This window comes from Rathayibacter sp. AY1F8 (assembly GCF_002932165.1).
Classification (GTDB): domain Bacteria; phylum Actinomycetota; class Actinomycetes; order Actinomycetales; family Microbacteriaceae; genus Rathayibacter.
On record NZ_PSVB01000022.1, the window covers coordinates 1 to 53,475 of the forward strand.

Below are 53,475 nucleotides of genomic sequence, written 5' to 3' on the forward strand. Positions count from 1 at the left end.
CCCGAACCGCACCGCCCCGCCTCACGCACCCCCGCACGCCCTCAGCCTCACGCGAACCGCCCCGCCACCTCCGCCAGGCACTCCCGGAACACCCGCACGGCCGGCGACGCCAGCTGCGCCTCGCGCTGGGCGGTGAAGATCGTGCGGCGGGGCGTGCCGGGCAGCTCGAGGAGGCGGCAGTCCGGGGCCTCGCCCGCCCAGACCAGGTCGGGCATCAGGGCGACGGCGTGGCCGGAGGCGGCGAGGCGGATCTGCGCCTGCAGGTCGGCGGTCTCGAAGCGGACGTCCGGCTCGAAGCCCGCGACCCGGCAGGTCTGCTCGGCGAAGTGGCGGCTCGCGGTGCCGCGCGGCTCCATCACCCAGGCGGAGTCGCGGGCCGAGGCGAGGTCGACGACGGCGGAGTCGCGGCTCACGGCGAGGCGGATCGCGTCGGTCGTCAGGTCGCTGCGCACCAGTCCGGGCAACCAGGAGGTCGAGTGGCCGGGGTACTGCTCGGCGACGACGAGGTCGAACTCCCGCGCCCACGACGTCTCGTGCAGCGCACCCTCCGGCTCGCGCTGCACCATCTCGATCCGCACCTCCGGGAAGCGGTCGGCGACGGCCCGGAGCGCGCCCGGCATGAGCGCGAGCGCGGCCGACTGGAACACCGCGACGCGCACCCGCCCGGTCACCGACTCCCCCGAGGCCGCGAGCGCCGCCTCCGCCCGCTCGAGCAGGGCCATCACCTCGCCGGCCGCCTCGACCAGGATCTCGGCCTGGGGTGTGAGCTGCACGCGCCGGCCCGCCTTCCGCAGCAGCTCGACGCCGGCCTCGCGCTCGAGCACGGCGAGCTGCTGCGAGACGGCGGAGGGACTGTAGGCGAGGGCCTCGGCCGCGGCGGCGAGAGTGCCGCGGATGGCCACCTCGCGGAGCAGTACCAGGCGGCGGACATCGAGCACGGCGTCTCTCCGATCGTTCAGCTGAGCTGACCGGTACCGGTAAGGAACGGTCGCTTCTGCTCAACGGTAGTCGGTCGAATACTGAAGGCACCCGCCTCAGAGCAGAAGGACCGCACCATGACGGATCTCGCCAGCCCCGCTCTCGCCACCGGCCCCGCCGCCGACGGCCCGTCCGCCGATTCGATCGATCCCCGCCTGGTCGACGAGAGCGTCGCCCTGGTGCGGCGCTGGCTGCGCGAGGCGTCCGCGATCCCGATCGACGCCTCCGGGGCGCAGCTGGCGGGCGTGCTGAAGGACCCGGCCGGCCTGGACTTCACGGTCGGCTTCGTCGACGGCGTCGTCCGACCCGAGGACACCCGCGTCGCGGCGGCGGCGCTGAAGGCGATCGCGGGCGGCGTGCCGTCCTTCCTCCCGGCTCCGATGCGCAGCGCGGTCGCCCTCGGCGGCGTCATGGCGCCGCTCCTCCCGGACGTCGTGGTGCCGATCGCGCGCCGGGTGCTGCGCCGGATGGTCGGCCACCTGATCATCGACGCGACCGACTCCCGCCTGGGCCCGGCCATCGCCGCGATCCGCCGCGACGGCGTCCGGCTCAACATGAACCTGCTCGGCGAGGCCGTCCTCGGCCGCGAGGAGGCCCACCGCCGCCTGGAGGGGACGCACCGGCTCCTCGCCCGCGACGACGTCGACTACGTCTCGATCAAGGTCTCCTCGAGCACCGCCCCGCACAACCCGTGGGCCTTCGACGCCGCGGTCGACGACATCGTCGAGGAGCTGGCGCCGCTGTTCGCCCGAGCCGCCGCCTCCTCGCCGCAGAAGTTCATCAACCTCGACATGGAGGAGTACAAGGACCTCGACCTCACCATCGCGGTCTTCACCCGCATCCTCGACCGGCCGGAGTTCCTCGGCCTCGAGGCCGGCATCGTGCTGCAGGCCTACCTGCCGGACGCGCTCTCGGCGATGATCCGCCTGCAGGAGTGGAGCGCCGCCCGCCGGGCCCGCGGCGGCGCTGGCATCAAGGTGCGCCTGGTCAAGGGCGCGAACCTGCCGATGGAGCAGGTCGAGGCCTCGGTCCACGGCTGGCCGCTGGCGACCTGGAGCAGCAAGCAGGACTCCGACACGAACTACAAGCGCGTCGTCGACTACGCGCTGCACCCGGAGCGGATCCGCAACGTGCGGGTCGGCGTCGCCGGGCACAACCTCTTCGACGTCGCGTACTCGTGGCTTCTCGCCGGCACCCGCGGCGTCCGCGAGGGGATCGAGTACGAGATGCTCCTCGGCATGGCCCAGGGCCAGGCGGAGGCGGTGCGCCGCACGGTCGGCTCGCTCCTGCTCTACACGCCGGTCGTCGCGCCGGCCGAGTTCGACGTGGCGATCGCGTACCTGATCCGCCGGCTGGAGGAGGGCGCGTCGAGCCAGAACTTCATGTCGGCCGTCTTCGAGCTCGAGGCCGACCCGGCGCTCTTCGCGCGGGAGGAGGAGCGGTTCCGCGCCTCCGTCGCCGCCCTCGACGGGGCCGTCCCCCCGGCGCACCGCGTGCCCGACCGGTTCGCCGCGAGCGGCCGTCCGGGACCGGGCGACTTCCGCAGCACCCCCGACACCGACCCGTCCGTCGCCGCGAACCGCGAGTGGGCGCAGGCGATCCTCGCGCGCGTCCCCTCCTCCCGGGCCGGCGCCGACGCGATCGAGGCCGCCACGATCGGCACCCTCGACGAGCTGGAGTCGGTGCTCTCCGGCGCCCGCGGCAGCGGCTGGAGCGACGTCCCGGCCGAGGAGCGCGCCCGCATCCTGCACCGCGCGGGCGACGAGCTGGAGGCGCGCCGCGCCGAGCTGCTCGAGGTCATGGCGGCCGAGGGCGGCAAGACCCTCGACCAGGGCGACCCCGAGGTCTCGGAGGCCGTGGACTTCGCCCACTACTACGCCGAGCGCGCCCTCGAGCTCGACGCGGTCGACGGCGCCCGCTTCCACCCGGCCGCGCTGACCCTGGTCGCTCCGCCGTGGAACTTCCCGGTCGCGATCCCGGCCGGCGGCGTCCTCGCGGCGCTCGCGGCCGGCTCCGCCGTGGTGCTCAAGCCCGCCGGTCCGACCGCGCGCTGCGGCGCCGTGGTGGCCGAGGCGCTGTGGGCGGCGGGCGTGCCCCGCGAGGCCCTGCGCCTGCTCCGCCTGCCGGAGGAGGAGCTGGGGCGCGACCTGATCGCCTCCCCGCAGGTCGACCGCGTGATCCTCACCGGCGCCTACGAGACGGCGGAGCTGTTCCGCTCCTTCCGGAACGACCTCCCGCTACTCGCCGAGACGAGCGGCAAGAACGCGATCGTGGTCACCCCCTCGGCCGACCTCGACCTGGCGGTGAAGGACGTCGTGGCGAGCGCCTTCGGGCACGCGGGCCAGAAGTGCTCCGCAGCCTCGCTCGTGGTGCTGGTCGGCTCCGTCGCGCGCTCGAAGCGGTTCCGTGCGCAGCTGCTCGACGCGGTCTCCTCCCTCACGGTCGGCTACCCGACCGACCCCGCGACGCGGATGGGGCCGGTGATCGAACCCGCCGGCGGCAAGCTGCTGCGCGGCCTGACCCGGCTCGGCGCCGGTGAGACCTGGCTGCTGCAGCCGCGGAGCCTCGACGACTCCGGACGCCTGTGGAGCCCCGGCGTCCGCGACGGCGTGCGCCGCGGCTCCGAGTTCCACCGCACCGAGTACTTCGGGCCGATCCTCGGGATCATGACGGCGGCGACCCTCGACGAGGCGATCGCGATCGTCAACGAGGTCGACTACGGGCTCACCTCGGGCCTGCACGCGCTCGACCCGGAGGAGATCGGCACCTGGCTCGACGGGATCGAGGCGGGCAACCTCTACGTGAACCGCGGGATCACCGGGGCGATCGTGCAGCGCCAGCCGTTCGGCGGCTGGAAGAAGTCGGCGGTCGGCCCGGGCACCAAGGCGGGCGGGCCGGACTACCTGCTCGGCCTGGGCTCGTGGACCGCGGCGTCGTCGGAGGCGACCGCTCCGGTCGTCGGACCGGCCGCCCGCCTGCTCGCCGCGTCGCGCGCGGAGCTCCCGGCGGAGGAGCACGCCGCGGTGGAGCGGACGGCGCGCAGCTGCGCGGCGGCGTGGACCGCGGGTGCTCCTCGCGACGTGACGGGGCTGGAGGCGGAGCGCAACGTCTTCCGCCGCCTGCCCTACGACTCCGCCGTGCTGGTGCGCCTGGCCGCCGGGGGGCCGCTGGGCTCGCTCGTGCGGGTGGCCGTCGCGGCGGCGACCGCGCAGGCACGGGTGGTCGTCTCGAGCGCCGTGGCACTGCCTCCGCAGCTCGCCGCCGGTCTCGACGAGGCGGCCGGCGCCGTCGTGGTCGAGGACGACGCGGCGTGGGAGGCGCGGGTGCGCGCGCACGGCGCCGGACGGGTGCGTCTGCTGGGCGCGTCCGCCGCGACGGTGACGGCCGTGACGGGCGGGCGCCCCGACCTCGCGGTCTACGCGGGCGCGGCGACCGAGGCGGGCCGGCTGGAGCTGCTGCCGTTCCTCCGCGAGCAGGCCGTGTCGATCACGGCCCACCGCTTCGGCACGCCGGACCATCTCACGGACGGGCTGCTCTGACCGGCGCGATCCGACCGGCGTGATCCGACCGCCCGCCGCGGGATCCCGCTCCGGTGAACCCGCTCCGGCGTGTCGACTACCGGAGCGGCGTCTCGCGGAGAGGGCGACGGAGGAACGACCGGGCGGAGAGGGGTCAGCCGCAGGCCGCACGTCAGTCCGCGTCAGCTCCGCGGCGGGTCCGCAGGGGTGGAGCGCGCGTCGTTGCTGGCGCGCGGGCCCTCCGGGAGGAGCGCGGCGCGTCCCACGCCCGATCGACGGCGGCGGCCGGGGTCAGCAGGATGTGCGCATGACCCGCCAGGAGAACGTCCGGCGCACCGCCGCGCCCGCCCGCGCGCCACGCACGCGCCCGACCGTCGGCTCCGCCTTCGACCCGCGGTCGAACAGCATCAACGCCCTGCGGCTCGGGCTGGCGGTCCTCGTCATCGTGTCGCACTCCTTCCCCCTCGGCGGCTACGGCGACGACCCCGGGCTCGGCGGCTCCACCCTCGGCGCCTGGGCGGTCGGCGGGTTCTTCGCCACCTCCGGCTTCCTGATCACCGCGAGCCGGCTGCGCTCGCGATCGCTGGTCGACTTCCTCTGGCGGCGCTTCCTCCGCATCTATCCCGCCTTCCTCGTCTCGCTCCTGGTCGTGGCCTTCGTCGCCGCACCGCTCGCGTCGCTCCTCCTCGGAGCCGGCGAGTACAGCGCGGCCGGGGCGGTGCGCTTCGTGGTCGCCAATGCGGCCCTCTACATCCGGGAGTACGGCATCGCGGGGATGCTCGGCTCCGTCCCCTACCCGGGCGCGTGGAACGGCTCGCTCTGGAGCCTGTTCTACGAGTTCGTCAGCTACGTCGTGATCGGCCTGCTCGTCTCCCTGGCGCCCGCGCGCTGGGTGCGCCCCCTCGTGGTCGCGGGATTCGCGGGCCTCACCCTCGTCGCGGCGGTGCTCGCGACGGACCTCGTCCCGTTCCCGGCACCCCTCAACCAGACGGTGACGCTCGTCGGGTACTTCCTCGCCGGCGCGCTCGTGCACCTGTACCGCGACCGCCTCCCCCTGACGGGCGCACTCACCGCCGTCGCGGCCGTGCTGCTCGTCCTCGTGATCGCGACCGGCCTCTACCGCGTGCTCGCCGGCCTCCCCCTCGCCTATCTGATGGTCGCGCTCGGCGCCCGGCTCCCCCTGCGTCGAGTGGGCGCGACCCACGACGTCTCCTACGGGATGTACATCTACGCGTTCCCCGTGCAGCAGCTGCTCTCGCTGGCGATCGTCGGAGCCGGAGCCGACGTGCCGCTCTGGGCCTACATCGCGCTCTCGGTCGCAGCGACGGTCCCCCTCGCGTGGGCGAGCTGGCTGCTGGTCGAGCGCCCCGCGATGCGGCTGAAGCGCCTCACCGCCCGGGCTCCCGTCGACGTCGAGGGCCACGTCCTGCGCTGAGAGCCCGGAGCCGCGAGCCCGGAGCCGCGAGCCCGGAGCCGAGAGCCCGCGGCCGAGAGCCGAGCCGAGAGCACGGAGCCGCGAGCCCGGAGCCGTCCTCGCACATCCGCCCGCCCGCAGCCGTCCACGCCCGGTCGCGCCCCCGGAGCCGCCCGCCCGCAGCCCCCGCCGGCGCCCGCGAGCCCCGCGCAGCCGCCCGCCTTGGACGCGCCGCGTCAGCCGTCCCAGCCGCCGGGGAGGTCGCGGACCACCCGCCAGCGCGGGTCGAGCTGCGTCGCTGCCCCTCCGTTCCACGCGCGGCTGTGGAACCACGGCGCGATCACGTCGGCGCCGCCGTGCACGTGGTCGCCGAGATGCGCGCCCCAGTACGAGAAGGTCGAGTTCGTCAGCACCAGGCGGCGGGACGCGGCCAGCAGGGCGAGCTGCTGCGGCACCGGCGTCCCCGCCCCCGGGAAGCGCACCTCGACGCCCTCGAGGACGCGGGCCAGCTTCACCCGGCACCAGTCGAGGTCGTCCGACACGATCAGGACGCTGCGCACGGGCTCCCGCTCGCGGGCCAGGGCGAGCGCCGCGTCGACGTACTCGACCACGTCGAAGGAGTAGCGGCCGCGGAAGGCCGGGACGCTGTAGTAGTCACCGCGCCGGATGTTCAGGGTGAGGTCCGCCTCCGGTCGCGCCGCCGCCACCAGAGCGGTGAAGGGGCCGCCGGGCGGGAGCAGCATCGTCGCGACGAAGTCCGCCAGCTCGTCCGCTGTGAACTCCACGCCGAGCTCCTGGTGGACGCTCCCGAGCTCGCGGGGGCTGAAGAACGACATCTCCGCCGGGGGCACCACGAGCTCCTCGAGGACCCGCGGGAAGACCTCCGCCCACTCCGCGGTCCTCCGCGTCGCGCGCACCGCGGTCGGCACCCTGCGGCTCCGGCGGGCGTGGGCCTGCAGCCAGAAGTAGGCGAGGTTCCCGACCCCGAACGACTCGCCGGGCAGCAGCACCGTCGTGCCCCGTCGGCGGAGGGGCGCCAGCAGCGCCGAGCGGACGTCGCCGCGCGTCACCACCGGGGGCCTCCCCCGCTCACGAGAGCTCTCCGAGCGCCACGAGCTGGGCGAAGCCGGGGTGCGCGGCCCGCACCTCCTCGAAGGTGCCGGCCCCCTCGATCCGGCCGCCGTCGAGGAAGAGCAGCCGGTCGGCGCCGCGCACGGTCGAGAGCCGGTGGGCGACCACGAGGACGGTCATGCTGCCGTGCAGCTCGGCGACGGCCCGCGAGATCTCGTGCTCCGTGCGGTTGTCGAGCGCCGACGTCGCCTCGTCGAGGACGAGGACGGAGGGGCGCCGGTACAGCGCCCGGGCGAGGCCGAGCCGCTGGCGCTGGCCACCGGAGAGGCGGACGCCGCGCTCGCCCACGCGGGTGTCCAGACCCTGCGGCAGCCCGCTGACGAACTCCTCGAGCTGCGCCGTCCGCAGCACCTCGCGCACGCGCTCGTGGTCGACCTCGGCCGCCGGCACCCCGAAGGCGACGTTCGCGGCGACGGTCGCGTCCAGGAGGAACACGTCCTGCGGCACCACGCCGAGCCCCGCGTACCAGGCCGCCGGGTCCTCGTCGATCGGCCGCCCGCCGCAGAGGATCCGGCCGCTCGTGGGCGGGAGCAGGCCGAGGACCAGGTCGAGGAGGGTGCTCTTGCCGGCGCCGCTGGATCCGACGAAGGCGGTCGTGGCGTTCCGCTGGATCACCAGGGAGACGTCCCGCACCACGTCCACGTCGGAGTCGGCGTAGCGGTACGTGACGTGCTCGAGCGCGATGTCGCCGGAGTAGCGGCCGCCCGGCCCGGGCCTCTCGTCGTGCGCCCCCTCGGAGGCGAGCTCCTCGGCCGCCTCGGAGACGATCCGCAGGCCCGCCTGGCCGCTGCGCACGATCGCGAAGGTGGCCGAGACGCGGTTGAGGGTCGGCAGGGCGCGGAGGGAGGCGGCCGCGAAGACGCCCAGGACGGAGAGCGCCTCGGCGCCGGAGCCGGTGGCGACCAGGATCCCCGAGACGCCCACGACGGCGACGACGAAGCCGATCTCGAGCAGGTACTTCGGCAGCTCCGAGACGAGCGAGAGGGAGCGCAGAGCCTGGGCGCTGCGGCGCTTGGCCCCGCTGAAGCCGGCGACCAGGCTCGCCGCGCTCGAGGTGAGGCGCGCCTCGCGGAACCCGTCGAGCGAGGGGAGCAGGAACTGCCACGACTCCAGCGCCGCCTCCGCCATCTCCTCGCCGATCCGGCCCTGCCGCCGCCGCAGGAGGGCCTGGACGCCGCCGAGCAGCACCGCGAAGAAGACGGCCGCGAACAGGGTCGCGACCGGCGAGGCGACCAGCAGGATCGCCACGATCGCGACGAGCACCAGCAGATCGGAGGCGATGCCGATCACGCCGAGCAGCACGCCGGCCGCCTGCGCGCTGGCGTCGTTGATGGTCCGGTACACCTCGGCGAGGCGCCGGGAGCGGTGGACGGCGTAGGGCGCGAGGACGTACCGCCGCAGCAGCTCCGTCGCAGCGTCGGCCGAGATCCGCGTGGTGCGGCCGAGCAGCCACCACCGGAAGACGATCGTCCCGGCGCTCTTGAGCACGAAGACGACCGCGACGAAGCCGGCGATGATCGGGAGGAGGGTCTGGACGTCCGTCGAGCCGAGGACGCCGGAGAGGACGCCGAGCGCGCCCGTGGTGGTGTCGGTCCCGGTGAGCAGCGCCATGAGCGGCACCATCGCGGCGACGCCCAGGGTGTCGAGGACCGCGAGCGCGAGGGAGCCCGCGACGGCGGCGGTGATCCAGCCCGGAGAGGCGGCGCCGGCCAGCGAGAGGAGGGTGCGCAGCCCCGGTCGCAGGGACCCGCCGCTCACGCCGCCACCCCCTCGTACACGGCGGCGATCCCGCCGCACATGGCGGCGACGTCCCGCACGGCGCGAGGAGCCGCGGCCCTCGACGCCTGCCGCTCCAGCGCCGCGGCCACCGCCTCCGGGTCGTCGGCGTCGACCAGCGAGTCCCGCTCGACGATCTCGGGGTTCCCGCCCACCGCGGAGGCGACCACGCCGATCCCGCGGGCGGCCGCGTCGAGCAGCGTGTAGGAGCAGTTCTCCCAGACCGAGAGCTGGGCGACGACGTCCGCCGCGGCGAGCGCCGCCTCCGGATCGGCGAAGCCGGGGAACGACACGGCGTCGCCGAGGCCGAGCCGCTCGGCCCGGGCGCGCAGGGTGCCGTCGAGCGGCCCCTCGCCGGCGACGGTCAGCGTGGCGCCGGGGACGCGCCGGCGCAGCACCGCGAAGGCCTCGAGCAGCGCGTCGAGGCGCTTCTCCGGCGCCAGGCGCGCGAGCGAGAGGACCCGGAGCGACCCGGGCTCCCCCGGCTCGCGGTCGCGGGGCGCGGCGTCGACTCCGTTGAGCACGACCTGCACCGGCAGGCTCGGCCGCCACTTCTCGATCATGGTGCGGCGGGTGGCCTCCGAGACGGCGATCGCGCCGTCGAAGGACCGCAGCCGCGCGTGGTGCGCCGCCGCGGTCGTCCGCGCCCGCAGGGCGGTGCGGTGGTAGACGTCGGGCCCGGCGATGCCGTGCTCCGTCGTGACGCGGCGGACCCCGCGGGGCAGCGGGGTCGCCGCGGCCACGAGGTCGGCGTGGGCGAGGTGGGAGTGGACGATCGCCGGGCGGAGAGCCGCCGCGGTCGCGCGCAGGGTCGCCACGGAGGCGGCGGCACCGGCGGACACTCCGAAGCGCCCGGTCGTCACGGCCGAGCCCTGCTCCCGCAGCCGCTCGGCGAGCGCTCCCTCCGGGCAGAGCACGACGAGCCGGTGGCCGGGGATCCCGTGCCGGGCGGCGTCGAGGACGTGGCGGGCCACCCCGCCGAACTCGCCGACCGGCACCGCCCAGAGCGCGAGCGGGGTCACAGCCACTCCTCCAGCCGCTCGAGCGCGGTCCAGAAGCCCTCGCCGCTGTTGACGTGCCCCTGCCAGATCTCGGGGATGAACGGCACCCCGGGCGCCAGCTCGTCGAGCGACGCCGCGAAGTCCGGCCAGTCGATCTCGCCCTCGCCGATCTGCACCCCCTCGCCGTCGACACCCGTCGCGTCGACGAGGTGCAGGTGCGCGCTGAGCGGAGCGAGCAGCGCTACCGCCTCCGAGAAGGCGAGCCCGAGGTGGTTCGCCGCGAGCTTGGTGTGCGAGGCGTCGAGGCAGAGCGGCGTGCCGGTCGCGGCCGCGAACTCCGCGGTGTCGCGCGGGTCCACGAAGAGGTTGTGGAACTGCTGCCCGCCCATGAGCCACGGGTAGGGCGGGAGGGTCTGCGCCAGCACGCGGACGCCGCTCGCGTCGATCCGCTCGAGGGCGTCGGCGACGCGCTCGTAGAGGGGAGCGCGCTGATCCGGAGCCACGTGCGCGTGCCGGGTGAACCCGCCCATCGTGACGACCATCATCGGGTCCTCCTCCTGGCGGAACCAGCGCGCGAGGCTCCGGGTGGTCTCGACGGTGCGCTGCACCTCCGCGATCGAGCGCTCCCACACGTCGTCGTCGAAGGAGGCGAGGTCGACGAGGAAGTCGCCCGCGAACAGGTCCGGCAGGTGGGTGGTGAAGCCGGAGTCGAGGCGGCGGGTGAACACGTCGTCCGGCTCGATCTCCAGGTCGCGGTACGAGAAGTGGAACTCGAGGAAGTCGGCGTTCGACTCCGCGGCGAGCACCGCGTGGTCGTGGTACCGCACCGGCAGGCCCCAGGGGCGGCGGAACCGGAACGGCCGGCCGGACGGCGTGCTCTCGCGCAGGTCGCCGGCGAAGAAGAACCCGCCCTCCTCGACGTCGCGGTGGAGCGCGCGGCCGAGCAGCTGCGGCAGCTCGTTGGGCTGGAGGCCCCGGCCGGGGCTGCGGACGACGACGTCGGCGGCGCGCACCACGTCCCCGATCGAGAGGTCGCGGGAGGCGACCAGCGACTTCGCGAGCGAGACGCGGTTCATCGACTCCCCCGTCGAGACCGATCGGGCGTCGCGCGTGCCGAGCGAGTCCTCGATGTCGCGGATCTCGCCGACCATGCGGCGGAACTCGTCCGGGAGCAGGGACACCGTGTGGTCGTTGCCCTCCATCCCCCGGTCGACCGTGAAGTGCTTCTCGACGATGCGGGCCCCGCGGGCGACGGCGGCGACGGGGACGTGCCAGCCCCGCTCGTGGCCGGAGTAGCCGACGACGCCGCCGCCGATCTCGGCGAGCCGGTCGAGGTAGGCGAGGTTGAGGTCGCGGTAGGGCGCCGGGTACGTCGACTGGGTGTGCAGCAGGGCGAAGGAGGTGCCGAGCGAGCGCAGCAGCGCGACCGACTCGAGGATCTCGGACTCGCGGGACATCCCGGTGCTGAGCAGCAGGGGCAGGCCCCGGGTGCCGGCGTCCTCGATCAGGCCGTGGTTGGTGAGGTCCGCCGAGGCGATCTTGAGGCCCGGGATCCCGTAGTCGACGAGCGCCTGCACGCTCGGGGCGTCCCACGGGGTGCAGAGGATGTCGATCCCGGCCTCGGCCGCGTGGTCGAAGACCCGGAGGAGCGGCTCGGCGGGCAGCGAGAAGCGGCGCAGGAGGTCGATCGTGTACTGGGCGCCGAGGTCCTCCCCCGCGGTGGCCCCGCCGGCGCGCCGGTAGAGGGAGTCGAGGTCGCGCAGCTGGAACTTCACCGCGTCGGCGCCCGCCTCGACCGCGAGGTCGACCAGCCGCCGCGCCAGATCGACCGATCCGTTGTGGTTGTTGCCGATCTCCGCGATCAGGAAGGCCGGGTGGCCGTCGCCCACCTCGTGGCGGCCGATCCGCAGCGCCCGGTCGCCCTCGACCGCGATCGCGACGAGGTGCCCGCGGTCGTCGACGAGCGGGAGGTGGCTGATCCCGTCGCGGCCGAGCCGGGCGGCGATCGCGGTGGCCGGCTCGTCCGCTCCCGCCGTGCGGACGGCGGTGTTCGCGACGGCGAGGGCCGGGACGTCGAGGGAGGCCGTCGGGTTCGCGATGATCCAGCGGCGGAAGTCCCCGTCGGACACCGACCCGCGGAGGATCCCGTGCCCGTCGACGCAGAAGACGATCCGCTGCTTGTTCGCGTTGATCTTGGCCAGCGCGGTGAGCACCGGGTCCTCGGCGAAGACGATGAACGGGGCGAGGTGCCGGTCGATGATCATGCGCCGCCTCCCGCCGACAGGCTGAGGAAGGTCTGCTCGACCACCGCGAGGTCCGCCTCGGTGTCGATGTCCCCGCCCTCCGCCTCGTCCATGACGAACAGGCCGACCCGGCCGCCGATCCGGTTGCGCTCGCGCTCGTAGACCTCGGTGCGGGTGAGGTAGAGGGACCCGGTCTCGCGGTAGAAGAAGTCGGCCTCGGCGAGGTCCTGGCGCCGCGGCCGGGCCGTGACGTCGTACTGCGGCACGGCGGCCCCCTCCTGCAGCCGCCAGAGGAACGGCGTCTGCGGGACGACGCCCACCAGCGAGTCGACCCCCGTCGAGGCGAACTGCTCGAGCGCGCGGGCGAGGGTGCCCGGGAGCCGGATCGGCGAGGTCGCCTGGAGCAGCATCACCGCGTCCGGGCGGCGACCCAGCGCGGCCCGGTGCTCGATCGCGTGGAGCACGACGGGCTCGGTCGCCGTCTCGTCGCGCGCCAGCTCGGCGGGCCGGAGGAACGGCACGTCCGCTCCCGCCCCCTCCGCGATCGCGGCCAGCTCGGGGTCGTCGGTCGACACGAGCACGTCGAGTCCGGCAGCGAGCGCCTGCTCGATGCTCCAGACCACCAGCGGGCGGCCCGCGACGGGGCGGGCGTTCTTGCGCGGGACGCCCTTCGAGCCCCCGCGCACGGGGATGACGCAGAGAACGGTCACGGGGTGCCTCCTTCGGCGATGGCGAGTGCCCGGCGGGCGACGGCGACGGCCGGCTCGACGGACGGGACGGGCGGAGCCGCGGTCGGCGTCTGCCCGCCCCAGCGCGCGAGCCGGTACCGGCTCCAGAACTCGAGCACCCAGGCGGGCGGGTCCTCGCAGACGACCCACGCGGGGATCCCGGCGGCCGCGGCCTCGAGGACCCCGGTCGAGAAGATCGAGGCGACCGGCCGGGCCTGCGCGGCGAGGTCGCCGCCGCGGAGCACCGGGATGCCGCGGCGCTCCCACCGCGCGTGCTGCCAGCGCGAGCGGCGGTCGACCTCGGCGGGGTGGGGGCGGTAGTCGGCGCCCGCCTCGCGGCAGAAGCGGGAGGCGGTGGCCGCGGCCGTCCGCCGGGGCAGCTCCGCGCCGTGCAGCTGCCCGAGGAACAGGGGCCGCTCCTCGAGCCGCTCGGGGCGCGGGCGGCGCGACGCGGTCCAGAGCAGCTGGCTGCCGACGACCTCGGTCTCCACGTCGCTGCGGCCGGAGGTCCAGAAGGCCGCGTCCTCCTCCGAGAACGCCAGCAGCGTCGCTCCGGGCGGGAGCGGCGGGGCGGAGGGGGTGAGCAGGCCGTGCTGCACGACCAGGAAGCGGGCGCCGAGGATTCCGGACCAGCGGTGGGCGGCCGCTCCCGCCGCGAGGAAGTGGCCGGTGGCGATCACGGCGCGGAGGCCCCGCAGCTCGGCGGGCGGGTCCGCCTCCGGGTCGACCGGGTGCGCCCTCCAGCGGCCCGGCAGCAGCCCGGACAGCGCGTCGCCGGCTCCGGAGGGAGCGAGGACCGCCGCGGGAGCCCCGCCGAGAGGAGCGAGCGAGGCCGCGGTCGAGGCGAGGGCGCTCGCCGTCGACGCCTCCACCGCGAGCAGGACCGCAGGCCGGTCGCCGCGCACGTGCAGCACCAGGCGGGTCGGCTCGGAGCGCCGCAGCGCCGCCCGGGCGGTGCGCAGCGGGTCGCGGCCGCGCTGCCAGCGGCGCCAGGCCTCCAGGTCGGTCGGGTGCGTCAGCGCCACAGTGCCCTCACCTCCCGCATCCGGTGCACGAAGGTGTGCTCGGCGCCGGTGCGTCGCGCGCCCGCCTCGCGGATGCGCCGCGCCCAGGAGGGGTCCGCGCCCGCCCGCCGCACGTGCTCGACGAGCTGGTCCCGCTCCTCGAAGACGAGCACCTCGCTGCCCACCTCGTAGAACTCCGCCACCTCGGGGCGGTCGATCAGGGTCAGCGCCCCGACGCCCGGCGCCTCGAAGGCGCGCATCGAGAGCCCGCCGTGGCCCGCGCCGTGCAGCGCCAGGGTCGCGGTCGAGCCGGCCATCACTCCGTAGTAGCCCGCCCGCGGGACGTCGCGGCGGGCGGGGACGCCGGCCGAGCGCCAGCGGCCGGTGCGCGCCACGTCCCAGGGATGGCGCGACCACTGCCGCCCGTACGCCTCGACCGCGACCCCGCCGGCCGCGAGCTCCCGCAGCACGCGCTCGCGCTCGGGGTAGCGGGCGCCGACGAAGGTCACCGCGGAGGAGGGGCGGGGGCGGAAGGAGAGGAGGGAGTCGAAGGCGTCGGGCAGGTGCCCGGCCGGAACCCCCGCGCGGACGAGCTCGGCGACGTCGGCGACGGAGTAGCTGACGATCGACACCGCCTCCCCGGCGAGGGAGCGCAGACGGTCGACGGGGTGCCCCATGTTGCGGAGCTCGTCGTAGAGCCAGAGCACCACGGGGACGCCGGCGCGGCCGATCTCCTCCCACCAGGCGTCGCCGAGGGAGTCGCCCTTCACCACGAGGACGGCCCGGGGCCGGACGGCCCGCAGCGCCGCGATCGCGCGGTCGGTCTCGGCGCGCATCGACGAGCGCCGGAGCCGGCCCCCGGGGAGCCGGTGGCCGAGTGCGTCGCGCACGTGGCCCAGCCCGGTCGCGGCGTCGTAGCGGTGGACGACCACGTCGTCGCCCAGGTGGGCCAGCGCCGATTCGAGCGCCTCCCAGTAGCCGTGGAAGACCGGGCTCACCACGAGCACGGGCCCGCTCACCGGGACGCCGCCTCGGCGGCGGCGACGAGCCGGAGCTCGCGCCGGAGGACGGCCAGCGGGCGCACGTCGCTGCCGGCGGCGGCACGCACCGCGTTGGCGGCGAGGTTCACGGCGGAGGCGGCGCGCAGGGCCGCGGCGAGGGCGGCGGGGCGCCCGCCCCACTTGCGGGCGTAGCGCAGGCGCGAGGCGACCAGCCAGATCAGCCGGCGCGCGGGGTCGGAGGAGCCGCCTCCCGTGTGCTCGGCGACGACGGAGCCGGCGAAGACCGAGGGCACGCCGCGCTCGCGCAGCCGGCGCTGGAGGTCGACCTCCTCGCAGTTCATGTGGAAGGACTCGTCGAACCCGCCGACCGCGCGGAACTCGGCCACCGGCAGCAGCATCACGGCGCCCACCACCCAGTCCACCGGCACCGTCGTGCCCGGGGCGCACCGGGTGTCGTGGCCGACGGCGGCGTGCAGCCGCGGGCGCCAGCGCGCGAGCGGAGTGAGCCACTCCACGACGTAGTGGCGCAGCCGCGGGAAGCGCCGGCCGACCCACTGCCGCTCCCCGCCCGCGTCGACGAGGTCCGGAGCGACGACCGCGGGCAGCCACGGCCGTCCCGCCTCGAGCAGGTCGCGGAGGAAGGAGGGTCCGACGACGAGGTCGCTGTTGAGCACCAGGAGCAGCGGGTGGCGCGCCCGGGCGGCGCCCGTGTTCACCGCGGCGCCGAAGCCGCCGTTCCGCTCGCGCCGCACGACCTCCACTCCGTCGATCCCGGCCGGGAACGGGACCGGGGAGGCGTCGTCGACGACGACGATCTCGAGGGCGGGGGGCGACTCCTGGCTGCGGAGCCGCTCGACGAGGGCGAGCGCGGGCGCGGGGTCGCCGTAGTGCGGGATCACGACGCTCACCCCCTCGGCGGTCACCTCGCGACCGTCTCGGCGGCGCGGTCCCGGCGGAGCGAGCGGCGGGTGCTCCGGACGGTGGCGGCCGGGGGCTCCGCGCCGACGGGCAGAGCACCGAGAGCGGGGAGGATCACCCGGAGCAGGGCGTCGATGTCCTCGACGGCCGCCGCGGCGACGTCCGGTCCGCGCCCGAACGGGTCGGCGAAGTCGTCCTCGGCGCCGTAGGGGGCGGTGTCGTCGGCGAGCAGCCGCAGGAGCGGGACGCCGGGGGCGGCTCCCGCCAGCCGCGCCGCCCGGCGGACCGTGGTCGTGCGGCGCGCGGCGGCCGGGAAGTGGCGGGTGACCCACTCCCGCTGGCCCGCCTCGAACACCAGCACGGGATCGGTGCCGGCGAGCATCCGGCCGTCGGCCTGGCGCGCGCGGTGCCCGGCCGTGGAGAGTCCGCGGGCCCGCAGCGCATCGCTGAGCTCGGGGTCGAGCCCGCGGCCGGCCTCCGCGTGCGTTCCCGCGCTCTCGACCCGCCAGTCGGAGCCGGCGCCGAGCAGGCGCGCCGCGATCAGCTCGGCCGAGGGCGACCGGGCCACGTTCGCATGGCAGAGCAGGAGCAGGCGCCCGCTCATCGAGCCGCCCGGCGGGACGTCTGCGGAGGCAGGGCCCGCGACTCCACCGGGGCGAGCTCGGACCGGCGCGGTGCCGCCGCCGCGCGCTTGCGCCCCGTCGCCGGCTGCGGCTCGGCGTAGTACGCGTTCTTGCGGTCGTAGTAGTAGTACCCGGTGTCGCCGTCACGGGCGGTGACCATGTTGAGCACGGTGCCGAGCACGCGGGCGCGGACCTGCTGGACGATCCGCCGGGCGGCGACCACCTCGGGCCGGTGCGTCTGGTTCGAGGCGACGACGAAGACGACGCCGTCGACGACGGTCGCGACGATGGAGGCGTCGGTGACGGGCAGCACGGGCGGCGCGTCGATGATGACGAAGTAGTCCTTCGAGAGGCGCGCGACCAGGGCGCGCATCGCCTCGGAGCCGAGCATCTCGGACGGGTTCGGCGGGATGTGCCCGGCCGGGAGGGCGTAGAGGCCCGCGGTGCCGGTGGGGCGGATCGCGTCGTCCACAGGGATCTGGTGGCTGAGGACCTCGCTGAGGCCGATGGCGCCGTCGATGTCCAGCATCCGCGCCACGGAGGGCCGGCGGAGGTCCGCGTCGACCAGGAGGGTGCGCTGCCCGGACTCCGCGGTGACGCGGGCCAGTCCGGCGGCGATCGTGGACTTGCCCTCGGCCTGGTTGGCGCTGGTGATCACGACGCTGCGCGTCTCCTCGTCGACGCTGGAGAAGCGCAGGCCCGTCCGGAGCGAGCGGAACGCCTCCGCGGTGAGCGCGTCGGTGCCGCGGCGGCCGCCGGTCCGGCCCGGGCGTCCGGCCTTGGGGATGCGCCCGAGGACGCCGACGCCGAAGAGCTCGGTGAGGTCGTCGACGGTCCGCACGCGGATGTCGAGGGCCCGGCGGAGGAAGGCGAGACCGAAGCCGAGCACCAGGCCGCCCAGGGCGCCGAGCAGGATGTTCCGCACCCAGTCGGGGCTCGTCGGGGCGGCGGGCGGCTCCGCGTTCTCGAGCGGGACGACGGTGATCTGCGGTGTGCGGTCGGCGGTGGACTGCGTCTCGATGTCGGTGATGACGGCCGCCAGCGCCGCGAGCGCCCCGTTGGCCAGGGCTGCGGCGTTCTGCGCGGTCCCGGCCGCGGCGGTGACCTCGATCAGGGTGCTGCCCGGAGCGACCCTCGCGGTGAGGCGGCCGCTCAGGGCCTCTCCGCCGGGGTTCGCCTCCGGGTCGGCCTCGATCCGCTCGGAGACGGCGCTGCTCGAGATCAGCGGCAGGTAGGCGTTCGCCCGGGTCACCGCGGTCTGCGACCCGCTGATCGCATCGGCCGAGCTGCCGTCGCTCGCGGCGATCACGAATCCGGCCGAGCTCGACTCGTAGACCTTCGGAGTGAGGAACGAGAAGGCGGCCATCGCCAGAGCTCCGACGAGCACGGCGCCCACGAGGGTCCGCCAGTTCCGCCGGATGAATGCGATGAGATCGACGACAGTCACTGCGCACCTTTCTGCGTGCCGCGCATGCGCCGCACGACGATGCTGAGGTGTCGGTCACGCTAGCAATGCGGAGCGCCTTTCCCTAGGCGGTCCCCGACCCCTCGGGAGGCCCTTTCTGCGAGGATGACGACATGTCCGCGCCAGGGGGAGAGATCGTCGTCGAGAGGCGTTCCCCGCTCGTTCACGAGGCCTTTCCGATAGCACATTCCGCTCGGATACTCGATGCCGTCCTGATGGGCCTCCTGGTCTACCGGCTCCCCACCCCCTTCCTCCCGGGGAGCGTCCCGCTGGCCCAGACGGCGCTGGCCGCCCTGGTCCTCGTCAGCCTCTTCCGGCGGCCCACCCGCCGTCTCGGACGGGCCGCCTGGTACCCGTGGCTGTGCCTCGCCCTGCTCGCCTTCGTCCTCGCCGGCTCGTCCTTCGACGGCCTCGACGCCCTGCGCCGGGCGGCGAACATCGCGCTCGTCATGCTCGCCGCGGGCTTCCTCGCGAGCGGGCGGATCGACGTGGTCTCGGGGCTCAAAGGACTCGCCGCGGCGCTGTCGCTGAACGCCGTGCTGTTCGTCGCGGGACTCGCCCCGGACAGCTACCAGGGCGCCCTGACCGGCTACCTGCAGGACAAGAACGTGGCCGGTCTCGTCTACGGAGCGGCGGCGCTGCTGGTCTCGGCGCTCAGCTCGCGGCTGTGGCTGCGGGTCGGCGTGCTCGCGCTCGGGGCCGCCGCGGTCGTCGCCACCGACTCCCGCACGTCGATGGCGGCCTACGCCTGCGCGCTCGTGTGGCTCGTCGCGGCGCCGTACCTGCGCCTGCTCTTCCGCGCGCTCCTCGGCGGCGGCCTCGTCCTGCTGTTCCTCTGGGCCGAGCGGAACCTGGCGACGGCCGGCGGCTACGGGGTGGAGCGGGCCGGCTCCGACGCCCTGCGCGCCCGCATCCTCGACGCCTCGGTCGACAAGGTGGCGCTCTCGCCGTGGACCGGCTCCGGGCTCGGCGAGGCGACCGCGCGGGTCGACGGGATCGACTGGTTCTTCCACAACTCCTACCTGGCGCTGATGGCCGAGGGCGGCGTCGTGCTGCTCGTCGGCGTCGTCGGCACCGTGCTCGTGGCCGGCTTCGCGACCACGGCCGCCGGGGCCGGGAGCCGCCCGGGGCACGCGGTCGGCGCGGCGAGCATCCTGGTGCTGCTGTGCGCGACGCAGCTCGGCGAGGTGTTCTTCGCCCCGATCTCGTTCGTCGTCGTCGGCGCGGGTCTCGCTCTGCTCGCGGAGCAGTCCGCCCGCGTCCGCGCTCTGCCGCCGGAGTAGCGCCTCCCGCGTCCACCCGATCCGGCGCGTATCCGCGGATCCGGGGCGCGCAGGTCCCGGTCGGCGGGCGCTTCCCGGTGGGGCGGAGCTCGCCTGGTGCGGCCCCGGCCGACCGCCGCTCAGGCGCGGCCGCGCTCGCGGACCGCGTCGCGGAGTACCGCGCGGACGCCCGCCCACATGTGCCGCGCGTTCAGCTCGGCCAGCACCCGCTCCCGGCCCGCGCTGGCGACCTCGGCCCTCTTCCCGTCGTCGCTCAGCACCGCCTCCAGCACCGCCGCGATCCCCGCCGGGTCGTGCAGGGGCAGCGCGAAGGACGTCTCGCCGTCGCGGACGTAGCCGGTCATCGCGGCGCTCGCGGTGACCGCCGTGCAGGTCCCGCAGCCGGAGGCCTCCAGCAGGACGCTCTGGCCCGTCGGGTAGGCGAGGTCGTGGCTGGTGACGACGACGAGCTCGGCGTCGCGCAGGTTGTCGCGGTGCCGATCGACCGGGACGGGGTCGTGCAGGACGACGTTGGCCGGCAGCGCCCGGGACGGCCGCCGCGCAGGAGTGGTCACGATGTCGAACCGCCGGTGCGGCAGGCGCTCGGCGGCGGCGACCAGCGAGTCGAAGTCGCGCCCGCGGTCGACACCGACGGCGAGCACCTCGAACCGCTTCGGACGCGGCGGAACGGGCCGGTAGTAGTCGGAGTCGACCCCGAAGAGCACCGGTGCGATCCGCCGCTCGTCGACGCCGTGGCGGGCGAAGACCTCGCGCTGGTTCTCGCTGAGCACGACGAGCCGGTCCACGCCCTGGAGCAGCCGGACCACCTGTCGGCGCCGCTCCGGCGAGCCGGTGAGCAGCTCCTCCGCCCACCAGCAGGAGAGGACCACGAGCGGCGTGCGGCCGTACGGCCCGAGCCGCGCGCGCCGGAGCAGGGCGGGGAGGCCCGCCTCCGGCTCGAGCACGCAGAGCACCGCGTCGGCCGAGCGGACCGCCCGGAGCGCGCGCAGCTGCGTGTCCACGTTCAGCCCCGTGCGGTGCTCCACGACGTCGCGGAGCTTCACGTGCGCGGGCCGAGACGCGTGACCGGGGACGAGGAGCCGCGTCGAGTCGTCCCGGAGGAGGTCGGCCCGGTACGGCAGCCTCCCGCGGGCGAAGGGCTCGCCCGGAGCCAGGCGCAGTGTCGAGTGCTTGAGGAACAGTCCGAGCATTCTGAGGACTTCCGGTTCGCGGGTCATCGTCGTCCTTTCCCGAGGGAGGAGGAGAGGCTCCCCGCGGCATTCCCCGGAAAGCGGATCGGTCTCCTGGCGGGAGGATCAGGAATCATCGGAGAGGGCCATCCGCGCCAGAAGTCCGTCGATAGCCGACTTCCCGGAGGACGGGGAGTAGGAATCGTTCCAGCGGGCACGATCCCTCTCCCGCGACTCCGATAGTCCTCTCTTCTTCCGGGCTCTGATCAGCTCGGCCAGAGCCCGCGGATCCCCGGCTCGGAACGTGGCGTCGATCGACGGGCCGACGACCTCGGGGAGCGCACCGCTATCGCTCACCACCACGGGGACGCCGGCCGACATCGCCTCCGTCACGACCAGGCCGAACGACTCCGGCTGCACCGACGGCACCACCAGGAGGTCGATCCGCGAGAAGAGGTCGCCGGGCTCGATCCACCCCGGCCGGTCCACCAGAGCGGCGACCGGAGCGAGGGCCGCCTCCACCTCGCGACGCTCCCGCTCCGCCACGAACCGGGGCTCGCCCGCCAGCACCAGGCGATACGCGCCCGGTTCCCCGGCCTCCAGCAGCGCCAGCGCCTCGGTGAGGACCCGCACCCCCTTCGCGAGCGAGGGACGCCCGAGGAAGCCGAGGACGGTCGTCCCGTCCTCCCGCGGCCGCGCCTCCGGCAGGTCGACGCGGCGGCTCCAGTTCGGCAGCACGGTCGACCCGGGGACGACCCCCGCCAGGTAGCGGGAGGGGACGAGGGTCGCCAGCGCGCCGCGGCGAGCCACGGGCGCGAGCAGCCGCTGCAGGCCGGACGGGCGCTGGTGCAGATGCACGATCCGCCGCGGACGCCCTGCGGTCGCGACGGCCGGCACCAGCCCATTGCACCACAGCACGCCCTCGCGGGAGGAGGCGTCCCAGCGCCGCAGCGCGCGCATCCAGGCGGGTCTGCCCGTGGCCTCGAGCTCGACGACCCGGTGGCCGGCGGCGAGGGCGGCGACGACGAGCGCACGCGGCTCCGAGGGGCCGACGACCACGACCGGGACCTCGAGCGCCTCGAGCGCCTCCGCGATGCTCAGCAGCATCACCTCGCCGCCGCCGATGTCGCCGTTGTTGGTCGCGAGCGCCACCGGAGGCCGCCCGGCGCCGCCCGCTCCCCCGTGGATCATCCGCCGCCCCGCCCGCCTCCGTGCGGCGCCCCCGCGGCCCGCGGGCCCATCCTCACCGAGACGAGCGCTCCGCTCCACCGCCCCCGGCCGGGCTCCGCGGGCCGCAGGAGCGCTGGAATACTGACCGGATGGAGCTCGTGGGCGTTCTCTGGGCCGACGAGGCCGTGCCGCTGGTGTCGGCGTTCGTCCACCGGCGGGCCGACGCGGCGGGCCTGCGCGCACTCGTGCTCAAGGGACCGACCGCCGCCGCCGACCGGCTCCGGCCGCCCCGCGCCTCCGGCGACGTCGACCTGCTGGTCGCCCCCGACGACCTGCCCCGGATCCTGGCCCTCCTGGCCGCCGACGGCTGGACCGAGCGGCCCTGGCCGGACGGACCGACGCTCGCGGCCAAGCACTCGCGCTCCTACCGGCACGCCGCGTGGCCGGTCGACATCGACGTGCACTGGCGGTGGCCGGGATTCCTCGTGCCGCCGCGCGACGCCTTCGAGGCGCTGTGGAGCCGGCACCGGATCGTGGAGCTGGCCGGCCGTCCGGTCGCGACCGCGAGCGTCGCCGACTCGGCGCTCGTGCTGGCGCTGCACGCGCTCCGCGACGCCTGGCAGATCACCGACCCGCGCCTCACGCGGCCCTCCGACTACGACCTGCTCGTCGAGGCGGTGGCCGCCCGCGCGGAGCTGCACGCTCCGCTCCGGGCGGCGGCGGAGGAGCTCGGCGCCGTCCAGACCGCGCAGCCCTTCCTCGACGCGCTCGGCATCCGCGCGCGCGCCGGGGAGGTGCCCGCGGCCGAGCTGCGGGCGTGGCGGATCAACGCGAGCTCGCCCCACGCCTCCGCGGGGTGGGTGCAGGCCGTGCGCGCGGCCGGCTGGCGGCAGCGGCCGCTGCTCCTCGCCCGCGCCGTCTTCCCCGCCCCCCACGCCCTGCGTGCCGCCGACCCCGCCATCGGCCCGCGCCGGATCGACGTGGCGGCCGGCTGGTGGCGGCGGCTGCGCCGCGGCGCCCGCACGGCTCCGCTCGCGTGGGACCACCTCCGACGGACGGACAGGACCTGACATGACCCGCCGGCTGATCCGCGCCCCCTTCGGGCTCGGCGTGCTCTTCACCTTCGACGACACCGTCCCCGACCGCTTCGTGACGGAGGTGGAGGAGTCGTGGAACGACGTGGACGACGACGCCGATCGCCCGGGCTCCGAGTACCGGGTGTCGCTGACCGAGCCGGTCGGGGAGCCGGGAGTGATCGCGCAGCCGACCGAGGACGCCCTCGCCGAGCACATCGGCGCCGCGCTCACCCTCGCGGCGGCCGACGCCTGCGAGGGCCGGCTGCTCAGCGTGCACGCCTCCGCGGTCGCCCTGACCGACGGCCGCGTCGTCGCGTTCGTCGGCCGGCCCGGTGCCGGGAAGTCGACCCTCGTGAGCCTCGCCGCTCGGCGGTACGGGTACGTGACCGACGAGACGCTCGCCGTCCGCCGCGACGGGCGGGTGCTGCCGTTCCGGAAGCCCGTCGCCCTCCTCGACGGCGGCGACTGGAAGCGGCACCGCTCCCCCGCCGCGATGGGCCTGCAGCCGCTGCCGGACGCTCCGCTGCGCCTGGCCGCCCTGCTCCTGATCGCCCGCGACCCGTCCGGCCCGGCAGAGCCCCGGCTCGAGCCGATCGCCTTCGACGAGGCGCTCTCGGTGCTGCTGCCCGAGCTGAGCCACTTCGCACGGCTGCCCGCGGCGCTGCACCACCTCGCGGGGCTGCTCGACTCCGTCGGCGGGGCCCGGGTGCTCCACTACCGCGAGGCGGAGACGGTGCTGCCGCTCCTGGAGCGCCTCGGGGAGGCGTCGCCGGTCGTCGCCGACGCGCCCGAGGCCGATGCGGCGGCGCCCGGCCCGGGTCTGCTCGCGCGCGCCGCCGGCGTCGAGTGGGTCGAGCGCGACGGAGTGGTCAGCTGCCTCCTCGACGAGCGGGTCGAGACGCTCACCGGGATCGGCCCGGTGCTGTGGCGTGCTCTCGGGACGCCCGCGACGGTCGACGCGCTGACCGGGGCCGTCGTCGCCGAGCACGGCGCCCCGCCCGCGGGCGACCCCCGGGCGCACGTCGAGGCCGTGCTCGACGCGATGGTCGAGCACGGCCTCGTGGTCCGCGGCGCCTGACGGCGCCGAGCGCGGCTAGCCCGTGCGGACGTTCGGCCCGACGGAGCCGCGGGCGATGAACAGGTCGAGCAGGTTCACGAGCCCCACCGCGCGGATGTAGAGCGCCGCGACGTCGTAGCGGCCGACGGGGAGCGCCTCGAGGGCGGCGGGCCCGGTCGGGTTGGTCGAGCGGTTCTGCGCGTTGACGTCGATCTGGATGACGTCCCGCAGGGCGGTGAAGACCGGGGTGAGGACCGCGTTCTGCAGCGTCGTGAGCAGCGGCGGGAGAGTCGCCGTCAGCAGAGTGTTCACCAGCAGGCGCACTCCGGCTCCGGCGGCCCCGGCGTTGACGAGAGGCGTCCCGTTCACGCTGATGACGTTCCCGATGCGGGTCGTCAGAGAGGTGAGGAGCGCGGCGGTGAAGTTCCCCACCGCCGTGCCCGGCACCTGCAGGGCGTTGTCGACGAAGAGGGTCGAGTTCGGCGGGAGGCCGTTGACGTAGGGCGACGTCGCCCCCTGGCCCGGCGCTCCGCCGAGCAGCGAGAAGAGATCGACCGTGATGGTCGCGGGGCTCGCCGACAGCTGCGCCTGGATCGGCTGCGTGCCGCCCGGCAGGCTTCCCGTCAGGAGCGCCGCTCCGTCGACCGTCACCGAGAGGACCCCGGGCACCGACAGGTTGACGGCGTTCGTGAGCAGAAGGGTGAGCGCGCTCGTGATCGCGCTCAGGGTGGGCGAGGTCAGCACCAGGTCCAGGCGGCCGACCTGGTAGTCGCGCTGCAGGTTGTCCGACCCGGGCACGCAGGCCGACTGGAGGGACGCGCGACCGGTCAGGGCGCCGATCCGCAGGGTCAGGTCCGTCACGTTGGTGAGCAGAGCGGCCACTCCCGCGCCGCCGGACGCCGCGAGGATCGCCCGGAGGTTCACCGTCCCGAAGTCGGGGAAGCTCCCCGCCGTCGAGTCGAGCGCCAGCTGGCCCGCGTCCGTGATCGCGCCGGAGGCGCCGCGGACGGTGCCGTTCGTGTTCGCCGACGCGTACTGGTTGAGGGTGCCGACGGTGGCGGGAGCCGCCAGCGTGAGGAGGGAGGAGAGCGTGCCAGTCAGCCCGGTCGCGTTCACGTTGATCGCGTTCAGCACCGTGGCGTTGACGCCGCCGGTCACGACGGCCGGATTGCCCTGGTCGGGAGCGATCGCCGTCACGCCCGCGACACCGGCGACGGTGTCGAGGTTCACGCCGCCGAGGAAGCCGCTGAGGAGGCGTCCGCGGGCGACCGCCTGGAAGACCGTCCCCACCGGGAAGCAGCTGATCGAGACAGCGGAGGCGGACTGCGCCAGCATCACCGCGGGCACCGACCAGACCGCTCCGGCCACGACCGTCCGCCGTGCGAAGACGCCCGCGGAATTCGCGCTCTTCTTCTCGCTCTTATCGCTGATATCGCTGGATGCGAGCGGATTAGACTCCGACATTGGCGGCCCTCCGGTGCTGTCGCTCGACGTGCACCCCTTGGCGCGTCGGCGGCAAACATAGCGAGAGAGGCGTCGCGATAAGAGGCGCTGGCGGATTTCTACTCGCACTGGCGGTGATCAGCGGAGAGGACGCGGAGAAGATGGCAGAGGACCCCCGGCTCCTTCTCTGGCGGCGCCGCCCGGACACGGCCTCCGTCGATCTGAACGGGCGCGTCCTGGTGCTCCCGCTGGACGTCTCCCCGATGGGCAGCCCCTACGCGCTGCGCGAGAGCGTGGCCGCGACCTGGCGCGCGCTCGACGACGAGCCGCAGGACTTCTCCGGCCTGGCCGACCGGCTCGCCCGCCTCCACACCACCGATCCCGGCGCCATCGCCGACGACCTGGCGCGCGTGCTGAGCGGGCTGGAGGAGCTGCTCCTGGTCGAGAGCAGCCCGCGCGGCGAGGAGTCCCGATGAGTGTCGCGAGCGTCGTCGTCCCCAGCTACGCGGGGGCGGCCCGCCTGCCCCGCCTCCTCGCCGCCCTCGCGGCTCAGACCCACCGCGACCTCGACGTGGTCGTGGTCCTCGACGGCGTCGTCGATGCCAGCGAGCCCGCCCTCGACGCCTCCCCCGTGCCCGTGCGCCGCGTCGTGCTCCCCGAGAACCGGGGGCGCTCCGCCGCGCTCACCGCCGGCTTCGACGCCGCGCGGGGCGACGTGCTGATCCGCTGCGACGACGACCTCGAGCCCGGCCCGGGCTGGGCCGCCGCGCACGTCGCGGCCCACCGGGACGCGGTCATCGGCGTCGTCGGCCTCTGCCCCGACGTCGACCCGGGCACCGCCTACTCCCGCGCCTACGGCCGGCCCGCCGGCGAGCGCTTCCGCCGCGGCGCCTACGCGGCGGGTTCCGACGCCTCCTGGCGCTACTGGGGCGGCAACGTCTCGGTGACGCGGGCGACGTACGACCGGGTCGGCGGCTACAGCACCGACTACCGCGAGTACGGCTGGGAGGACGTCGACTGGGGCTACCGGCTGCACCGCCTGGGAGTGCCGGTGCGGATCGAGCCCGGCGCCGAGGCCCTGCACCACGGCGCCTCCGTCTCGGCGGCGGTCCGCAGCCGGCGCGCGTTCCTCTCGGGGGCGGCCCGCCGCACCTTCGAGCGGCTGCACCCCGAGCAGGTGCGGGAGGCGGTGCCCGCAGCCGGCGCGTGGGACGCAGCCGTGCGCCTCCTGGCCCGCGACGGGAGCGAGCGGCGGACGGCACTGGTCGCGGGAGTCGCGGACGCCGCGCTCGGAGTGGTGCCCCGCCCGGTCGGCGAGAAGCTGGTCGCGCTCGCCGTCGAGTCCGCAGCGATCGCGGGCTACGACCGCGGCAGAGGGCGTCCCGCGCACGGGTGACGGCGGCGCGGATCGACGGATCCGCGGGCCCGACAGCGGCGCCAACGCCGTGCGGGAGCCGATCTAGGCTCCCCCGCATGCGAGTCCTTCTGGTGGGCGGAGCGGGCTACATCGGGAGCCACACCGCCGTCGCGCTCCTCGAGAGCGGCCACGAGGTGCTGGTCGTGGACGACCTCTCGCACGCGAGCGAGCGGACCCTCGACACGGTGGAGGAGCTGACCGGCTCGGTGGTCCCCCGCCTGATCGCCGACGCGCGCGACACGGCCGCACTGACCCGCTTCCTCGCCGCCCACGGCCCGGTCGACGCCCTGGTCCTGCTCGCCGGGCTCAAGTCGGTCGGCGACTCGGTGCGGCGGCCCGTCGAGTACTGGACGGTCAACGTCGGGCTCGCCACCGCGGCGTTCTCGGTCGCAGCGGAGGCGGGGATCCGCACCGTCGTGTTCTCGAGCTCGGCGGCCGTCTACAGCCCGGGCGGCGCGATGCCGGTCGGGGAGGACTCCCCCGCCGGGCTCAGCGCGGCGAGCCCCTACGGCGCGACCAAGCGCGTCATCGAGGAGATCCTCGGCGACGCCGCGCGTGCCGATCCCCTCCTGCGCGCGGTCAGCCTCCGCTACTTCAATCCCATCGGCGCGCACCCGTCGGGGCGGATCGGCGAGGATCCGGCCACGGCGCCGGGGAGCCTCCTGCCCGTGCTGACGCGGGCCGCGGGCGACCCCTCCCGGTGCGTCGACGTCCTCGGCGACGACTACCCGACCCCCGACGGCACGGGGCTGCGCGACTACATCCACGTCTGCGATCTCGCGGCCGGGCACGTCGCGGCGCTCGAGCGCGCGCGGCCCGGGCACCGCGTCTACAACCTCGGCACGGGCTCGCCGACGAGCGTCCTCGAGCTGATCGACGAGGTCGAGCGGGCGAGCGGGGAGACGGTCCGGTGGCGGGCCGTGGGGCGCCGGCCGGGCGACCTCGCCGCGAGCTGGGCCGACCCGGCACGCGCCGAGCGGGAGCTGGGCTGGCGGGCGGTGCGCACCGTGCGCGAGGGCGTCCGCGACCAGTGGCGGTGGCAGACCCTGCAGCGCATCGGCGTCTCCTGATCCTTCCGGCACGGCGTCACTGAAAGAGTGACTTCTTCTTCTCCGCGACTCTTCTCCATCGTTGTGATCTCCGAGGGAATAGCACCTCCGCGACGAACTCCAGACGATCCTCGCCATTCCACTCGCGGCTTATCCGGATCATCGGACTCTTCTTTCCCCGTCGTTCTGCGACGACTCGTACTCGCCTTTCGATTCCTTCTCCACGAGCCGCTTAGCTTCTACTGCACTGCTGATCGGTCACCGACGACGGATAAGCATTCGGAGCCGCTCCCGTCTCCGGATGGCCGCCCGATCCTCACCGCACGCCCGGGGGAAGGGGCCCATCATCACTGCCGTCATCGACGCGACCACCCGTTCCCGATCCGTCCCCCCGGTCGGTCCCGGCCTGATCGTGCACGAGTGGGTCGAGCGCCGCGGAGGCGCCGAGCGCGTGCTCGAGGCGATGACCGAGGCCTTCGCCGACGCCGACGTCCGCGTCCTCTGGAGCGACTGCGCCGAGGTCGTCGGCAGGCCCGTCTCGGAGTCCTGGCTGGCGCGCACGCCGCTGCGCCGCCACAAGGTCCTCGCTCTGCCGGCGATGCTGCCCACGTGGAGGCTCCCGGTCGGCGCCTCCCGCGAGTGGGTGCTGGTCAGCTCGCACCTCTTCGCCCACCACGTCCGCACCAGCGGACCGACCCGCAAGCTCGTCTACGCGCACACCCCGGCCCGCTACATCTGGGAGCCCGACCGCGACGGCCGCGGCAGCAGCCTCGCCGCCCGCACCGCGAGCCTGCTCCTCAAGCCGATCGACCGCCTCCGCGCCGCCGAGGCCTCCTCCATCGCGGTGAACAGCCTCTTCACCGGGCAGCGGGTGCGCGACGCGTGGCACCAGCCGTCGAGGGTCATCTACCCGCCGGTGAACACCGAGCTGCTCTCGACGATCACCGACTGGCGCTCCCCGCTCGACGACGACGAGCTGCGCCTCCTCGACTCGCTCGCCCGGCCGTTCATCCTGGGCGCCTCGCGGTTCGTCCCCTACAAGCGCCTCGAGAAGGTCATGGACGCCGGAGCCCGCACCGGGCTGCCGGTCGTCATCGCCGGGCACGGCCCCTGGGAGGCGCGGCTCCGCGCCTACGCCGAGGAGATCCGGGCCGACGTGACCTTCGTCATCTCGCCCTCCGACCAGCTGATCCGCGCGCTCTACGCGCAGGCGCTCGTGTACGTCTTCCCCGCGGTCGAGGACTTCGGGATCATGCCCGTCGAGGCGATGGCCTGCGGGACGCCGGTCATCGGGACCGACATCGGCGGAGTGCGCGAGAGCGTGTCCCTCGCCGGCGGGGGCGTCATCGCGGACCTCGAGGGCGATCCCGACTGGAGCGACCTGCTGCGCCGTGCGCGCGCGCTCGACGTCGACGCCTTCCGGGCCCGGAGCCGGGTCTTCTCGCGCCGGCGCTTCATCGCCGAGATCCAGGACTGGGTCGCCGAGCAGACCGCCTGACGACGGCGCTCCCCGCCGCGGGAGGCCGTCCGTGCGCGCGTCACCGTGCGTGCGGACGACCCTCCCGCGGCGGGATCAGAACAGGCCGCGCGGGGGTTCGATCGAGGCGAGGACGCCGGGAGCGGCGATCACGCTGAGGCGGCCGACCTCCTCCGGGGTCAGCTCGGGCAGGCGCTGCGCGAGGTCGAGGAAGCGCTCGATCTCGGACTTCTCGAGCACGTCGGCGGCGAGCGTGCGGAACTTCGACACGTACTGCTCGCGGCTGAACGGGTGCGCGCCCAGCGGGTGCGCGTCCGCCACCGCGATCTCGTCGACGATCGTCGTGCCGTCCGTCATCAGGATCTCGACGCGGGCGCCGAACGCCTTCTCGCCCGGATCGGTGGAGTGGTAGCGGCGCGTCCACTCCGCGTCCTCCTGCGTCGTGACCCGGTGCCAGAGCGCGATGGTGTCGGCGCGGGCGGCCCGCTCGGGGGCGTAGCTGTGCACGTGGTGCCAGGCGCCGTCCTGCAGCGCCACCGTGAAGATGTACGGCACGGAGTGGTCCAGCGTCTCGCGGGACGCGGCCGGGTCGTACTTCTGCGGGTCGTTCGCGCCCGAGCCGATCACGAAGTGCGTGTGGTGCGAGGTGTGCAGGACGATCCGCTCGACGCGCTCGGGATCGGCGGCCTCGGGGTGCGTGCGGTGCAGGCGGCGGGCGAGGTCGATCAGCGCCTGCGCCTGGTACTCGGCCGAGTGCTCCTTCGTGTACGTGTCGAGGATCGCGCGCTTGGCCTCGCCGCGGTCGGGCAGCGGGACGTCGTAGCTCGCGTCGGCGCCGTCGAGCATCCAGGCGATGACGCCGTCCTCGCCCTCGTAGATCGGCGACGGGCTGGTCTCGCCGCGCATCGCCCGGTCGACCGCCTCGATCGCCATCTTCCCCGCGAAGGCCGGCGCGTACGCCTTCCAGCTCGAGATCTCGCCCTTGCGCGACTGCCGCGTGGCGGTCGTCGTGTGCAGGGCCTGCGCGACGGCCTGCTCGATCGTCGCGACGTCGAGGCCGAGCAGCGTGCCGATCCCGGCGGCGGCCGAGGGGCCGAGGTGCGCGACGTGGTCGATCTTGTGCCGGTGCAGGCTGATTGCGCGCACCAGGTCGACCTGGACCTCGTATCCGGTGACGATGCCGCGGACGAGCTGCGCCCCGCCGATGCCCGCGTGCTGGGCGACGGCGATCAGCGGAGGGATGTTGTCGCCCGGGTGCGAGTACTCGGCCGCCAGGAACGTGTCGTGGTAGTCGAGCTCGCGCACGGCGACTCCGTTGGCCCAGGCCGCCCACTCGGGCGAGACCCGGCGGGCCGGGTCGACGCCGAGGACGACCGAGCCCTGGCCGCCGATGGAGGCGGGGTGCGCGAGAGCCTGCGCGCGGGCGGCGACGACCGGGCGGCGCAGGAGCGACGCGGTGGCGACGGCGGCGTTGTCGATGACCCGGTTGACCACCATCTCGGCGACCTCGTCGTCGATCTCGACCGGATCGGCGGCGACCTCGGCGAGCGCGTGGGCGAGCTGCCCGTGTCGCGGGAGCTCCTCGTCGCTGCGGTGGACGCGGACGTGGTGTTCGTGCACGGGCGGCTCCTTCGTCTCTCCCCCAGGCTATCGCCCGCCTCCGGCCCGGGCCGCGCGGGCAGAATGGGCGGATGTCCTCCCCCACGCGCGTCGCGGCGCTCGACTGCGGCACCAACTCCCTCCGCCTGCTGATCGCCGACGTGGAGGGCGGCCGCCTCCGGGACGTCCAGCGCCGCACCGAGCTCGTGCGGCTGGGCCGCGGGGTCGACCGCACCGGCCGCTTCGACCCGGCCGCGCTCGAGCGGACCCTCGCCGTCACCCGCGAGTACGCGGCCGCCGCGCAGGAGGCCGGCGCCGAGCACCTCCGCTTCGTCGCCACCTCGGCCACCCGCGACGCGGCCGACCGCGAGGACTTCCTCGCCGCCGTCGAGCGGATCCTCGGCGTCACCCCGGAGACGATCTCCGGCGAGGAGGAGGCGCGGCTCTCCTTCCGCGGCGCAGTCTCGGCCGTCGACTCCGCCCGGCCCGTGCTGGTCGTCGACCTCGGCGGCGGCTCGACCGAGCTCGTGCTCGGCGGAGCGGAGCCGGAGCAGGCGCACTCGATGGACGTCGGCAGCGTCCGCCTGACCGAGCGCCACCGCCGGGCCGCCGAACCGACGGAGGGCGAGCGCGCGGCGATGCGGGCGGACGTGGGCGCCGCGCTGGCCGCCTCCTCCGTCGACCTCTCGCAGGCCCGGAGCGTCGTCGGCGTCGCCGCGACCGTGCTCACGATCACCGCGCACGTCCTCCGCAGCACCGACCGCGCTGCGCTCGAGACGTCCCTCCCCCTCTCCGACGTCCTCGCCGCCTGCGACGAGCTCGCCGCGCTGTCTCCGGAGGGGACGGCGGCCCTCCCCTGGGTGCGCCCGGGGCGCGAGGACGTGCTGGCGGCCGGCGCGCTGGTCTGGGGAGAGGTCCTCCGCGCGGTCCACGAGGCGTCGCCGGGCGTCGACCGGGTCCGCTCGACCGCGCACGACATCCTCGACGGGATCGCGCTCGGCCTCGCCTGACGCGCGCGCGGGTCAGGCGGTGAGGGCGCTCCCGGAGTCGCGCGGGAGCCGGGCGGCGGCGGCGAGCGGCACGAGGGTCAGCACCGCGAGGGCGAGGAAGGCGACGCGGTAGGGGACGAGGCCGGGCCCGATCGCGGTGCCGACGGCGAGCGCCACCGCGCCCGCCGCGACTCCGAGTCCGGCCGCGATCTGCTGCGTGGTGGCGTTGAGGGTGTTCGCGCCCGACATCCCCTCCTGCGGGACCTCGGCGAACGTGACGGTGTTGTACGCCGTGAAGCCCGCCGAGCGGGCCACTCCGCTCAGCACCAGCAGCGCCACCACGAGCGCCACCGGAGTCGCCGACTCGAGGAACGCCATCGCCGCCATGCACGCCGCCCCGACCGCGCTCGCCGCGACCAGCACCCCGCGGAAGCCGAGGCGCCGCAGCAGCGGAGTCGTAGCCGGCTTGATCGCCAGGTTGCCGGCGAAGAGCGCCAGCACCACGGAGCCGGCCTGCACCGGGCTCCAGCCGAACGCGTCCTGGAACAGCAGCGGGAGCAGGAACGGCACCGCGTTCACGGTCGCCCGGTAGAGCGATCCGCTCGCGTTGGCGACCCGGAAGGTGCGGAAGCGGAAGGCGTCGAGCCGCACGAGCGGATGCTCGGCGCGGCGCAGGTGCCGCACGGCGAGCGCCGTCACGACCGCGCCGACGAGCAGCGGCGCCACCGCCCGCCCGTCCAGCTCGGAGCCGGTGAGGAGCCCCGCCGCTCCGACCAGCGCGCCGAGCCCGACCGCGACGAGCACCAGCCCCGTGACGTCGAGCGGGGTCGGCGCGCTCTCGGAGGTGGCGGGGACGATCCGGCGCGCGATCGCGAACGCGACGACCCCGAGGGGCAGGTTGATCAGGAAGATCCAGTGCCAGGAGGCGACGGTGGTGAGCAGCCCGCCGAGGAACGGCGCGATCACGGGGGCGACCAGTCCCGGCCAGACCAGGATCGCGATGGCGTGGATGATCCCCTCCCGCGGAGTCGCCCGCAGCACCGCGAGCCGGCCGACCGGCACCATCAGCGCGCCGCCGACGCCCTGCAGGACCCGGGCGCCGACCAGAAGCGGCAGCGTGGGGCTGAGCGCGCAGAGCAGGGAGGCGAGGGTGAAGACGGCGATCGCGGTGGTGAAGACGCGGCGCACGCCGAAGCGCTCGCTGAGCCAGCCCGAGGCCGGAATGAGGACGGCGACGGTGAGGAGGAACGCGGTGACGGTGATCGAGACCGCGGCGGAGTCGACGCCCAGGTCGGCGGCGATCGCGGGCGCGGCGGTCGTCACGATCGTGGCGTCGAGGTTCTCCATGAAGAAGCAGCCGGCGACGAGCAGCGCGAGGGAGCGGTGGCGGGGGTCCGTGCTGTCCTCCTCGGCGTGGGGCTGTCGGCGGCGAGCGTAGCGCGGCGACGGCGCGGCCGCCGGGCGGGTACCGTCGCAGCATGAGCGCTGCAGCCGAGACCAGGACGATCCAACTCCGACGCTACGAGCTGATGGACGGGGTGATGGACGACTTCCTCGCCTGGTTCCCCGAGCGGATCGTGCCGGCGCGCGAGGCCCACGGCTTCCGGATCGAGTTCGCCTACGCCGACCGCGAGGTGAACGAGTTCGTCTGGGCGGTCAGCACGGCCGGCGACGCCGACGCGTTCGCCGAGGTCGAGCGGGCGTACCTGGCCTCGCCAGAGCGCGACGCCGCCTTCGCGGGCGAGCCGAAGCGCGTCGCGGTGCAGCACGTGCGGCTGGTCGAGCGGATCGTCTGACCCGGGCGGCGTCCTGCCGGGGCGCCGCCGACTCCGGGCACCGTCGGGTCCGGGCGCCGTCGGGTCCGGGCGCCGTCGGGTCCGGGCCCGTCAGCTCCGGGCGCGCCGCACGGCCGCGAGGACGCCGCGGACCACGAGCGTCCCGACCGCGATCGACCCGATCGCTCCGGTCAGGCGCGCCCAGACGTGCTTCGGCCGGTCGATCCCGGCGCGGTCGGCGGGCGAGGGGAGCGAGGCGGGCGCGAGCGTGCGGCCCGCGGCTCCCGCCTCGGCCATGTGGGCGAGCCGGCGCACGGCCTCGCGGTTGCGGATCCAGAGGAACGAGTGCATCAGCGGCTTCGGGACGAGCGTGCCCGGGCCCTTCACGGGCGCCTCGTGCATCCGCACCTTCGCGCCGCGCGCGTGCGGCTCGACCTCGACGCGCACCCGGGCCTCGCCGAGCGGCCAGCCGGCGGCCTGGATGACCATCCGGCGCGGCGGGTCCCACTCGAGGACCGTGGTGCGGTCGTCGATCACGAGCGGCCAGAGGCCGAAGGAGTGGTGCAGCTGCGAGCCCACGTGCGGGAAGTCGGCGTCGACCTTCCGCATCCGCGACGCGCCGACGACCCAGCTCGGGAACAGCCAGCCGGAGGCGAGCACCGCGAAGACGGACTCGGGCGGGCAGTGGACGACGCGGGTGGTGCGGGACATCGCGGGCTCCTTCGAGTGGTGGTGGGGCGCGTGGCGGCGCCGTCCCTCAGCCTGGCAGGCCGGGGCCGGCGACGGGCGCAGCGCAACGGCGGCGGCTCAGGCCGGGTGCGCCTCCGGCGACAGGTCGGGCGACTCGCGCACCCCGAACTCGTGCCGCAGCGCGCTGCGGGCGGCGTGCCAGCCGGCCATGCCGTGCACGCCCGGCCCGGGCGGGGTGGACGAGGAGCAGAGGTAGAGCCCCTTCGCGGGCGTCCGCCACGGGTCGGTCGTGGGGACCGGGCGCGAGAGCAGCTGCGCGACGCTCGCGGCTCCGGCAGCGATGTCCCCGCCCAGGTAGTTCGGGTTGTAGGCCTGCATGTCGCGGGCGGTCATCGAGGAGGCGCCGATCACGCGGTCGCGGAACCCGGGGGCGAAGCGCTCGATCTGGGCGGTGATCGCCTCCTGCTGGTCGGCGGGCGAGTACCGGGGGACGTGCGTGTACGCCCAGAGGACGTGCTTGCCCTCGGGCGCCCGGGTCGGATCGGCGATCGAGGGCTGCGCCACCAGCACGTAGGGGCTGCGGCTGTGCCGGCCGCGCTTCACGTCGCGCTCGGCGGCCGCGATCTCGGCGCGGCTGCCTCCCACGTGCAACGTGCCTGCGCCGGCGAGCTCCGGGTTCGTCCACGGCACCGGCCCGTCGAGGGCGAAGTCGACCTTGGCCACGCCGTTGCCGTAGCGGAAGCGCTGGAGGGCCGCGGCGTACGCCGGGGGCAGCCGGTCCCCCGCCATCGCGAGCAGCGCCGTCGGCGTGCCGTCGACGAGCACGGCGCGGGCCGGGGGCAGCTCGGAGAGCGAGGTCACCTCGACGCCGGTCTCGATGGTGCCGCCGTGCGCCCGGAGGTCGTCGGCGAGCGCGTCGACGATCGACTGGCTGCCTCCGATCGGCACCGGCCAGCCGCGCGCGTGGGCGTAGGCGCCGAGCGCCAGGGCGGCCGCGGCCGTCGACGGGCTCGGCATCGGGCGGATCGAGTGCGCGGCGACCCCGGAGAACATCGCCGGGGCGACGTCCTCGCGGAAGCGCAGATTCCACACCGGGGTGCCCTGCTCGAGCACCCGCAGTCCGAAGCGGATCAGCACGCTCGGGTCCGTCGGGATCCGCAGCAGCGCGTCGTTGGTGAAGCCCGCGACGCGGTCGGCCCGCTCGGAGAGAGGTCCCATCAGGGCGCGCCACGCCGCTCCGTCGCGCCCCAGCGCCTCGACCGTGCGGTCGAGGTCGCGGTAGGCGATGCCCGCGCGGCCGCCGTCGAGAGGATGCGCGTACGAGATCTCGGGGACGACCAGCTCGATGCGCCGGTCGAGCCCGAAGGCGCGGAAGAAGCCGGACGCGAGCGCCATCGGGTGCACCGCCGAGCAGACGTCGTGGTGGAAGCCGGGCAGCGTCAGCTCCGCCGTGCGCGCGCCGCCGCCGATCGTCTCGTTGCGCTCGAGCACGGTGACCGAGAGCCCGGCCCGCGCGAGCGTGACCGCGGCGGCGAGGCCGTTGGGCCCCGCCCCGATGACGACGGCGTCGACCACGGTCACTTCCTCCGCAGGGCCGAGACGACGCCCGCGGCGCCGGCGGCGAGGGCCGCGGCGGCCCCCGCGTAGCTCAGGGCGCGGTGGCGGATCATCCAGATCTGGGGCGTCATGGTGTGCGCGCGGTCGCTGAAGAGGCCGCGGGCGCCGTGATCGCCGGGGACCGGCTCGTAGACGTTGTTCGGCAGCATCGGCTCCGTCTTGTCGGGGGCCTGCTGACCGTCGAAGGCGCTGCGGGCGAGGTACCAGTCCATGAAGCGCCCGGCGAAGCGGTCGCCGAGGATGGTGCCCGCGGTCGGCTCGCCGACCCAGGTGCGGCGGCGCGGCTTGTCGGCCACGTCGGCGATCGCGATCGCGCCCACCTCGGGCTCGTAGATCGGCGGCACGGGCTGCGGGTGGTGCGGCAGCTGCGACTTCACCCAGTTGAACTGGATGGTGTTGAGCGCCGGCATGTCGACCTCGGACAGGCGCACGCGGCTCTTCGCGTGCAGCAGCTCCGCGGTGACGGCCTCGGTGAAGCCTCGGGCGCCGAACTTGGAGGCGCAGTACGCGGCCTGCAGCGGGATGCCCCGGTGCGCGAGGGCGGAGCCGACCTGGATGACGTGCCCGCGGTCGCGCGGGGTCATCCGGGAGAGGGCTGCGCGGGTGCCGTTGACGAAGCCGAAGAAGTTGACGCCCACGGCGCGCTCGAAGTCGGCGGGCTCGGTCGAGAGGAACTCGCCGAAGACGCCGACCATCGCGTCGTTGACCCACAGCTCGATCGGGCCGAGCTCGGCCTCGACCCGGTCGGCCGCCGACTCGACGGCCTCGCGGTCGGCCACGTCGGTCGGGATGCCCAGCCCGCGCCGGCCCTTCTGCTCGATCTCGGCCACCGTGGCCGCCAGTCCGTCCTCGCCGCGCGCCAGCACGGCGACGTCCCAGCCGCGGGAGGCGAGCTCGCGGACCGTGGCGCGTCCGAGCCCGGCCGTGCCGCCCGTGACGACGGCGACTCCGCGGCTCATGCGCGGGCCTCGCGGGAGGAGGTCTCGAGGCGGGGGTGCTGCGTCATGGTGCGGGCTCCTTCGTGAGGGCGCGGTGTGCGTCGGGAGTCCCACGCTAGGCGGGAGCGGCGGCGCGGCGCGCGGGGTTGCGCCCGATCGGTGGAGAGCTCGGTGGATCCGCGCCCGGGGAGGAGAATCGCTCCCGACAGCTCCCGGCTCTCCTCCAGAGACCGCCGCCAGACTGACGCCCGCCCGAGCACCCTCCGACCGGATCGACGCATGACCTCTCTCCTCGACCTGAGCCTCGTCTCCGGCCCCCTCGTCGTCGCCGTCTACGTGCTCGCGATCGGAGCGCTCCTCCTCCTGCTCGCCGCCCACGTCCGCGCTCCCCGCCGCGGGCGCTCCCGGCGCGGCGGGATCGCCGTCGCGGTCCTCCTCCTGGGCCTGATCGGCGGCGCCGCCCTGGCCGCCCTCGTCGACGGGCCCGACGGCCCGTTCGGCGTCGACTTCACGCCGGTCACCCGGGTCGCGATCGGCCTGGGGATCGGCGGGCTGGGCGTCGCCCTGGTCGTCCTCGGACACGCGATCGCCCGCCGGCGCGCGCGCGGGGTGCTCGCGTCGCTCGCGGCCGGAGTGCTCGTCGTCGCGGCGGCCGCGATGACCGTCAACATCGACTTCGGCCAGTACCCCACGGTGCGCAGCGCGCTCGGGATCAGCGCGTACTCCGACTCCTCCGTGCCGGTCGCCGCCGCGGACGGACCGCACTCGGACCTCGCGACCTGGACGGCCCCGGCCGGGATGCCCGCCGTCGGCTCGGTCTCGACGGTCGCCATCCCCGCCACCGCGTCGGGCTTCCCGGCCCGCGACGCCGTGGTCTACCTCCCGCCCGCGGCCCTCACCGCGACCCCGCCGCTGCTGCCGGTGATGATCATGCTCTCGGGGCAGCCGGGGTCGCCCTCCGATCCGCTCTCGACCGAGAAGTTCCAGCAGACCCTCGACGCCTACGCCGCCGCGCACGCCGGCCTCGCGCCGATCGTCGTGTCGCCCGACCAGCTGGGCGATCCGGACAGGAACCCGATGTGCGTCGACTCGCCGCTCGGGAAGTCGGCCACCTACCTCACCGTCGACGTCCCGAACTGGATCCGCGCCAACCTGCCGGTGCTCGGCGACGCGCAGCACTGGGCGATCGGCGGCCTCTCGCAGGGCGGGACCTGCTCGATCCAGCTCGGCGCCGGCCACCGGTCGCTCTTCGGCAACATCGTCGACGCCTCGGGCGAGCTCGCGCCGACCCTCGGCAGCGAGGCGGCGACGGTCGCGCAGGGGTTCGGCGGCGACCAGGCCGCCTACGAGGCCGCGAAGCCGGTGAACGTCCTCGCGGCGAACGCCCCCTACACCGGCACCGTCGCGATCTTCGGAGTCGGCGCCGAGGACACCTCGTTCCTCCCCGGAGCGAAGACCGTCTACGCCGCGGCCGTCGCCGCCGGCATGAGCGCCACCTACCTCGAGGTGCCGGACAGCGCCCACGACGTCACGGCGTGGTCGGCGACCTTCGACAAGGGCCTCGAGATCCTCGCCGACCGCTGGAAGCTCGTCCCTGCCTCCTGAGCGGCTCCGGGCCTCAGGCGCTCTCGACCAGCCGGACCGCCGCCTCGATCCCGCCGCTCCACGGCGCTCCGTGGCCCGGGAGCACCCAGCGCGCCCCGGTGGGCAGGAGCGCCCGGAGCGACGCGAGCGCCTGCTCCGGCTCGTCGGTGAAGGGCGCGGGCTGCGGACCCGTGCGACCGGTGAGCACGTGGCGGGTGGTCAGCCCGTCGCCGACGAAGACCGCGTCGGCCAGCGGCACGTGCACGGCGATGCTCCCCGGGGAGTGGCCCGGGAGCGCGATCACGCGGGGAGCGCCCGGCAGGTCGAGCGTCTGCCCGTCGTGCACCTCGACGACCTCGGTGAGCGGCGGGACCGTCGCGATGCCCTTCCGCAGCGCGTAGGCCGCGAAGCCGAGGAGCGGCAGGACGCGCAGCCGCGGTGTCGCGGTCCTCGGCTTCGCCCCGCCCTTCGCCCGCTCGGCGTCGGCGGCGTGCACGTGGACCGGCACGCCGTGATCGCGGCGCAGGCGCTCGGCGAAGCCCACGTGGTCGGAGTCGCCGTGGGTCAGCACGACGCCGCGCACGTCGTCGAGGGTGCGGCCCATCGCGCGCAGCTCGGCCAGGAGCTCCGGCCAGAGACCGGGCAGGCCGGCGTCGATGAGCGTGACGCCCTCGTCGGTGTGGACGAGGTGGACGGCGACGATGTCGGTGCCGATGCGGCGCAGGTGGGGTCCGAGTTCCATGATGGCTACGCTAGTTAGCCATCATGGCTACTGTCAATAGCTATACTCGGCCCATGCCCACTCCCGACCGCACCTCCCTCGAGGCGATCGTGCGCGCCGCCGGCGAGCTCCTCGAGCGCGACGGGCTCGCCGGGGTCACGATGCAGGCCGTCGCGCAGAGCGTCGGAGTCCGCGCCCCCTCCCTCTACAAGCGCGTCGAGGGACGCGAGACGCTGATCCGCCTCGTCGCCGCGGACGCCCTGACCGTGCTCGCCGACCGCCTCGCCGACGCCCCGGACGCCGCCGCGCTCGCCGACCGCCTCCGCGCCTTCGGCCACGAGCGGCCGGCCGCGTTCCTCCTCGTGACGGCCCCCGCTCCCGGCATGCCCGTCGCCGCCCAGGAGTACCGCGACGCGGCGAGCGCCCGCCTCCTGGACCTCGCCGCGCAGCTGGCGGGCGAGGAGGACGCCCTCGAGGCGGCGCGCACGCTGACCGCCTGGGCGACGGGGTTCATCGGGATGGAGATCACCGGCGCCTTCACCCTCGGCGGCGATGTGGAGAGCGCCTGGCGCTTCGGGCTGGGGCGGATCGTCTCCGCGCTCGCTCCGGCCGCGTCGCGCTGAGCGCCGCCGCTCAGGCCCGGCGGAGCGCCGCCTCGTCCTCGAGGAACCGCGGACGGCACGCGACGATCCCGCTGACCAGCAGCACCGCCACTCCGGCGAACAGCAGCGCGTACGCGCCGCCCCAGTCCCCCTGCGCCTCGTAGAGCACGCCGATCAGCAGCGGACCGAGGCAGGCGAGCCCGTAGCCGAGCCCCTGCGTGGCGCCGGAGAGGGTCGAGGAGCCGGTGGTCGTCCGCGTCCGCGCGTTCACGAGCGTCAGCGTCATCGGGAACGTGCTGACGCCGAGCCCGAGGCAGACCACCCACGCCACGGCTCCCTCCAGCGGAGCGACGACGAGGCCGGCGTAGCCGACCGCGAGCAGCGCGCAGCACACCACCACGACCACGACCGGGTTGCGCATCCCCAGCGTCAGCGGCGGCACCACGAAGGCGGCGGCGAGGCCGAACACCGAGAACAGCGCCAGCAGCGCCCCGCCCTGCGCCGGATCCGCGCCCGCGTCGACGAGGATCGTCGGCAGCCAGGTGATGATCCCGTAGGTGTGCAGACCGGTCATCCCGAGCATCAGCACCATCGCCCAGAGCAGCGGCGTGCGCCAGGCCCCGTCCACGCGGCCGCCGGCGGCGGCCGGAGCCGCCCCGCCTCCTCCGCGGGCCGCGAGCGCCGCCCAGAGCAGGCACGCCGCGGCCGTCATCACGGCCCAGATCCCGATCGCCCAGCGCCACCCCGCCGTCGAGGCCAGCGGCACCGCGACCAGCGGAGCGACGAACTGGCCCACCTGCAGCAGCGCCAGGTAGAGCGAGCTGACCGTCTTGATCCGCTCGGCGAAGTACCGCTTCACGATCGGCACGATGAGCACGTTCGTGGTGCCCACGCCCGCGAAGGCGACGACGGTCGAGAGCACCAGAGCGACCGGGCTCGGGCTGAGCGCGCGGAGGGCGATGCCCAGTGTGGTCACCAGCGTCGCGATCGCGAGCGTGCGCTCCAGGCCGATCCGGCGCGAGACGGCCGCGGCGACGAAGCCGAAGACGGCGAAGGAGGCGGTGACGATCGTCCCCAGCGCCCCGTAGAGCGAGGGCCCGAAGCCGAGATCGGCGCCGATCGTGTCGAGCAGCGGGCTGAAGCCGGTGACGGCGGTGCGGAGGTTCAGCGCGGTGATCGCGATGGCGGCGAGGGCCAGGAGGGCGGTGGCGCGGAGCGTCGGTGCTGCGGTCATGGAGTCCCCGAGAGATAGGATGATGGGATGAATCCTGGCGAGTCTAGCCCCGCGGCGCCGTTCCAGCGCGAGAGCGTGATCGACCACGTCACGGCGCTGTTCCACGAGGAGATCCGCTCGGGCCGCTGGGCCGTCGGCGAGCGGATCCCGGTGGAGGCCGAGCTCGCCCGCTGGACCGGCGCCGGACGCAACTCCGTCCGCGAGGCCGTCCAGGCCCTCGTGCAGGCGGGCCTCGTGCGGCGGGAGCAGGGGCGCGGCACGTTCGTCACCGCGCGCTCGCAGCTCGCCGAGTCGCTGCGCCGCCGCATCCCGAGCGCCGCCCGCCGGGAGGGCCTCGAGCTGCGGTTCGCGATCGACGGGGCGACGGCCGCGCTGGCGGCCGAGCGCCGCACCGGGGAGGACGTCGCCGCCCTCCGCTCCCTGCTGGCCCGCCGGGCCCGCTCGTGGGAGGCGCCGGAGCTCGCCGAGCGGATCGCCGCCGACACCGCGCTGCACCGGGCCGTCGTCGTCGCGACTCACAACGACCTGTTCGTCGAGCTCTACGACGGCCTCACCGGCATGTTCGAGTCGGTGCTGGAGGAGGACGTCGTCGGCGAGGAGGACGTGCACGCCCGCCAGCACGCCGAGCTGGTCGAGGCGATCGCCGCGGGCGACGCCGAGGGGGCGCGCCGCCGGATCGAGGAGCTGCTCGCGCCGCTGCTGGCCGAGGCGCAGCACGGCGACGGCTGAGGGGGATCCTCTGCGGCGGGCGGCGGGCGGCACGCGCTCACGGCCGGCGTCGTGCCGCCCGGCGAGCGGGATCCGATGAGAGGGATCAGCCCCGCGGACGACGGGTCGACCAGAGCGCCCACGCCACCAGCAGCGGCTGGAACGCGAGGCGCACGGCGCGCTTGCGGTCGGTGTCGAGGCCGAAGGCGCTCGTCCGCGTCACCCACTGCGAGACGTTGCCCGGGAAGATCGCGGTGAAGAAGGCGGCGGCCGCGGCTCCGACCAGCGGCGCCCGGCGGCGCGCGAGCACCAGCGAGGCGCCGAGCCCTATCTCGACCACGCCCGAGGCGAGCACGACCGCGTCCTTGTCCAGCGGCACCCACTCGGGGACCTGCGCCTGGAACTCCTCCCGCTTGCGGGTGAGGTGGCTCACCCCCGCGAAGAGGAGGGCGGAGCCGAGGAGCACCTTGGCGCCGGTGCGGAGGAGGGAGGGGGAGGAGGATGTCATGCGCTCCATCGTTCCCGATGCGGGCCGCCGGCGCCGCCGTGGCGCGGCCACTGCGCACGAACGTGCCGGTGTCGGAGGCGGCGCCTAGTCTGATCGCGTGACTGACCGCATCCTCGTCCTCACCACCGGTGGCACCGTCGACAAGGAGTACTCGCTCGCCGGCGAGCTCGAGATCGGCGCCCCGATGGTGCCGCGCCTGCTCTCCCCGGTGCTCACCACGCTCGAGTTCCGCGTCGAGGAGGTCCTCGCCAAGGACAGCCTCGAGCTCGACGACGCCGATCGGGCCCTCATCCGCGAGCGGGTGCTCGCCGCCGAGGAGGACCGGATCGTCCTCACCCACGGCACCGACACGATGACCGCGACGGCCGAGGCCCTCGGCGTCGTCCGCGATCGGGTGGTCGTCCTCACCGGCGCGATGCAGCCCGCACGGATGCTTGACAGCGACGCCGCGTTCAACCTCGGCACCGCGGTGGCCGCCGTGCAGCTGCTGCCGCCGGGCGTCTACCTCGCGATGAGCGGGCGGGTGCTGCCCGCCGGCTCCGTGGTGAAGGACCGGTCGATCGGGGTGTTCCTCCCGGCCTGAGCCGGACCAGGATCGAGGGGCGCCCGCGGACGGGCTCCCGGCCGGACCGGCGTCAGGCCTCGGCGAGCTCCGCGGTGCAGGCCGCGCAGAGCCCGAAGACGTCCACGACGTGGTGCGCGTCCGTGAATCCGTTCTGCGACGCGACCGAGCGCGCCCACTCCTCGACCTCGTCGGCCGCGATCTCGACCGTCAGCCCGCAGCGGCGGCAGATCAGGTGGTGGTGGTGCGTCCCCGGCGTGCAGGCGCGGTAGAGGCTCTCGCCCTCGGGCGACTGCAGCGAGTCGGCCTCGCCCTCCACGGCCAGGTCCGAGAGCGCGCGGTAGACCGTCGCGAGCCCGATCGGCGAGCCGGAGGCGTGCAGCGCACTGTGCAGGCCCTGGGCGCTGACGAAGTCCTCGCGACGCCCGAGAGCCTCGCGCACCGCCTCGCGCTGCCACGTGTTGCGCTTGACCACTGGACCACCTCCACTCCGCACGACCCGGGCCACGCTACCGCCCCCCGCCGACGGCGAGCCGGGAGCGCCGGACGCCCTTGCGGCCGATGATCCGGCAGACCGCGTAGATCGCGAACGAGATCGTCGTCACGTAGGGGCTGATCGGGATCGATCCGCCCAGCGCGAGCAGGATGCCGCCCACCAGCGCGCCGACGGCGAAGAGCACGCTCAGCAGCGGCACGACCACCGGCGAGGCGGACAGGCGCAGCGCCGCGGCCGCCGGAGTCACCAGGATCGCGAGCACGAGCAGCGAGCCGACGATCTGCACCGAGACGGCGACCGCGAGGCCGAGCAGGAGCATGAACGCGATCGAGAGCGCCCGGGTGGGGATGCCGCGCGCGGCCGCCACGTCGGCGTCGACGCTCGCGAAGGTGAGGGGGCGCCAGATCAGCGCGAGACCGACGAGGACGACCACCGAGATGCCGATCAGCCACCCGAGCTGCGGGTCGTCGACCGCGACGATCTGACCCGTGAGCAGGCCGAACTTGTTCGCGCTGCGGCCCGGGTAGAGGGCCAGGCAGAGGATGCCGATGCCGAGTCCGAACGGCATCAGAACCGCGATGATCGAGTTGCGGTCGCGGGCGCGCGAGCCGAGCACGCCGATCAGGACGGCCGCGATCAGCGAGCCGACGATCGATCCCTCGACGACGCCGACGCCCAGCAGCAGCCCCGCGGACGCCCCCGCGAACGAGAGCTCGCTGATGCCGTGGACCGCGAAGGCCATGTCGCGCGACATCACGAAGACGCCGATGAGCCCGCCGACCACTCCGAGGACCGCGCCGGCGATCACCGAGTTCATCAGCAGCGACAGCAGCGCTCCGTAGTCCGAGAAGTCGAAGATCTGCGACCAGACGTCCGTCACGACTGCCCCTCCTCGTGCTCGTGCACGTGCGAGTGGTCGGGGGCGCCGACCACGATGACCCGGCCCCGGGCGCGGATCACGTCGACGGGTGCGTCGTAGAGCTCGCTGAGCACCTCCGAGCGCAGGACCTCGTCGGGGGTGCCGATCCGGAACCGGCCGCCGGCGAGGTAGAGCACGCGGTCCACCATGCCGAGCACCGGATTCACGTCGTGCGTGACGAAGAGGACGCCGAGGTTCCGCTCGCGGCGGTGCCGGTCGATCAGCTCGCTGACCGCCCGCTGGTGGGCGAGGTCGAGCGCGATCAGCGGCTCGTCGCAGAGCAGGAGCGCCGGGTCGCCCGCGAGCGCCTGGCCGACGCGGACGCGCTGCTGCTCGCCGCCGGACAGGCTGCCGATGGGGGCGTCGGCGAAGGCGGTGGCGCCGACGGCCTCGAGCAGCGCGTCGACGGCCGCGCGCCGGGAGCGGGAGGGCAGGGGCAGGCCGAACCGGTGGCCGTCGATCCCGAGCCCGAGCAGATCGCGCGCGCGCAGCGGAGTGCCCTCGTCGGCGAGCCTCTGCTGCGGGATGTAGCCGATGCGCCGGTTGCCGCGGTGCACGGGCTCGCCGAGCACCTGCAGCTCCCCCGCGCTCAGCTGCTGCTGACCGAGCACCGCGCGCAGGAGGCTCGTCTTTCCGGAGCCGTTCGCCCCGAGCACCGCGACGAACTCGCCGGCGCGCACGTCGAGGTCGACGCCGCTCCACAGCTCGCGGTCGCCGAAGCGGAGCCCGGCGCCGCGCAGCCGCAGCACGGACGCCGAAGGGCCCGCCTCCGGGGAGACGGGCCTGGTCGGGGAGTCGTGGCTCACTGGGAGAGGGCTCCCTCGATCGCGTCGAGGTTGGCGGTCATCCAGCCGGTGTAGTCGTCGCCCTCGGGCAGCGTCTCGGTGACGGGGACGGCCGGGATCCCGGCGGCCTTCGCGGCGTCGAGCACCGCGTCCGTCTGCGCGCCCTCGGTCTGCTCGTTGTAGATCAGCGCGTCGACGGCCTCGCCGGAGAACAGCGCCAGCGTCTCCTGGAGCGTGGTCGCGGGGACGTCGGTGCCCTCCTCGACCGCCTCGCTGAAGGCCTCGGGAGTCGCGTCGGTCAGGCCGAGCGCATCGGTCATGTACAGCGGGACGGGCTCGGTGATCGCGATGGAGCGGCCGGAGAGCGCGCCCTTCAGCTCGCCCTCGCGGGCGATCAGCGCGTCGAGCCCCTCGTCGAGGGTGGCGAGATTGGCGGAGTAGGCGGAGGCGTTGTCGGGGTCGAGCGCGGCGAGCTCGTCGCCGATCCGCCCCGCGACCTCCTTCATCACCGAGAGGTCGTACCAGACGTGCTCGTTGAACTCCGCGTGCTCGTGCCCGCCCTCCGACTCCTCCTCCTCCGCGTGGTCGTGGACGTCCTCCAGGCCGGCGATCACGGTGGCCGTGATGACGGGGGCCTCGGTGCCGGCCGCGCTGATCATGGTGTCGAGGAAGTGGTCGTAGCCGCCGCCGTTCTCGATCACGAGGGTCGCGCCGGACACGGCGAGCTGGTCGCGGGCGGTGGCCTCGTACTCGTGCGGGTCCTTGTCCGGGCTGTCGATGATGCTGGTCACCTCGACCAGGTCGCCGCCGATGCTCGAGACGAGGTCGCCGTAGACGTTCGTCGACGCGACGACCTTCACGCGCCCGCCCGCGGCGGCGGCGGAGGAGCTGTCGGAGGCGCTGCCCGCTCCGGAGCAGCCGCTCAGGGCGAGCGCGGTGCCGCCGAGGAGGGCGGTGAGGGCGAGGAGGCGGGTCTTCACGGTGAGCCGATCTGGGTCAGGGGCCGGGCGGGTGCCCCCACGCTAACGGCTATTGATAACGATTGTCAAAATCGTGCGGAGGCGCCCGCCGGTCATCCGCCGACACACGCGGACACGGGGCGACACGCGCCTCGCTCCGGGCACCTCGCCCCTGGCACAGTCGCTGCACACCGCCCCCGACGAGACGAGGACACCGTGACCACCACCGCACCGACGACCATCGGCACCGACGCCGCGACGACGATCGGCGCCGCCGCCGAGCACTGGTCGGCCGCCCCCCGGCCCGACTCCCCCGACGCCTGGCTCGTCCGCGCCGAGGAGGTCGCCGCCGTGCTCGCGACCGACGCCCTCGAGCGCGACCGCGCCGGCGCCGCCCCCTTCGCCGAGGTCGCCCTGCTCAAGGCGGCCGGCCTCGTCACGCTGCTCGGGCCCGCCGAGCACGGCGGCGGCGCCCAGGAGTGGACCACCGCCCTCCGCGTCGTCCGCACCGTCGCGCGCGGCGACGGCTCGATCGGCCAGCTGCTCGGCTACCACTACCTCTGGGCCTGGGCGGCCCGCCTCGTGGGGACCCCTGAGCAGATCATCGCGGTCGAGCAGCTCGCGACCGAGGGGGACCTCCTCTACGGAGGCGCGGTGAACCCGCGCGACTCCGACCTCACCGTGCGGGAGGAGGGCGACGAGCTGGTCTTCACCGGCCGCAAGTCGTTCTCGACCGGCGGCGTGGTCAGCGACCTGACCGTGCTCGAGGGGGTGCTCGAGGGGACGGACACCCACCTCTTCGCGATCGTCCCCACCGATCAGGAGGGGATCGTCTTCGGCCGCGACTGGGACAGCCTCGGCCAGCGGCTCACCGAGTCCGGCTCCGTCGAGATCCGCGGCGTCCGCGTGCCGTGGGCGGCGGCGGCCGGCTTCGTCGACAGGGTCTACCGTCCGCTCGTCTACAACACCCTCAACGTGCCCGTCATCCAGCAGGTCTTCGCCGAGTTCTACCTCGGCATCGCGCAGGGAGCTCTCGAGCGCGCGGCGCAGTACACCCGCGAGCGCACCCGGGCCTGGCCGTACGGCGGCGACGACAAGGAGCGCGCCGGCGACGAGTGGTACGTGCTCGAGGGATACGGCGACCTGCAGTCCCGGCTCTGGGCCGACGAGGCGCTGATCGACGCGACGGGGGCCGCGCTCTCGGCCGCGCTGCACGCTCCGCGCGAGGAGCTGACGCCTCGGCGCCGCGGCGAGATCGCCGTGCGGATCGCCGCCGCCAAGGCGCGGATCGTGGAGGACGGCCTCGCGACGGCGACCCGCGTCTTCGAGCTGACCGGCGCTCGCGCCTCCGCGAGCTCGGTCGGACTCGACCTCTACTGGCGGAACCTCCGCACCCACTCCCTGCACGATCCGCTGCCCTACAAGCGCCGCGAGGTCGGCGTCTTCGCCCTGCTCGACACCGTCCCCGAGCCCAGCTGGTACACCTGATCGGCCGCGGGGCGCGTCCTGCTCCGGCGGCGCGCCCCGCCCGCACGCCGCCCCGGCGTCGATCCGCGACAGGCCGGAGCGGAGCCCCGGGGTAGCGTGAGGGCCGAGCGGAGGGAGGACCGTGGCCGTCACGCTGCACGACGTCGCCCGCGCCGCCGACGTCTCGATCAAGACCGTCTCGAACGTGATCAACGACTATCCGCACGTGCGCCCGGCCACCCGCTCCCGGGTGCAGGCGGCCATCGCGCAACTGGGCTACCGCCCCAACCTCTCCGCCCGGAGCCTGCGCCGCGGCCGCACCGGCGTGATCGGCCTCGCCCTGCCGGAGCTGAGCCTCCCCTACTTCGCCGAGCTCGCCGACAGCGTGATGCGCGCCGCCGACGAGCGCGGCCTGACGGTGCTGATCGAGCAGACCGGCGGCGACCCCGAGCGCGAGCGGAGCGTCCTGGCGAGCGAGCGCCGGCAGCTCACCGACGGGCTGCTCTTCAGCCCGCTGGGCCTCGCCGACGAGGACGCACTCGCGGTCGGCTTCCCCCTGGTGCTGCTCGGCGAGCGGATCTTCACCGGGCTGGTCGACCACGTCACCATGCAGAACACTGCGGCGGCGCGCGCGGCCACCGCGCACCTGCTCGCCTCCGGAAGGCGCCGGATCGTGGCGCTCGGGACGCACCCCGACGCCGCTGTCAGCTCGGCGTCGCTCCGCCTCGAGGGCTACCGCGCCGCGCTCGCCGAGGCCGGCATCGCCTACGACGAGCGGATGATCGGCGTCTCGGGCCCGTGGCGGCGCTCCGGCGGCGCCGAGGCGATGCGCCGCGTGCTCGCCTCCGGGCTCGACTTCGACGCCGTGTTCGCACTCAACGACACCCTCGCGCTCGGCGCGGTCCGCGCGCTCCAGGAGGCGGGGGTCCGCGTGCCCGAGGAGGTGGCGGTGATCGGCTTCGACGACATCGACGAGGCGGGCTACTCCTCCCCCAGCCTCTCCACCGTGGACTCGGGGCGCGACGAGATCGCGCGCACCGCGGTCGAGGTGCTGCAGGCCCGGATCGAGGGCACCCGCACCGGCCCCGGGACGCTCCACGAGGCGGCGTTCACCGTGGTCGCCCGGGAGTCGACCGCGGGCCGGCCGATCGCGGAGGACCCGCCGGTCGGCCGGGCGTCGGCCGGGGCCTAGGCGCAGGTCCCGCTGCCGCAGATCTCGCGGCGGATCCACGCTCCCGCGTCCGCGACGGCCAGCTCGCCGCGGCGGAGGAGCCGACTCCACTCCACGGCCCGCGTCGTCAGCCGGTCGTCGGCCGAGCCGCGGACGTCGCCGCCGACGGTCCGGAGGAACAGGTGCGCGAGCGGGCCGCCGAGGTACAGCGTGGCGCCCGCGACGCCGGCGAAGTGGCGGGCCTGGCCGCGGGTGCCGTCGTCGTAGGGGCGGCGGAAGCCCTTCCCCCGGACCCGGTTGCGGCCGCCGTGCGCCAGGTCGAGAGCGCCGAGCGGGGCGCTGCGGATGCCGGCGACGTCCTTCGCGACGGCCGCGAGGAACGCGCGCGGGCGGGGATGCGACGCCGCGAGGGCGTCGGCGCGGTCGGCGAGCTCGGAGCAGGCGTCGGTGACGGCATCGGAGGAGGGCACCCGCCCAGTCGAGCACAGGTGCGCTGAGCGGCGGCGGGGAGGGTCGATGCGGGAGGAGGGCGGCCGACCTCGGGAGCGGCACGCAGCGAGGCGGGTGGGCCCCGTGCCGCTCTTGACAGCGGCCGAGCCGGGGCGGACCATCGTGTACAACGTTAGAAAGACCGCTCGCCGCCGAGCCCGCTGCGGGAGCCCGAAGCCCGAAAGGCCCTCATGACCGACGCCCCCGCCGCCACCGCGCGCATCAGCCTCGACCCCGCCGCGGTCGTCGCCCCCGTCACTCCGCGCCTCTTCGGCTCGTTCGTCGAGCACCTCGGCCGCTGCGTGTACGACGGCATCTACGAGCCCGGCCACCCCGCCTCGAACGAGGACGGCTTCCGCCTCGACGTGGTCGAGCTGGTCAAGGAGCTGGGCACCACGACGATCCGCTACCCCGGCGGCAACTTCGTCTCGGGCTACCGCTGGGAGGACGGCGTCGGCCCGCGCTCCGAGCGCCCCCGCCGCCGCGACCTGGCCTGGCACTCGCTCGAGACCAACGAGGTCGGGCTGGACGACTTCGCGAAGTGGGCGGAGCTGACCGGCAGCGAGATCATGTACGCCGTCAACCTCGGCACCCGCGGCGTCCTCGAGGCGCTCGACGTCCTCGAGTACGCCAACGGACCGGCCGGCACCGCTCTCGCCGACCAGCGCATCGCCAACGGCGGGACCGAGCCCTACGACATCCGCATGTGGTGCCTCGGGAACGAGATGGACGGCCCCTGGCAGGTCGGCCACATGAGCGCCGACGACTACGGCAAGCTCGCCTCCCGCACCGCCAAGGCCCTCAAGATCGCCGACCCCTCGCTCGAGCTGGTCGTCTGCGGCTCGTCGAGCTCGTCGATGCCGACCTTCGGCGAGTGGGAGCGCGTGGTCCTCGAGCACGCGTACGACGACGTCGAGTACGTCTCGTGCCACGCCTACTACCAGGAGTACGACGGAGACCTCGGCTCCTTCCTCGCCTCCTCCCTCGACATGGAGTACTTCATCGCCACCGTCGCAGCGACGGTGGACCACGTGAAGTTCAAGCTCAAGAAGACGAAGGACATCAAGCTCTCCTTCGACGAGTGGAACGTCTGGTACCTCGAGGAGTGGCAGGCCAAGGAGAAGGCCGACGCCGAGGGCGACCAGAGCGCCCGCGAGTGGGCCTACGCCCCGCGCCTGCTCGAGGACGTCTACTCCGTCGCCGACGCCGTCGTCCTCGGCAACCTGATGATCACGCTGCTGAAGAACTCCGACCGGGTCACCTCCGCCTCCCTCGCGCAGCTCGTCAACGTGATCGCGCCGATCATGACCGAGCCGGGCGGAGCCGCGTGGCGCCAGACCACGTTCTTCCCGTTCTCGACCACTGCACGCCTGGCCTCCGGCTCGGTGCTGCGCCCCCGGATCGACGCGGGGACCTACTCGACCGCCCGTCACGGCGACGCTCCGCTCATCGACTCCGTCGCCACCGTCGACGAGGGCCGCGCGGCCGTCTTCCTGGTGAACCGGTCGCAGACGGAGCCGATCGAGGTCACCGTCGACGTCAGCGGCCTCGGAGTCTCGAGCATCGCGGAGGCGCTGGCCCTGTTCGACGAGGACCCCTACGCGAAGAACACGCGTGACGACCAGAACCGCGTGCGCCTGCGCGAGGCCACGGCGACGCTCGAGGACGGCGTGCTGACGCTGACCCTCCCGCCCGTCTCGTGGACGGCGGTCGCGCTCACGGCGTAGCGGCGTCCGACCCGCGGGACCGCTTCCGGCCTCCCGGAGCCGCGCGGACCCGCGGGCCCCGTCGGGAACCGTCCCGGCTCAGGCCCCGGGCCACAGCGGGGAGGAGGCGCTCGAGCTGGTCCGCGAGGTCGTCCGCCACCCCCACGAGTACGTGGCGGGGATCGGGCTCGACAACCTCGAGACGGCGGGTCCGCCCGAGCGCTTCGCCGACGCCTACCGCCTCGCCGGGGAGGCCGGCCTGAGCCGGACCGCCCACTCCTCCGAGCACGCCCCGACCGCGACCAACACGACGACCTGCCTCGATCTGCTGGGCTGCGACCGGATCGACCACGGCTACTTCGTCCTCGAGGACCCCGCCGTCGTCGAGCGCGTCCGCGAGCAGGGCGTCGTGTTCACCGTCGCCTCGACGACCTCGCGCCGCTCCTGGCGGCCCTGGCGGCGCGCGTCCATCCGGGCGATGCTCGACGCGGGACTGCGGGTCGTGCCCTGCTCCGACGATCCCGGGGTGTTCCCGACCACCCTCGCCGACGAGTACCGCCTCGCCGCCGGCCCGATCGGTGCGAGCGCCGCGCAGCTGCGCGCGATGGCGCTCACCGGAGCGGAGGCCTCCTGGCTGCCCGCCGATGAGAAGGAGAGTCTGCGCGCGTCGTTCGCCGCGGAGCTGGACGCGCTGGACGCGGAGTTCGGGCTCGTCTGAGGCCCGGGACGCGACGGGCTCCCCGCCCTGACAGAGTGGACGGATGAGCCCCCTCCCCGATCCCCTGGCCTTCGACCTCGAGGCGCTGCGCCGGGAGGTGCTGCCGGACGACGGGGGCGAGGTCGACGACAGCATCCCCGCGCTCGCGGACGCCGACCCGGGTCTCTGCGCGATCGCGCTCGTCCTGCCCGACGGGTCCGTCCGCGCGAGCGCCGACGCGGAGGAGCGGTTCAGCATCCAGTCGGCCGTGAAGCCGTTCCTGTTCGCGCTCGCGCTCCTCGACACCGGCGGCGACGCGCTCGACCGCGTCGGCATCGAGCCCACCGGCGAGGCCTTCGACGCCCTCAAGCTCGAGAGCGGCACCGGGCGCCCGCCGAACCCGATGGTCAACGCGGGAGCGCTGCTGACCGCCGCCCTGGTCGACGGCGGCGACGCCGACGGCCGGAGCGAGCGCATCCTCCGCGGCCTCTCCGCCTTCGCCGGCCGCCCGCTCTCCGTCGACGAGAGCGTCGCCGCCGACGAGCACCTCCTCGGCGACCGGAACCACGCCCTCGCGCACCTGATGCGCGCGGAGGGCACCCTGCACCGCAGCGCCGACGACGCCGTCTCCGCGTACGCCCGGGCGTGCGCCGTGCTGGTCGACGTCCGCGACCTGGCCGCGATGGGCGCGACGCTCGCGTTCGGCGGCGTGCACCCGGGGACCGGCGAGCGGGTCGTGCCGGCGTCGGTCGCGCGCGACGTGATCGCGGTCATGGCGACGTGCGGCGTCTACGACGGCTCGGGCCGCTGGATGCGCGCGGTCGGCGTCCCCGCCAAGTCGAGCGTCTCGGGCGCCCTCGTCCTCTTCGCTCCTGGCCGCCTCGGCGCCGCCGTCGTCAGCCCGCCGCTGGACCCCCAGGGCACCAGCGTCCGCGGCGCCCGCGTCGCCGCCCGCCTGAGCGACGCCCTCGCCCTGCACTCCTTCGCCGTCTCCCCCCGCTGACCGCTGCCCCGTTCCCCCGCTCTCCCCGCTCCACGAAACGCCCCCACCTCGTACAGCCGACCGCGGAGCCGATGACGACGAAGGAGGAATCCGCCCGATCGAGCACCGCCGAGCTCACCGCCGAATCGCGTTCCAGCGATTCGCCGTAGCGGTACGCTCCCCGCTCCACGACACGCCCCACCTCGGACAGCCGACCGCGGAACGGATGACGACGAAGGAGGAATCCGCCCGATCGAGCACCGCCCAGCTCACCGCCGAATCGTGTTCCAGCGATTCGCCGTAGCGGTACGCTCCCCGCTCCACGAAACGCCCCACCTCGGACAGCCGACCGCGGAACGGATGACGACGAAGGAGGAATCCGCTCAATCGAGCACCGCCCGCTCAGTCGAGCAGCAGCGCCGGTTCCTCCAGCACGCTGGCGACGTCGGCGACGAAGCGGCTGACCACGTCGCCGTCGACGACGCGGTGGTCGAAGGAGCCGCCGACCGTGGTGACGAAGCGGGGGCGGACCTCGCCGTCGACGACCCAGGGCTTCTGCTTGATCGTGCCGAGGGCGATGATCGCGACTTCGCCGGGGTTGAGGATCGGGGTGCCCGTGTCCATCCCGAAGACGCCGATGTTGGTGATGGTGATGGTGCCGTTCTGCATGTCGGCGGCGGTGGTCTTGCCGTCGCGGGCGTCGAGGGTGAGCTTCTCGAGGGCCTGGGCCAGTTCGAGGAGGCTCATCGACTGGGCGTCCTTGACGTTGGGGACGAGCAGTCCGCGCGGGGTGGCCGCGGCGATGCCGAGGTTGACGTAGTGGCGGACGACGATCTCGGTGTCGGTCCAGGCGGAGTTGACGGTGGGGTTGCGGCGGACGGCCCAGATGATGGCCTTGGCCATGATGAGCAGCGGCGAGACCTTGACGCCGGCGAAGTCGGGCGAGTTCTTGAGGCGCTTGACGAACTCCATGGTGCGGGTCGCGTCGACGTCGACGAAGACGCTGACGTGGGGCGCGGTGAACGCGCTCGTCGACATCGCGGCGGCGATCGCCTTGCGGACGCCACGCACGGGGATGCGCTCCTCGCGGTCGTCGCCCCAGGCGGGGGTCTGGATGTTGCGGAAGACGCTGGCCTGGGAGGCGTGGCGGATGACGTCGTCGCGGGTGACCTCGCCGGCGAGGCCGGTGGCCTGCACCTCGAGGAGGTCGACGTCGAGGTCCTTCGCGAGCTTGCGGATCGGCGGCTTCGCGATGACGGGGAGCGCGGCGGCGGCCGGCACGGAGGCGGGCCGGACCGGGGCCGTCGGGCGGGCGGCGGGCGCGGCGGCCCCGGTC

Annotated in this window: 48 protein-coding genes; 20 read left to right on the forward strand and 28 right to left on the reverse strand. The window is 74.8% G+C overall.

Going from position 1 to position 53,475, the window contains the following annotated elements; genetic code table 11:
- Positions 1-47: 47 nt before the first annotated feature.
- The gene (locus tag C5C35_RS13810) at positions 48-938 is read right to left on the reverse strand and encodes a LysR family transcriptional regulator (protein WP_104261769.1); all 891 of its coding nucleotides are present in this window, start codon (positions 936-938) and stop codon (positions 48-50) included.
- Positions 939-1,055: 117 nt separating this feature from the next.
- Between C5C35_RS13810 and C5C35_RS13815 the strand changes: the two genes are divergently transcribed.
- Together C5C35_RS13815 and C5C35_RS13820 are read left to right on the forward strand one after the other, a co-directional pair.
- Positions 1,056-4,517, forward strand: a complete 3,462-nt coding sequence (locus C5C35_RS13815; protein ID WP_104263334.1) for a bifunctional proline dehydrogenase/L-glutamate gamma-semialdehyde dehydrogenase — start codon at positions 1,056-1,058, stop codon at positions 4,515-4,517.
- Positions 4,518-4,803: 286 nt separating this feature from the next.
- Entirely contained in the window at positions 4,804-5,931 is a 1,128-nt protein-coding gene (locus tag C5C35_RS13820; RefSeq protein ID WP_104263335.1) for an acyltransferase, read from the forward strand.
- Positions 5,932-6,146: 215 nt separating this feature from the next.
- Here C5C35_RS13820 and C5C35_RS13825 read toward each other — a convergent pair whose 3' ends face one another.
- Genes C5C35_RS13825 through C5C35_RS13870 form a run of 10 tightly spaced genes read right to left on the reverse strand, consistent with a single transcriptional unit; the run spans position 6,147 to position 17,782 of the window.
- Complete coding sequence (locus C5C35_RS13825) at positions 6,147-6,983, reverse strand: alpha-1,2-fucosyltransferase (RefSeq protein WP_104263336.1); 837 nt, start codon at positions 6,981-6,983, stop codon at positions 6,147-6,149.
- Positions 6,984-6,999: 16 nt separating this feature from the next.
- The gene (locus tag C5C35_RS13830) at positions 7,000-8,799 is read right to left on the reverse strand and encodes an ABC transporter ATP-binding protein (protein WP_104227195.1); all 1,800 of its coding nucleotides are present in this window, start codon (positions 8,797-8,799) and stop codon (positions 7,000-7,002) included.
- Entirely contained in the window at positions 8,796-9,839 is a 1,044-nt protein-coding gene (locus C5C35_RS13835) for a glycosyltransferase family 4 protein (protein WP_104261319.1), read from the reverse strand. The genes C5C35_RS13830 and C5C35_RS13835 overlap by 4 nt, the downstream gene beginning before the upstream one ends.
- Positions 9,836-12,082 (reverse strand): N-acetylneuraminate synthase family protein, encoded by a 2,247-nt coding sequence (locus C5C35_RS13840; protein WP_104263337.1) that lies wholly within the window; start codon positions 12,080-12,082, stop codon positions 9,836-9,838. The genes C5C35_RS13835 and C5C35_RS13840 overlap by 4 nt, the downstream gene beginning before the upstream one ends.
- Positions 12,079-12,771: a cytidylyltransferase domain-containing protein gene (locus C5C35_RS13845; RefSeq protein WP_104263338.1), complete on the reverse strand. Its 693-nt coding sequence runs from the start codon at positions 12,769-12,771 to the stop codon at positions 12,079-12,081. Before C5C35_RS13845 ends, C5C35_RS13840 begins: the two co-directional genes overlap by 4 nt.
- Positions 12,768-13,814 (reverse strand): hypothetical protein, encoded by a 1,047-nt coding sequence (locus C5C35_RS13850; protein WP_104263339.1) that lies wholly within the window; start codon positions 13,812-13,814, stop codon positions 12,768-12,770. The genes C5C35_RS13845 and C5C35_RS13850 overlap by 4 nt, the downstream gene beginning before the upstream one ends.
- Positions 13,805-14,812, reverse strand: a complete 1,008-nt coding sequence (locus C5C35_RS13855; protein ID WP_104263340.1) for a glycosyltransferase — start codon at positions 14,810-14,812, stop codon at positions 13,805-13,807. Before C5C35_RS13855 ends, C5C35_RS13850 begins: the two co-directional genes overlap by 10 nt.
- Positions 14,809-15,717, reverse strand: coding sequence for a glycosyltransferase family 2 protein (locus C5C35_RS13860; protein ID WP_104263341.1), 909 nt, complete (start codon positions 15,715-15,717; stop codon positions 14,809-14,811). The genes C5C35_RS13855 and C5C35_RS13860 overlap by 4 nt, the downstream gene beginning before the upstream one ends.
- Positions 15,714-16,316, reverse strand: coding sequence for a hypothetical protein (locus C5C35_RS13865; RefSeq protein ID WP_104227202.1), 603 nt, complete (start codon positions 16,314-16,316; stop codon positions 15,714-15,716). The genes C5C35_RS13860 and C5C35_RS13865 overlap by 4 nt, the downstream gene beginning before the upstream one ends.
- On the reverse strand, positions 16,313-17,782 hold the full coding sequence (locus tag C5C35_RS13870; protein ID WP_104247947.1) for a polysaccharide biosynthesis tyrosine autokinase: 1,470 nt from the start codon (positions 17,780-17,782) through the stop codon (positions 16,313-16,315). The genes C5C35_RS13865 and C5C35_RS13870 overlap by 4 nt, the downstream gene beginning before the upstream one ends.
- 233 nt (positions 17,783-18,015) lie before the next feature.
- On the opposite strand from C5C35_RS13870, the gene C5C35_RS13875 reads away from it, so the two are divergent.
- Positions 18,016-19,083, forward strand: a complete 1,068-nt coding sequence (locus C5C35_RS13875; protein WP_104247946.1) for an O-antigen ligase family protein — start codon at positions 18,016-18,018, stop codon at positions 19,081-19,083.
- 119 nt (positions 19,084-19,202) lie between these two features.
- Here the strand turns inward: C5C35_RS13875 and C5C35_RS13880 are convergent, their stop codons facing one another.
- Both C5C35_RS13880 and C5C35_RS13885 read right to left on the reverse strand, forming a co-directional pair.
- Positions 19,203-20,300, reverse strand: a complete 1,098-nt coding sequence (locus tag C5C35_RS13880) for a glycosyltransferase family 4 protein (RefSeq protein WP_104263342.1) — start codon at positions 20,298-20,300, stop codon at positions 19,203-19,205.
- 78 nt (positions 20,301-20,378) lie between these two features.
- Positions 20,379-21,443 carry a glycosyltransferase family 4 protein gene (locus tag C5C35_RS13885; RefSeq protein ID WP_104247944.1) on the reverse strand — a complete coding sequence of 355 codons (1,065 nt, stop codon included), beginning with the start codon at positions 21,441-21,443 and terminating at the stop codon, positions 20,379-20,381.
- A gap of 128 nt (positions 21,444-21,571) precedes the next feature.
- Here C5C35_RS13885 and C5C35_RS13890 point away from each other — a divergent pair, with 128 nt between their 5' ends.
- Both C5C35_RS13890 and C5C35_RS13895 read left to right on the forward strand, forming a co-directional pair.
- On the forward strand, positions 21,572-22,492 hold the full coding sequence (locus tag C5C35_RS13890; RefSeq protein WP_104248013.1) for a nucleotidyltransferase family protein: 921 nt from the start codon (positions 21,572-21,574) through the stop codon (positions 22,490-22,492).
- Position 22,493: 1 nt separating this feature from the next.
- On the forward strand, positions 22,494-23,576 hold the full coding sequence (locus tag C5C35_RS13895; protein ID WP_104263343.1) for a PqqD family protein: 1,083 nt from the start codon (positions 22,494-22,496) through the stop codon (positions 23,574-23,576).
- Positions 23,577-23,591: 15 nt separating this feature from the next.
- Here C5C35_RS13895 and C5C35_RS13900 read toward each other — a convergent pair whose 3' ends face one another.
- Entirely contained in the window at positions 23,592-25,019 is a 1,428-nt protein-coding gene (locus C5C35_RS13900) for a choice-of-anchor G family protein (RefSeq protein ID WP_146084610.1), read from the reverse strand.
- 140 nt (positions 25,020-25,159) lie between these two features.
- Between C5C35_RS13900 and C5C35_RS13905 the strand changes: the two genes are divergently transcribed.
- From C5C35_RS13905 to C5C35_RS13920, 4 genes are all read left to right on the forward strand, one after another.
- Positions 25,160-25,474: a hypothetical protein gene (locus C5C35_RS13905; RefSeq protein ID WP_104309962.1), complete on the forward strand. Its 315-nt coding sequence runs from the start codon at positions 25,160-25,162 to the stop codon at positions 25,472-25,474.
- Positions 25,471-26,394: a glycosyltransferase gene (locus tag C5C35_RS13910; RefSeq protein ID WP_104263346.1), complete on the forward strand. Its 924-nt coding sequence runs from the start codon at positions 25,471-25,473 to the stop codon at positions 26,392-26,394. Before C5C35_RS13905 ends, C5C35_RS13910 begins: the two co-directional genes overlap by 4 nt.
- 77 nt (positions 26,395-26,471) lie before the next feature.
- Entirely contained in the window at positions 26,472-27,485 is a 1,014-nt protein-coding gene (galE, locus tag C5C35_RS13915) for a UDP-glucose 4-epimerase GalE (RefSeq protein ID WP_104263347.1), read from the forward strand.
- 280 nt (positions 27,486-27,765) lie between these two features.
- Entirely contained in the window at positions 27,766-28,962 is a 1,197-nt protein-coding gene (locus C5C35_RS13920; protein ID WP_104263348.1) for a glycosyltransferase, read from the forward strand.
- A 75-nt stretch (positions 28,963-29,037) separates the two neighbouring features.
- Here C5C35_RS13920 and C5C35_RS13925 read toward each other — a convergent pair whose 3' ends face one another.
- On the reverse strand, positions 29,038-30,561 hold the full coding sequence (locus tag C5C35_RS13925; RefSeq protein ID WP_104263349.1) for an MmgE/PrpD family protein: 1,524 nt from the start codon (positions 30,559-30,561) through the stop codon (positions 29,038-29,040).
- Positions 30,562-30,632: 71 nt separating this feature from the next.
- Between C5C35_RS13925 and C5C35_RS13930 the strand changes: the two genes are divergently transcribed.
- Complete coding sequence (locus tag C5C35_RS13930) at positions 30,633-31,550, forward strand: exopolyphosphatase (RefSeq protein ID WP_104263350.1); 918 nt, start codon at positions 30,633-30,635, stop codon at positions 31,548-31,550.
- 12 nt (positions 31,551-31,562) lie between these two features.
- Here the strand turns inward: C5C35_RS13930 and C5C35_RS13935 are convergent, their stop codons facing one another.
- The gene (locus C5C35_RS13935) at positions 31,563-32,876 is read right to left on the reverse strand and encodes an MFS transporter (RefSeq protein WP_104263351.1); all 1,314 of its coding nucleotides are present in this window, start codon (positions 32,874-32,876) and stop codon (positions 31,563-31,565) included.
- Positions 32,877-33,007: 131 nt separating this feature from the next.
- Here C5C35_RS13935 and C5C35_RS13940 point away from each other — a divergent pair, with 131 nt between their 5' ends.
- Positions 33,008-33,325 carry an NIPSNAP family protein gene (locus C5C35_RS13940; RefSeq protein ID WP_104224531.1) on the forward strand — a complete coding sequence of 106 codons (318 nt, stop codon included), beginning with the start codon at positions 33,008-33,010 and terminating at the stop codon, positions 33,323-33,325.
- 90 nt (positions 33,326-33,415) lie between these two features.
- Here the strand turns inward: C5C35_RS13940 and C5C35_RS13945 are convergent, their stop codons facing one another.
- The 3 genes from C5C35_RS13945 to C5C35_RS13955 form a co-directional block, all read right to left on the reverse strand.
- Complete coding sequence (locus C5C35_RS13945; protein ID WP_104233566.1) at positions 33,416-34,015, reverse strand: SRPBCC domain-containing protein; 600 nt, start codon at positions 34,013-34,015, stop codon at positions 33,416-33,418.
- 96 nt (positions 34,016-34,111) lie between these two features.
- Positions 34,112-35,569 carry a phytoene desaturase family protein gene (locus tag C5C35_RS13950; protein ID WP_374953123.1) on the reverse strand — a complete coding sequence of 486 codons (1,458 nt, stop codon included), beginning with the start codon at positions 35,567-35,569 and terminating at the stop codon, positions 34,112-34,114.
- A gap of 2 nt (positions 35,570-35,571) precedes the next feature.
- Positions 35,572-36,570: an SDR family oxidoreductase gene (locus C5C35_RS13955; protein ID WP_104233564.1), complete on the reverse strand. Its 999-nt coding sequence runs from the start codon at positions 36,568-36,570 to the stop codon at positions 35,572-35,574.
- Positions 36,571-36,828: 258 nt separating this feature from the next.
- Between C5C35_RS13955 and C5C35_RS13960 the strand changes: the two genes are divergently transcribed.
- Complete coding sequence (locus C5C35_RS13960) at positions 36,829-38,154, forward strand: esterase family protein (protein WP_104263352.1); 1,326 nt, start codon at positions 36,829-36,831, stop codon at positions 38,152-38,154.
- Positions 38,155-38,167: 13 nt separating this feature from the next.
- On the opposite strand, the gene C5C35_RS13965 is transcribed toward C5C35_RS13960, so the two are convergent.
- Positions 38,168-38,875: an MBL fold metallo-hydrolase gene (locus tag C5C35_RS13965; RefSeq protein ID WP_104263353.1), complete on the reverse strand. Its 708-nt coding sequence runs from the start codon at positions 38,873-38,875 to the stop codon at positions 38,168-38,170.
- A gap of 53 nt (positions 38,876-38,928) precedes the next feature.
- Here C5C35_RS13965 and C5C35_RS13970 point away from each other — a divergent pair, with 53 nt between their 5' ends.
- Entirely contained in the window at positions 38,929-39,477 is a 549-nt protein-coding gene (locus C5C35_RS13970) for a TetR/AcrR family transcriptional regulator (RefSeq protein WP_104263354.1), read from the forward strand.
- 10 nt (positions 39,478-39,487) lie between these two features.
- Here the strand turns inward: C5C35_RS13970 and C5C35_RS13975 are convergent, their stop codons facing one another.
- The gene (locus tag C5C35_RS13975; RefSeq protein ID WP_104263355.1) at positions 39,488-40,690 is read right to left on the reverse strand and encodes an MFS transporter; all 1,203 of its coding nucleotides are present in this window, start codon (positions 40,688-40,690) and stop codon (positions 39,488-39,490) included.
- A gap of 27 nt (positions 40,691-40,717) precedes the next feature.
- Here C5C35_RS13975 and C5C35_RS13980 point away from each other — a divergent pair, with 27 nt between their 5' ends.
- Positions 40,718-41,419: a FadR/GntR family transcriptional regulator gene (locus C5C35_RS13980; RefSeq protein WP_104261299.1), complete on the forward strand. Its 702-nt coding sequence runs from the start codon at positions 40,718-40,720 to the stop codon at positions 41,417-41,419.
- Positions 41,420-41,504: 85 nt separating this feature from the next.
- Here the strand turns inward: C5C35_RS13980 and C5C35_RS13985 are convergent, their stop codons facing one another.
- Positions 41,505-41,915, reverse strand: a complete 411-nt coding sequence (locus tag C5C35_RS13985) for a hypothetical protein (protein WP_181027249.1) — start codon at positions 41,913-41,915, stop codon at positions 41,505-41,507.
- A gap of 88 nt (positions 41,916-42,003) precedes the next feature.
- On the opposite strand from C5C35_RS13985, the gene C5C35_RS13990 reads away from it, so the two are divergent.
- A complete protein-coding gene (locus C5C35_RS13990) occupies positions 42,004-42,489 on the forward strand; it encodes an asparaginase domain-containing protein (protein ID WP_104263356.1) in 486 nt (161 codons plus the stop codon).
- A gap of 52 nt (positions 42,490-42,541) precedes the next feature.
- On the opposite strand, the gene C5C35_RS13995 is transcribed toward C5C35_RS13990, so the two are convergent.
- From C5C35_RS13995 to C5C35_RS14010, 4 genes are read right to left on the reverse strand one after another with little or no spacing between them, the layout of a single operon-like run.
- Positions 42,542-42,943 carry a Fur family transcriptional regulator gene (locus C5C35_RS13995; RefSeq protein ID WP_104238381.1) on the reverse strand — a complete coding sequence of 134 codons (402 nt, stop codon included), beginning with the start codon at positions 42,941-42,943 and terminating at the stop codon, positions 42,542-42,544.
- Positions 42,944-42,977: 34 nt separating this feature from the next.
- On the reverse strand, positions 42,978-43,781 hold the full coding sequence (locus C5C35_RS14000; RefSeq protein ID WP_104224551.1) for a metal ABC transporter permease: 804 nt from the start codon (positions 43,779-43,781) through the stop codon (positions 42,978-42,980).
- 59 nt (positions 43,782-43,840) lie between these two features.
- Positions 43,841-44,689 (reverse strand): metal ABC transporter ATP-binding protein, encoded by an 849-nt coding sequence (locus C5C35_RS14005; protein ID WP_104224543.1) that lies wholly within the window; start codon positions 44,687-44,689, stop codon positions 43,841-43,843.
- Positions 44,686-45,648, reverse strand: a complete 963-nt coding sequence (locus tag C5C35_RS14010; RefSeq protein ID WP_104263357.1) for a metal ABC transporter solute-binding protein, Zn/Mn family — start codon at positions 45,646-45,648, stop codon at positions 44,686-44,688. The genes C5C35_RS14005 and C5C35_RS14010 overlap by 4 nt, the downstream gene beginning before the upstream one ends.
- 195 nt (positions 45,649-45,843) lie before the next feature.
- Between C5C35_RS14010 and C5C35_RS14015 the strand changes: the two genes are divergently transcribed.
- Positions 45,844-47,115: an acyl-CoA dehydrogenase family protein gene (locus tag C5C35_RS14015; RefSeq protein WP_258066420.1), complete on the forward strand. Its 1,272-nt coding sequence runs from the start codon at positions 45,844-45,846 to the stop codon at positions 47,113-47,115.
- A gap of 121 nt (positions 47,116-47,236) precedes the next feature.
- Positions 47,237-48,286, forward strand: coding sequence for a LacI family DNA-binding transcriptional regulator (locus C5C35_RS14020; protein ID WP_104263358.1), 1,050 nt, complete (start codon positions 47,237-47,239; stop codon positions 48,284-48,286).
- Here C5C35_RS14020 and C5C35_RS14025 read toward each other — a convergent pair.
- Complete coding sequence (locus tag C5C35_RS14025) at positions 48,283-48,735, reverse strand: hypothetical protein (RefSeq protein WP_104224546.1); 453 nt, start codon at positions 48,733-48,735, stop codon at positions 48,283-48,285. The two genes, C5C35_RS14020 and C5C35_RS14025, sit on opposite strands and share 4 nt — an antisense overlap.
- Before the next feature lie 210 nt (positions 48,736-48,945).
- On the opposite strand from C5C35_RS14025, the gene C5C35_RS14030 reads away from it, so the two are divergent.
- From C5C35_RS14030 to glsA, 3 genes are all read left to right on the forward strand, one after another.
- Positions 48,946-50,481: an alpha-N-arabinofuranosidase gene (locus C5C35_RS14030; protein WP_104263359.1), complete on the forward strand. Its 1,536-nt coding sequence runs from the start codon at positions 48,946-48,948 to the stop codon at positions 50,479-50,481.
- A gap of 115 nt (positions 50,482-50,596) precedes the next feature.
- Positions 50,597-51,178, forward strand: coding sequence for a hypothetical protein (locus tag C5C35_RS14035; protein WP_104263360.1), 582 nt, complete (start codon positions 50,597-50,599; stop codon positions 51,176-51,178).
- 43 nt (positions 51,179-51,221) lie between these two features.
- Positions 51,222-52,160, forward strand: coding sequence for a glutaminase A (gene glsA, locus C5C35_RS14040; protein WP_104263361.1), 939 nt, complete (start codon positions 51,222-51,224; stop codon positions 52,158-52,160).
- A gap of 381 nt (positions 52,161-52,541) precedes the next feature.
- On the opposite strand, the gene C5C35_RS14045 is transcribed toward glsA, so the two are convergent.
- Positions 52,542-53,475: dihydrolipoamide acetyltransferase family protein (locus C5C35_RS14045; protein WP_104263362.1), on the reverse strand; the 934-nt coding region annotated here is incomplete at its 5' end.

Bases quoted from the DNA above. Each gene is read 5' to 3' on its own strand.
- galE (WP_104263347.1), top strand. From the start codon at position 26,472: ATGCGAGTCCTTCTGGTGGGCGGAGCGGGCTACATCGGGAGCCACACC.
- C5C35_RS13910 (WP_104263346.1), top strand. From the start codon at position 25,471: ATGAGTGTCGCGAGCGTCGTCGTCCCCAGCTACGCGGGGGCGGCCCGC.
- C5C35_RS13820 (WP_104263335.1), top strand. From the start codon at position 4,804: ATGACCCGCCAGGAGAACGTCCGGCGCACCGCCGCGCCCGCCCGCGCG.
- C5C35_RS13885 (WP_104247944.1), bottom strand. From the start codon at position 21,443: ATGATCCACGGGGGAGCGGGCGGCGCCGGGCGGCCTCCGGTGGCGCTC.
- C5C35_RS13875 (WP_104247946.1), top strand. From the start codon at position 18,016: ATGGGCCTCCTGGTCTACCGGCTCCCCACCCCCTTCCTCCCGGGGAGC.
- C5C35_RS13985 (WP_181027249.1), bottom strand. From the start codon at position 41,915: ATGGAGCGCATGACATCCTCCTCCCCCTCCCTCCTCCGCACCGGCGCC.
- C5C35_RS13935 (WP_104263351.1), bottom strand. From the start codon at position 32,876: ATGGAGAACCTCGACGCCACGATCGTGACGACCGCCGCGCCCGCGATC.
- C5C35_RS13940 (WP_104224531.1), top strand. From the start codon at position 33,008: ATGAGCGCTGCAGCCGAGACCAGGACGATCCAACTCCGACGCTACGAG.
- C5C35_RS13955 (WP_104233564.1), bottom strand. From the start codon at position 36,570: ATGAGCCGCGGAGTCGCCGTCGTCACGGGCGGCACGGCCGGGCTCGGA.
- C5C35_RS13890 (WP_104248013.1), top strand. From the start codon at position 21,572: ATGGAGCTCGTGGGCGTTCTCTGGGCCGACGAGGCCGTGCCGCTGGTG.
- C5C35_RS13960 (WP_104263352.1), top strand. From the start codon at position 36,829: ATGACCTCTCTCCTCGACCTGAGCCTCGTCTCCGGCCCCCTCGTCGTC.
- C5C35_RS13965 (WP_104263353.1), bottom strand. From the start codon at position 38,875: ATGGAACTCGGACCCCACCTGCGCCGCATCGGCACCGACATCGTCGCC.
- C5C35_RS13840 (WP_104263337.1), bottom strand. From the start codon at position 12,082: ATGATCATCGACCGGCACCTCGCCCCGTTCATCGTCTTCGCCGAGGAC.
- C5C35_RS13920 (WP_104263348.1), top strand. From the start codon at position 27,766: ATGGCCGCCCGATCCTCACCGCACGCCCGGGGGAAGGGGCCCATCATC.
- C5C35_RS13905 (WP_104309962.1), top strand. From the start codon at position 25,160: ATGGCAGAGGACCCCCGGCTCCTTCTCTGGCGGCGCCGCCCGGACACG.
- C5C35_RS13815 (WP_104263334.1), top strand. From the start codon at position 1,056: ATGACGGATCTCGCCAGCCCCGCTCTCGCCACCGGCCCCGCCGCCGAC.
- C5C35_RS14030 (WP_104263359.1), top strand. From the start codon at position 48,946: ATGACCGACGCCCCCGCCGCCACCGCGCGCATCAGCCTCGACCCCGCC.
- C5C35_RS13895 (WP_104263343.1), top strand. From the start codon at position 22,494: ATGACCCGCCGGCTGATCCGCGCCCCCTTCGGGCTCGGCGTGCTCTTC.
- C5C35_RS14000 (WP_104224551.1), bottom strand. From the start codon at position 43,781: ATGAACTCGGTGATCGCCGGCGCGGTCCTCGGAGTGGTCGGCGGGCTC.
- C5C35_RS13970 (WP_104263354.1), top strand. From the start codon at position 38,929: ATGCCCACTCCCGACCGCACCTCCCTCGAGGCGATCGTGCGCGCCGCC.
- C5C35_RS13900 (WP_146084610.1), bottom strand. From the start codon at position 25,019: ATGTCGGAGTCTAATCCGCTCGCATCCAGCGATATCAGCGATAAGAGC.
- C5C35_RS13975 (WP_104263355.1), bottom strand. From the start codon at position 40,690: ATGACCGCAGCACCGACGCTCCGCGCCACCGCCCTCCTGGCCCTCGCC.
- C5C35_RS13945 (WP_104233566.1), bottom strand. From the start codon at position 34,015: ATGTCCCGCACCACCCGCGTCGTCCACTGCCCGCCCGAGTCCGTCTTC.
- glsA (WP_104263361.1), top strand. From the start codon at position 51,222: ATGAGCCCCCTCCCCGATCCCCTGGCCTTCGACCTCGAGGCGCTGCGC.
- C5C35_RS13930 (WP_104263350.1), top strand. From the start codon at position 30,633: ATGTCCTCCCCCACGCGCGTCGCGGCGCTCGACTGCGGCACCAACTCC.
- C5C35_RS13865 (WP_104227202.1), bottom strand. From the start codon at position 16,316: ATGAGCGGGCGCCTGCTCCTGCTCTGCCATGCGAACGTGGCCCGGTCG.
- C5C35_RS13880 (WP_104263342.1), bottom strand. From the start codon at position 20,300: ATGACCCGCGAACCGGAAGTCCTCAGAATGCTCGGACTGTTCCTCAAG.
- C5C35_RS13980 (WP_104261299.1), top strand. From the start codon at position 40,718: ATGAATCCTGGCGAGTCTAGCCCCGCGGCGCCGTTCCAGCGCGAGAGC.